Source organism: Helicobacteraceae bacterium, assembly GCA_031258155.1.
Taxonomy (GTDB): Bacteria; Campylobacterota; Campylobacteria; order Campylobacterales; family SZUA-545; genus JAIRNH01.
Map to the genome: position 1 here is coordinate 1 of JAIRNH010000056.1, position 55932 is coordinate 55932.

Below are 55932 nucleotides of genomic sequence, written 5' to 3' on the forward strand. Positions count from 1 at the left end.
CGTCCCCCAAAACTCCGCGAGCCGCTCGATCTGCCGCCTCTGCCCATATCAACGCCTCCTTTAGCGCGTCAATGGCGACGCTTATAATACGCGCCGCTCGCGCTATTTGCCTTTAAGCCCGCGTCAAATCCGCTTCCGCTCATATTTGCCTTCTTTCAATTCCGTCTGGCAAACGTCATTCTATCATATATTGATTTTTATTTTTCTAATCATATTTGAAACCTACGCGGCAAGACATATCGCGTTTTCAGCCGACAAGGCGCTTAACCGTTTTAGGCTATGATCGACGTTTTTGGAGGGGCGCGTGAAAGAGATTTTAATCACCAACGACGACGGCTACGAGGCGGACGGTTTGAAGGCGCTAATAGAGGCGCTTAGACCCTTAGGTCGCCTAACGATCGTCGCGCCCGCGACGGAAAAATCCTCGTGCGGACACAGCCTGACGCTTACGCGACCGCTAAAGTTTATCGGCGTTAGCGACGATTTTTACAAGCTCGACGACGGAACGCCCTCCGATTGCGTCTATCTCGCTCTCCACTCGCTCTTTGCCGATAGGGCGCCCGATCTGGTCGTAAGCGGGATCAATCGCGGCGCGAACCTAGGCGAGGATATGACCTACTCCGGCACGGTCGCGGGCGCGATGGAGGCGACCTTAAAGGGGATAAACGCGATTGCGATCAGTCAGTTTATGACGAGAGACGACAACGGCGGCTATAGCTACGACTACGATCTAGCCGCGAAAACAGCCCGCGAGATCGTCCAAAAGATTTTCGAGGGCGGCTTTCCGCTCCCGCCGCGCCAACTGCTAAACATAAATATCCCCCATGTTCGCCCCAATCGGTGTAAAGGTTGGAAAATAACCGTCGCGAGCCGTCGAGTTTATACCAACGACGCTTCTAGACGCGTAAATCCGCGCGGAGAGGAGTATTTTTGGCTCGGATCGCTACCCTTTGATTTTATTCCTACGGAAAACGGCGATTACGAAGCGCTAATAGACGGATATGTTTCAATAACGCCCGTTATGTGCGATCTCACCGCGCGCGCCTCAATCCAAACGCTTCGCGCCAGAATAAACGGAAGTTTGTAGCGCCGTCGCGCTAAATTGGCGCTCTTTTATATCGTCCGCATTCGCCGTTTAAGCAAAAAAGCGGCGCGGGCAAACGCTCGCGCATAGTCGCTTTAGCGTATAATCGCGCCAACCATTACAACGAGGCGGGCAATGAGCGATCCATTTTATGTAACTAGTCCTATTTACTATGTAAACGACGTTCCGCACATCGGACACGCCTACTCTACGATTATCTGCGACGTTTTAGCGCGAAACGCCAGACTAAAGGGGCGCGAGGTCTATTTTCTAACTGGAACGGACGAACACGGGCAAAAGATCGAGCAGGCGGCGAAGGCGAAAAACGAAACTCCAAAGGCTTACGCCGACAAGATCAGCGCGGAGTTTAAGGCGCTATGGGATTATTTTGACGTTACCTACGATCGCTTTATCCGCACCACAGATCGCGATCACGAGCTTGGGGTGCAAAAAGCCTTTGAGATTATGCTTAAAAACGGAGATATATACAAAGGCGAGTTTGAGGGGCGCTATTGCGTTTCATGCGAGACTTTTTGGAGCGATTCTCAACTTTTAGAAGGCGGCGCTTGCCCCGATTGCGGCAGACCGACGGAGCTGTTAAAAGAGGAGAACTATTTTTTTAGAATGAGCGCCTATCAAGATCGGTTGCTTCAATGGTATGAAAGCGACGAAAATCTTATTCTGCCACGATCGAGGCGCAACGAGGTGATCCGTTTTGTGCAGAGCGGGCTAGAGGACCTTTCGATTACGCGCACGACCTTTGAGTGGGGAATCAAGCTGCCAAAAAGCGTCGCCGATCCGAAGCACGTAATATACGTTTGGCTCGACGCGCTGATGAACTACGTTACCGCGCTGGGCTGGGGAACGGACGAAAAGAACCTTCGTTTCTGGTCTAACGCCGCGCACGTTATCGGTAAGGATATTTTGCGCTTTCATGCGATCTATTGGCCTGCGTTTCTGATCAGTCTCAACCTGCCGCTTCCAAAGCGAATCGCCGCGCATGGCTGGTGGACGCGCGACGGCGCGAAGATGAGCAAATCCAAAGGCAACGTAGTCGTTCCGCGCGAAGTGGCGGACGCTTACGGGCTGGAGCGGTTTAAATACTTTATGCTTCGCGAAGTGCCGTTCGGACAGGACGGCGACTTTGCGCAAAAAGCGCTGATCGATCGCATAAACTCCGATTTGGCAAACGATCTAGGCAATCTGCTTAACCGTCTGCTCGGCATGGCGGAAAAATACTTCTCCCTTAACGTTACAACGGTTAATACGCCGCATTTTGACGAGAAAAAAGAGGAGATCGACATTCTGATCGCCTCGCTAGATACGTTGTTCGAGTCAATGCAGTTTCACCGCTATTTGGAAGAGCTATGGAAAGTTTTTTCAATCGGCAACAAAGCGATCAATGATTTCAAGCCGTGGGAAAAGATGAAAACGGGCGACGATAGTCAGGTCGCCGAACTGCTAGTTTTTGTCGCCAATCTGCTGGCGAAAGGCGCCGCGCTCTTAGCGCCGATTATGCCAAAGAGCGCCGATCAGATTGCAAAAGCGCTAGGCGTTACCATCGACGCGGCGATAAGAAAATCGTTAATCGAGCAAGGCGAGTGGATCGCCTCGTTCGCGCTAGAGAGACAGGCGCCGCTTTTCGCGCGGATCGAATCCGCGCTCTTAGCCGAAGCGCCAAGCGTCGGAAGCGAAACGCCGGACGCGAGTTTTGATCGCGTTACGATCGACGAGTTTCGCAAAATCGAGATAAAAGTCGGCGTGATCGCGGAGGCGAAAAGAGTCGAAAAGAGCGATAAGCTCCTACTGCTGCAAGTCGATTTGGGCGAGGGCAAACCGCGTCAAATCGTCGCCGGCATCGGCGAGTTTTATGCGCCGGAAGCGATTATTGGAACGCAAGTTTGCGTTGTAACCAATCTAAAACCCGTTAAGTTGATGGGCTACGAAAGCGACGGAATGGTCTTGGCGGCAAAGGACAAAGACGGTCTGCGTCTAGCGCGCGTTGAATCCGCCGTAACGAACGGAACGCCTATCAAATGAGGATCTCCTCGCTTGTCGAGGTTATCCGCGGCAGACTGTTAAACAACCCCTCGATCGACGCGATCGGAGGGTTTAGCTTCTTGGCGCAAACGACGAAGCGCGGGGAGTGCTACTTTCATAACGGCGACGAGACGGCGTTAAACGCGGCGGTCGCGAACGGCGCGTTCGCGGTTGTCTTCGAGCAAGCGACGCAGCTTAGAGATTGCGAAATAGCGTGGATCGCTATCGACGATATGAACCGCTCCTTATCGGCGCTCTCGCGCTATTTGTTAATCGATCGCAACGCTCTGGTTTTTCGCGCCTCCAAAGCGTGCGCCGCGATCGCTAAGAGCGTAATTTTGGATAAGCGCGTGTCGGTCGATCCAAGCTGCAAAGAGGCGATCGCGCTACTTAGCCGCAAGGAGGATTTTGCGCCGCTTTTTATCTCTCAAGACGGCGGCGCTTTGATCGAGGCGGCGATCAACATAGAAACGTTGGCTTCGGAAGACGAAAACGCGCCGATCGCGATTGTTCGAGAGACGATCTTGCAGACGGAGATCTTATACGACGGCGAACGTTTTACGTTAGCTATGCCGTCGCTTTTTATACCGGAATTGTCCAAAGCGATCGCCTTTGCGCGGCGATTTGGCGCGCCGATTAAACTGGATCGCCGAATAGAGATCGATCGCTTCAGGGCATATCCGATCTCAAACGGCGAACGATTGTTGGTTTTTGATCGCGCAAACGACGAGGAGGCGCGAGAGGCGATCGCCTTTATCCGCCGCGTCGCTCCTTGGGCGAAAATATACGCTCCTAAAGAGCGTTTCGATCCAAAAGCCGCGTTCACCTGCGCGTATCTGAACGGTTTTGACATGCGGGAGGTATTCTCTAATCTGCCGCGATTTACCGTTTTACCGCTTTTTGCGCCCGATGGTTAAGCGTTTTTTAAACGTAGCGCCAAAACGCATCTAAAATACGTTAATATCACCCGTTTATTCTCACTATGGAGCGCCATTGCGTATTGTTCCTCTCTTGCTAACGCTTGCGATCGCGGCGTTTGGCGACGTTACGATTGAGAAAATCTGGTCGGACGACGAATTAAAAGCGCACGAATCGGGCGAGTTTTTGCGCTTTAGCCTCTATAAATTAGAGGGCAACGTTACGGGCAACACGCTTTTAGTCGTCGGCGGCGTGCATGGCGACGAGCCGGGCGGCTATTTCGCGCCGTCGGTTTTAGCCTCGCGTTATAAGATCAATAAAGGCGCGGTTTGGGTCGTTCCGAACCTGAACGCGGAGAGCATAGCCCGTTCAAGGCGCGGGCTATACGGCGATATGAATCGCAAATTTGAGAAAATCGCCGAAAAAGATCGCGATTTTGATATGGTGCGCGAAATCAAAAAGATCATTCTCGAACCAAGCGTCGATCTCGTATTAAATCTCCACGACGGACACGGATTTTACCGCGAGCGGTGGGAAAGCGCCATATTTAACCCCAGAGCTTGGGGGCAAACGCTCGTAATAGATCAAAAAACGCTCGCCGACGCGAAATTCGGCGCTATGGACGAGATCGCAAAGCGCGTTACGGACAATATGAGCGCGTCGCTAAAAGAGGAGCATCACTTTTTTCGCGTCAAGAATACGGAAACGCGCTATAAAGACGAGCAGATGCAAAAATCGCTCACCTATTTCGCGGTTACTAACTTAAAACCCGCGTTTGGGCAGGAGACGAGCAAAAATATCGACGCGCTGGCTTTGAAAGTCGAGTATCACTTACGCTCGATAGAAGAGTTTATGAAGGTGATGGGTATTGAATACGAGCGCGATTTTGAACTCTCTGCGAAAGGCGTTCAGGCGGTTTTGGACAATAGCGGCTCTCTCAAAATCAACGATAAAATATCGCTTGAACTGACCGAGCTAAGAACCGTTTTGCGTTTTATGCCGTTGCGCGGCGGCAAAAAAGATCGTTTTGTTTTCGATCACCCGCTCGGCGCGATGAAACAGATAGACGGGCGCTACGACGTTTTCATAGGCAATAAGCGCATAAGCTCTTTTTATCCTCAATTTTTCAACGATAATTGCCAACTGGATAAAGCGACGATCGCGATCGACGGCGCGAGCGCCGTAACGGCGATCGGCGATACGTTCGAGGTCAAAAACAGCTTTAATATCGCGCCGATCGAAGGCGTTCGCGTAAACGTGATAGGTTTTAGCGCCAAAAACGCGCGAAACGAAAGCGGAATCGTAATCGAGAGAAAAAATATGATCGGACGTTTTAGCGAAGACGTTAGGGAGCGAATCTACCGCGTGGAGTTTTATCGCGGCGACAATTTTTGCGGGACGATTAACGCCAAATTCGCTAAGTAGCTTTCGCGTAAGTCAACGCGGCGTATCCGTATTTGGATCGCGCTTTGAGCGCCGCGTCGTCAATGCGGCGGTTTTTGCGATCCTCTTGATAGGAAAACAGACCATAAACGACGGGTTTATCGTTGAAATCGCCGGCGCTAACGGCTAAATAGTTTATGGCGTCGCTTGGATTTTTGTCGATCGTTTTGAAAGCCTCTTTGGCGATCTGCCGCAATAGCTTCTCGCTAAACGGGCGATCGGCTCTAATTTTGACGCGCTCGTTCGGAAAAATCTCATAGCCCGCGATAAAGGTAAAACTAAGCGGTTCCTTGTTGCTCCGCGCGATATTATAGGCTAGACGACCGCATAGGATATACAGCCTTCGTAGCGCTTCGGCGCGATCGAAGATCGGATCGAAAACGCGCGATATGCCTATCTGTTTGCGCTCGCTCGCGTCGGTTTCTAGCGCAATCCGCTCTCCTTGCAGCTCGCGAAGCAGATCGCGCCCGTTTTTGCCGAGCGCGGTTAGCAGGCTTGGCGATCTGAGCGCGTCGCCCAGCGTTCTTACGCCGTATCGCTCTAAATACGCGCCCGTCTTTTGCCCGATTCCGGCGAGCGCTTTGATTGGTTTGTCGTTTATAAAGCCGTTTATATCGCCGTCTTTAACGATCAAAACGCCAAACGGCTTGGCGCTTTTTGACGCCAGCTTAGCGATCGATCTGTTTGCTCCCGCGCCAATAGAGGCCGGCAGACGCAACTCTTTGTAAAGATCGGCTTGCATATTGCGCAGATACCGCTCGATTTCGTGTTCTTTGATAAATCCCTCTAGCGATCCAAAAAATTCGTCTATGCTATAGCGCTCCAAAACGGGAACGCGCGCCTCTAAAAACTCGGCGGCGGCGTTGGATAACGACGTATAAAAAGGTAGATCGGCGCCCAAAACTCGCAGTTTCGGGCAGCGGCGCAACGCCTCGCAAAGCGTAGTCCCCGTTTTAACGTCGAAACTGCGCGCCTCGTAACTCGCGGCGATCACCACTCCGCGCGCGCGAGAGCCTTCCAAAAAATGTGATCGCCAATCGCCGCCGTCAAATTTACCGCTAGACGCGCAAGGAGGCTTTTGGGCGCTCGCGTTTGTTTTGATCGTCTCGCCGCCAAAGATCGCCGCGTCGTTTCTCTTTACCACCGCAGCCGCCGCGCCGCGAAACGGAGCGTAGCGCGTCCTCTCGGCGCTAACGAAAAAGCAATCAAAATCAAGATGAATAATCATCGCAAATCGGCGCTAAAAACGCCCGTTACTCTGCCGATTATCCGCGCTTCGTCGGGGGAGACCTCGATATTCGGATAAGCCGCGTTGTCCGAAACCAGCGTTAAAGAGCCGATCGCGGCGCGGCGGATACGTTTGACAAACAATCCCAGCGGCGCGGCGATCGCGTAAATAGCGCCGTCCTTGATCCTATCTTCGCCGCGATCGATAAAGATAAGATCGCCGTTTTTTATCGTCGGCTCCATCGAGTCGCCCTCGACCTTAACTATGTCGATCGCGCTTCGATCGCCGCGCGAGGCAAAGGCAAAACAAGGCGCCAACGCCGCCGTTTCATACTCCTCGCCCAGATCGAACGTTCCGCCGCCGGCTGAAAGTTTAGCCTCGCCGAAATACCTAGCGAACGAGTAACGCTCCGTGTTTTCCACAAGCGAAGCGGCGCTTTGGTTGAACAACACCCAATTGATGCTGACGCGCCGCTTAGCGCAGAAGGCGGCGATCTCCTCTAAAGGAAGGCGATCGCGGCTTTTGAGCGTCGCCAAAGCGCCCGCGCCGACGCCAAGCGCCCGCGCTACGTCCGCGTCTTTTACCTTTCCCTCGAACTCGCTTGAAAGTATCTCTTTGATCCGATCTAACGCCTCTTGCGCTCGCGCCATCTTTCGCTCCTTTTTTTGGACAATATAACACGTTGCAATTAAAATACCGTAAAAGATTACATAATGTGATGTTAGCTACGATCGCGATTTAAATAAATCAAGATTTGATCGGCGCGATTTTCCGCTCGACTAGCCCGCTTTTACCGCAAGATCGCTAAAATATAGTTTTAACACGTGTCGGAGTCGTATGAAACAAAGAATAGGCGTTATTTTGGCGCTTGGCGCGTTGGCGCTTGGTTGCTCGCAAAAAGAGGTCTCCAATCAAAGCGCGGAGTATTGGTATCGTCAGGTTTCGGAACAGATCGTAAGAGGCAATATAGAGCTGGCGGGCGATCGGTATTCGGGGTTGGCGGGAGAGCATTTCGGATCGCCTCTTTTAGCGGAGGCGACGCTTATGATGGCGATCGCGCATTTGGAAGCCGAAGAGTATCTGCTCGCCAATTTCTATCTCGACGAATACGCAAAGCGTTTCGGCGCGCGTCAAAACGCGGATCGCATCGCGTATCTTAAATTGCTTTCGGATTACCGCGGAATTACGCGCCCCTTGCGCGATCAGAAATTAGCGCTAGACGCGATCGAGCGATCGGAGGCTTTTGTATCGCGTTTTGGCGAAAGCCGATTTAAACCGTTCGCGGCGACAATCGGCGTCAAAGCGAAGTTGTTTAGTCGCGAGCTTAGCCTGAAGATAGCCGATCTCTATAGACGGCTCGATAAGGAGGAGGCGGCGAAATACTACGAGGCGTTCGGCGAGTTCAAACCCGCCAACGACGGCAAATGGGAACCGTCTTACAGCTGGTTTCCAAAAAGCCTGTTTGAGTAAAGGCGTTTGATGGAAACCGCGCATAACTCTAATTTGCCGACGACAATGCCGCTGATTATCGAAAGCGATCTGTTTTTATACCCTTTTATGATTTCGCCGCTGTTTTTGAGCGACGAAAGAAATATAGCCGCCGTCAACGAGGCGCTTGCGAACCGCGCTCCCGTTATGGTCGCCGCCGCCAAAGAAAACGGCGACGGTTTTTACGACGCGGGAACGGTGGGCATAATTATGCGAAAACAGGTTTTGCCGGATAAGCGCGTTAAGGCGCTCTTTCAGGGATTTTCGCGCGGTAGAATAACCGGCGTAGTCGAGAACGCCGCCGGTCGCGCTATATTTGTCAACGTTTCCGAGATAGAGAGCGGGATATACGACAAAACGCGCATAGGAGCGCTGCTTGAGAGCTTAAAAGAGAGCGCCCGCGCGTTTTCGTCCGTAAACGCGCATTTCCCCAACGATATTTTAGGCGCGATCGAGGATTTTAGCGATCCAAACCGCGCGATCGATTTTATAGCCAGCGCGTTAAGGCTAAGGCACAGCGAGTCTTACGAGCTGTTAATCGAAGCCGATCTTGAAAAGCGGTTAATAAAGCTGCTGGAGATTATCGCTCGGCTTATTGAAAACGCCAAGTTGCAGCGCGAGATCAAAAGCAAAGTGCATAGCAAGATCGATCAGATTAACCGCGAATACTTTCTAAAAGAGCAGCTAAAGCAGATTAGAAAAGAGCTTGGCGAGGAGACGCAACGCGACGAGGAGATCGAGGAGTATCGCAAAAAACTTGAAAAGAAAAAAGACTCTATAGGCGAGGAGGGCTACAAAGAGGTCAGAAAACAGCTCGATCGGCTTGGGCGAATGCATCCCGATAGCGCGGACGCAAATCTGTTGCAAACCTACATAGAGTGGGCGCTAGAAACGCCGTTTGGCGAGTTTTCCAAAAGTAAATTGAGCGTATCCGCCGTCGAGAAAAGACTAGAGCTTGATCACTACGGGTTAAAAAGACCAAAAGAGCGGATTGTGGAGTTTTTTGCCGTTAGGGAGCTTTTAGAGCGGCGCGAGGCGAACGCCAAAGAGCTACGCGGAACGATTTTGTGTTTCGTAGGACCGCCCGGCGTCGGCAAAACGAGCCTCGCAAACTCGATCGCCAAAGCGTTAAAACGCGAGTTGGCGCGAATCGCGTTAGGCGGCATGGAGGACGTAAACGAGCTGCGCGGACACCGCCGAACCTATATCGGCGCGATGCCCGGTCGCATTGTGCAGGGGCTTATCAACGCCAAAACTATGAATCCCGTGATGATATTAGACGAGATCGACAAAGTGGGGCGCAATATGCGCGGCGATCCGACCGCCGCGCTTTTAGAGATACTCGATCCGGAGCAAAACGATCACTTTCGCGACTACTATCTGAACTTCTCCATAGACCTTAGTCGCGTCGTTTTTATCGCTACGGCTAACGATCTAGGCGCCGTCCCCGCGCCGCTTCGCGATCGGCTGGAGGTTATCAATATCAGCAGTTATACTCCGCAGGAGAAGATCGAGATCGCCAAACGCTATTTGATTCCGCAGGAGCTAAAAAAGCACGGGCTAGACAAGGAGGAGCTAAAAATATCCTCCGCCGCCCTGCGCGATATGGCGGAAAAATACACCAAAGAGGCGGGCGTTCGCAACCTGCGCCGCGCGATCGCGCAGATTTGCAGAAAGGCGGCGAAAACGCTTCTAGCGGGCAAAAGCGGGGGGGTCGCCGTCGGATCGGACAACCTCAAAGAGTATCTGGAAAAAATTATCTACGAGGTGGAACGCGTCGGCAAGAAAAATATCGTGGGCGTGATTAACGGGCTGGCTTGGACTCCCGTCGGCGGCGACGTGCTGAAAATCGAAGCCGTTAAAATCCGCGCGAATAGCGGCGGTTTGCAATTAACGGGCAGTCTTGGCGACGTAATGAAAGAGTCGGCGCAGATCGCCTACAGCGTGGTAAAAACGCTGATAGACGAGGGTAAAATAAAGATCGATCTAGCCTCGATTCCTAAAACTACGGACGCGAACGGCAAGGAGACGCCGATTACCGCGAGCGACATATATAACCGCCACCTGATCCATCTGCACGCGCCGGAGGGCGCCACGCCAAAAGACGGACCAAGCGCGGGCGCGGCGATGGCGTGCGCGATCGCGTCGATTCTTAGCTCCAAAGCCGCTAGAAGCGATCTGGCTATGACGGGCGAATTGACGCTCACGGGCAGGATTTTGCCGATCGGCGGGCTGAAAGAAAAACTGATCGCGGCGCACCGAGCCAAAATAAAAACCGCCCTGATTCCGCAAAAAAACTACGAGAGCGATCTAGACGAGATTCCCGACGAGGTGAAAAATAGCCTAGAGATTATCCCCGTTTGTAAAATCGACGAGGCGATCAAGCTCGCGTTGGAATCTTGAATGATCGATTATGAAAAGCTCGCCAAATACTCGGCGCCCGTTCCGCGCTACACAAGCTATCCGACCGCGCCGGAGTTTAGAGACGATTGGACGCGGCGCGATCTGAGCGAATGTATAGCGCGATCCAATCAAAGCTCCAGAGCGCTTAGCCTATATTTTCATCTGCCTTTTTGCCGATCGGCGTGTTATTTTTGCGGCTGTAACGTAATATACACAAGTAAAGAGGAGCTAAAAGATCGCTATATCGATTATCTATCGCGCGAGATCGCGATAATCGGCGATATGCTAGACGTAAAACGCGAGGTTCGGCAGATTCACTTTGGCGGCGGCACCCCGACCTTTTTCAGCGCGGCGCAACTTGCCAAAATTATCGGGGTTATCAAATCCGCCTTTCCCAATATAGCAAAGGACGCGGAGTTTGGCGTTGAGATCGATCCTAGATTTTTTACGATCGAGCAGATGGACGTTTTTGCCCAAAACGGCGTTAATCGCGTCAGCTTCGGCGTTCAGGATTTCGATCCTAGCGTGCAGGAGGCGGTGCATAGAGTTCAGCCTTTCGAGATCGCCCAAAACGCCGTTGAAATCGCGCGATCGCGCGGCGTTAAAAGCGTTAATATCGATCTGATGTATGGTCTGCCCCGCCAAAACGCGGCGACGTTCGAGCGAACCCTAGAGCTAACTTTGCGACTTGCGCCCGATCGCCTCGCGCTATTTAACTACGCGCACGTCCCGTGGCTAAAAAAAACTATGCGCAAGATCGACGAGAGCGCTATCCCGCCGAGCGCCGAAAAACTAAAGATGTTTCAAATCGCCGCAAAACTATTTGGCGAGAGCGGTTTTGAGATGATCGGTATGGATCACTTCGCAAAGCCGGACGACGAGCTGTGCGTCGCGCTGAAAGAGGGCAAGCTGCATCGCAACTTTCAGGGCTACACGACGCATAGCGAATGCGATCTGTTTGGTTTCGGCGTTACGAGCATAAGCGAGGGCGAGGATTTTTACTCGCAGAACGTTCGCGATCTAAGCGGTTACGAAAAGGCTATCGACGGCGGTTTGCCGCCGACGCTTAGAGGCGTCAGGCTAACCGAAGACGATCGGTTGAGAAAACGGGTTATATTCTCGCTGATGGGTTCGTTTTCGCTTGATTTTGCCGCGATCGAGGCGGAATTTGGGATCAATTTTGAACGGTATTTCGCCTCCGATCTAGAGGCGTTAGCGCGGTTAGAGGCGGACGAGTTATTGTCGATCGCAAATCGCCGCATAACCGTCGGCGATACGGGAAGATTGTTGATCCGCAATATCGTTATGCACTTTGACGATTATCTAAGAAAAACAAGCCCGCAAAATCGCCGTTTTAGTAAAAGCGTTTAATAATCGCGCTACAATATCTAGTAAAAAATATAACCGAAAGGATTGTCAAATGATTTCCGCTAAAAGATACTTTGAGGGCAAAAGCGATTTGCGAGCCGATCAGACGACCTTGAAGGGCGAGCGAGAAAAAAAAACGAGCGGCTATTACGAATTGCCCGATACGCAGAGCGCCCTCTTAGGCGATCTTGAAATCTTCGCAAAAAGAACGGCGGGCTTTGATTCGATAATAGTCGTTGGCATAGGCGGATCGTCGCTGGGCGTAAAAGCCGCCGATCGTTTCTTGCGCCACTTACCTCAACGTAACAACAAAAAAATACTATTTCTGGAAAACGGCGATCCTATAGAGTTATCCGTTGCGCTAGAGTCGATCAACCTGCACAGATCGTTTATCCTAATCGTTTCTAAAAGCGGCGGCACAATCGAAACAATCTCTATTTTTAAGCTACTGCTATCCAAACTAGGCAAGAGCGAAACGGACGGCTCTTGCGCCGAGCAGTTCGCCTTTATCACCGACGAGGGTTCGCCGCTAGACAAGCTCGCCCAAAACAACGCGATCAGCCGTTTTCATCTGCCCAAAAACGTCGGCGGGCGTTTCTCGGTTTTAAGCGCCGTCGGGCTTGCGCCGCTTAAGACGCTAGGTTACGACGTGGAGCGACTTCTGGAAGGCGCGAAAGCTACGCGCGACGATTTTTTCAAGGACGATCCTTTGGGTTTAAGCGTCAAATCTTCGTTTATCGTGGAAAACGGCGCGCGAATAAACGCGATTTTCGCCTATTCAAACAGCTTTGAAGAGTTTGTCAAATGGTATGTCCAACTCTGGGGCGAGAGCTTAGGCAAGCTGGACAAAAATAAAAAGCGCGTAGGTTTTACGCCTGTCGGCTTGATCGGCTCGGTGGATCAACATTCGTTTTTGCAACTGATTATGGAGGGTCCGCTGGATAAAACCGTAACCTTTATTAAAGTTCGCGATTTTAGGCGTAGCGTCGCAGTGCCGCCGATTAGCCTCGCGGGATTAGAGAAAAACGATTTCGCTAACAACCAAACCTTTGAAAACCTGATCAACGCGCAAGCGGACGCGACGCTAGAGGCGCTAAACAGCGTAGGCGTTCCGACCGACGAGCTGGTAGTCGATCGTCTCGACGAGTATTACTTGGGCGCGCTATTTATGTATTACGAGCTTTTAACCTCTTTGGTTGGCGCGAAACTTGGCGTCAATACCTACGATCAGCCGGGCGTGGAGCTTGGCAAACAGATTCTTGAGAAAAAATTTAAATAGGATATTACAATGAGCGCGATTGCGGTTATGACAAGCGGCGGAGACAGCGCCGGAATGAATCCGGGCATCAAGCAGTTTGTCGAGCATAGTTTAGAAAGAGGACTGAAACCATATTTGATTTACGACGGGCTAGAGGGCATGATCGACAACAGGATCAAGCCCGCCGCGCATAGAGACGTTTCGGGCATTATCTATAAGGGCGGCACGATCATACGATCGTCGCGCTCTAAGCGGTTTTTTGAAAAACAGTGGCGCCAACGCGCCTATGATAATCTGCGCGCGCACGATATAAATAAACTCGTCGTTTTTGGCGGCGACGGCTCTTTTCGCGCGCTCGACGTTTTTTACCGCGACTTTGGCGTGCCGTTTATCGGCATACCGGCGACGATCGACAACGATATTTTTGGCACCGATTACTGCCTTGGCGCGGATACGGCGTTAAATATTATCCGTCAAGCGATCGACGACGTGCGCGACACGGCGAGCAGTTTTAAGCGCGCCTTCGTAATCGAAACAATGGGGCGCGACTGCGGCTATCTCGCTCTCGTTAGCGCGCTTACTAGCGGCGCGGAGATCTGCCTTATCCCCGAACTCTCCTACGATCTGGAAAGTCTCGGTCGGCGCTTTAAGCGCGAGGTGCAAGCCGGTCGCACCTATATTATCGCGATCGTAGCCGAAGGGGTAAAATTCGCCGCGCAGCTAACCGAATGGCTAGAAGACGAGATCGGAATGGAGTCGCGGCTGACGACGCTGGGGCATATTCAGCGCGGCGGCAGTCCGACGGTTCATGATCGGTTGATGGGCTTTGAGTTTGCCACGCTTGCGATCGACGGCTTGCTTGAAGGGCGAAGCGGCGAGGTAGTCTGCTACAAAGCGTCCAAAATGGTCTATAAATCCATCGGCGAAATCGCTGGCGGAGAATACAAGATCAATCCGCTCCATTTGGAAGCCGGTAAAAAACTGACGAAATGATCGACTGGCTTAATACGAGCGCGGCGATCTGGCGCGGCGACGGTTTTAAGGCGGTTAAACGTCTTGATCCGATCGCTCTTGGCGATCTACTGGGAATAGATCGCCAAAAGGAGCTACTGCTTGCCAACACGCGCCAATTTCTAAGCGCCAATCCATGCAACCACGCGCTATTGTGGGGACAGCGCGGCTGCGGCAAATCTAGCCTAATCAAAGCGGTTTTCAACGAGCTAAAAAGCGAGGGGTTGCGCCTAATCGAGGTTGATCGCGACGAGCTTGCGAATTTGCCGTTAATCGCCGATTTGGTAGATAACGAGCCGTTCAGGTTTATCCTCTTTTGCGACGATCTGAGTTTTGAAAACGACGAGCGCGGTTATAAGGGGCTAAAGCGGATTTTGGAAGGCTCTATCGAGCTGCCGCCGGATAATATCAAGATTTACGCCACCAGCAACCGCCGCCATCTGGTAAGCGAGAGCCTAAGCGATAACGACGGGGCGATCGTAGCGGGAACAAGGGGCGAGCTACACTACGCCGACGTTGTGGAAGAAAAACTTTCTCTATCCGATCGCTTCGGCTTGACGCTCTCGTTTTACGCGGGCGGCGAAGAGGAGTATTTGGCGCTGATCGACGCGTATTTTAGAGATTACGGGGGCGATCGCGCAAAGCTGATGTCGGAGGCAAAGCGTTTCGCGCAACTTCGCGCCGGCAGAAGCCCCCGCGTCGCGAAGCAGTTTATAGGCTACTACGAAACCGCCCTAAAACGCTAATTTCCCGCGCGAAACCAAGCGCGTTTATCCCAAAACGCCCGCGCGATCCTTTACCAACAAAGAACGCGGAATCCTACGAATGGCGATCGCCGGCGTTAGGCGAACTTTTGTCTCTCGCAAAGAATACGGATCGCGGTTAGCGCGTTTCGTTGCGCGAAATAACAATCCGCGCGTCATTTTATGGGACTTGGGCTCGATCTAATCCGTTAAAAAACAATGTCGATCAGCTGACTTTCGTTTTACGGATCGATATTTTCGCGCCCTCTTTGTCACCCGCGCGGAGCGATAGAAACGCGATCGCTTCATAGTCGCGAAAGAATGCGGGTATCCACTCCCCCTCGATCGCGCGAAGTATCGCAATTAACCCTCCTCCCTCCATCATTCCCGCGAAGGCGGGAATCCATCCCCTCTCTCCTTCATTCTAGCGAAGCGCCCGCTTTGGTAGGAGCGCAAGGCGCGTAGGATTGCGGGAATATATCTCTCTCTCTCGCCTTCGGCGTATCTGGATACCCGCTTTCCTACGCGATTACTGGATCGCTTAAAGCGCCAACTTCTACAAAAATATTGCGATTGGCGGTATCGCCTAAATCAAGCCGATCGTTGTTAGGTTCCGTAGCATAAACCTCGCCGTTTTTTGATAGCGCGAGGGAGTGATTGTCGCCGGTAATTCAGCGATAATGTTTTTGCCGCTTAAACTTGTAACTTCGGTAAAGGTTTTGCGGTTGGTTCCATAACCGCTATCGCCTAAACCAAGCTGACCATTGTTGTTGCGTCCCGCAGCATAAACCTTGTCGTCTTTTGATAGCGCAAGGAAGCGCTTGGAGCCGGCGGATATAGCGATAATTTCGGATTTAGTTTCGCCTTTGGCGCTGCTTTCGTTTTCCGAACCTTCGCTGTAGCCGCTTGAAGCAAACGAAATAAACGCGATCGTTAATAGTTTAATAGAAATAGAAAACAGTTTTTCAATCGGCGCTAAAACCGCCCGTTTAGTCAAAAGCGATTGTCCGCTATCATTTTTGTTAGCGGTTGGCGATAACAATCCGCGATCGCCAATTGATTTAGATCGCGTTAAACCGATCTTTCGCAAAAAAGACGATAACACGAAAACTCCTTCTATAACTAAAGATAAGGCTCTCGATAATGGCTATCTCTGACTTAAAGCGTTTAACAAAACCAAATTAGCGACTGCTTTTTGTCGGATTGGCGTTTCGCGTGAATTACAGAGAAGCGGAAACGACAATTCGCGCGATCAAGCGCGATAAAACGGCGAACCAACCACTGCCAACGTTTTAATGCGCGTTATACCGCGTATTTCTCGTCATACCCGCACGAAGCAAGCGCAAGCGCTTAGTAATCGAAGGCGTGTATCCAGAAACGCAGAAGAATAGAGAGAGATGGATTCCCGCTTGCGCGGGAATGACGGAAGCGCGGTTTCCGCTTTTCGGCGCGTTCTTGGTTTGTTATCGGCGCGCGGCGACGCTAAAGGACGCGCCTTTTTATTATCGCGGTTAATCGCGCAAGAGCTTCATATATGGCGACAATGCGCAACTATCCAACTCGCGCGCTTTTTAGATCGCCTAATATCTCGTAAGCAAGTTTGCGATTGCGGGGTTTGGATTGGCTATGCGGCGGCGTAGATACGGCGCTAGGGCGTTCTAGGCGGCGTTGAACGTAAGGATAAACGACGCGCCTTCGCCCTCTTTGCTTTTTAGCCTGATTTCGCCGTTATGAACCATAACGATATGTTTGACTATGGCAAGTCCAAGCCCCGTGCCGCCGGTTTTTTTGGATCGGGATTTATCCACGCGGTAGAAGCGCTCGAAAACGCGGCTTTGCGCCTCTTTGGGAATGCCTATGCCATTGTCGGCGATCGTTACAAAAATCTTGCCGTCGTTTTGCGTTATTTCAATCTCAATTAAGCCGTTTGGTTTGTTATATTTAACGGCGTTGTCGATCAGGTTGTAGAACGTTTCAAAGATCATCGATCGCGCGCCGAGAATAACGCCGCCGCCTTTTAGCGTTACGCGCACTCCGCGCTCAAGCGACTTTAGCGCCAGCGCGTTTATCGCGTCGCTCGCAATCGCGTTTAGCTCGATCGGCGCGAACGACTCGGAGCGCTCGCCCTCGTCAAGCTCCGAAATTTTAATAATATCCTCGATCAGCGCGATCAGCCGCGCCGCCTCGTCTTTGATCTTTGCGTAAATCTCTCGTTTATCGCCCTTTTTTACCATATCGCCGCTAAGCATCTCCGCGTAGCCGTAAATGCTGGTCAGCGGCGTTTTCAGTTCGTGAGAGACGTTAGCGGAAAACTCGCGGCGCATCTCCACAAGTTTTGTCTTTTCAGCCAACTCCGTCTCGATCTGCTCGCGTTGCGCGGCGATGGTTTTGGCAAACGGCTCGAACTCTTTGTAGGGCGCCTCGAATTTGGCGTTTATATCCGCTTTGTTAATTGGGTCGATTATCTTTTGCGTAAGCCTGCTAGCCATCGCGAAGGAGAGGACGATCATAACCGCCACCACGCCTATTATCGTTGGTATGGCGCTCGCAAACGCGCCAAAAACGCTGGAGGTCGTTATAGCCGCCCGCAGTATCGCGCCGTCGCTTAGTCTGATCGCGTAGTAGTAGGTCTCCTCTTTGATCGTATCGGAAAATCGTTTGGATTCGCCCGCGCCGTTTTTAAGCGCGGCGATAACCTCCTCGCGATCGGCGTGATTTGCGAGATCGACGGCGCTTACGAAGGCGTCGAACGCGACCGTTCCGTTTTGCTCTATTAAGCTAATTCGGACGCGATCTTTGCCAACCAAGATCGCCTTTTGCGCCGCCGTTTTGGAGTTAGCGCCCACAAACGGCGCCAAGCGCTCTTTAAGCGTCGCGCGCGCCTCGTTCGCGACATGCGCGTAAAACGCGAGGCAAAGCGCCAACGCGCTCAATGTCAGCGTAACGGCGACCAACGCCGTCATATAGACGTATATCTGTCTTCTCAATAGTTAGTCTTTGGCGTCTTTGCGACGCGATAGCCTCAAAATTATACGCTAATCTTTGATCGTATAGCCTACGTTTCGGACGGTTTTTATCAGATCGCCCGCGCCCGCGAGCTTATGGCGCAACGATTTAATATGCATATCCACCGTGCGGCTTTCGCCTAGATAATCAAACCCCCACACCTGTTCAAGCAGCATATTTCGCGTGAGGACGACGCCTTTGGCGCTCATCATATATTTAAGCAGCTCAAACTCCTTGTAGGTTAGCGCGATCTCTTTTTGATTGACGAACACCGCGCGGCGATCCGCGCGCAAGGTAATCGCGCCGATTACGACCTCGTCCGCTTTTTCCTCGCCGCATCTTCGTAAAACCGCTTTGATTCGCGCGATCACCTCCAAAACCGAAAACGGCTTTGCCACATAGTCGTCCGCGCCTAGATCAAGCCCTTTGATCCTGTCCATCTCCGAGCCTCTAGCGGTGAGCATAATAACGGGCGTGGTTTTGGTCTGTTCGTTAAGTTTTAGTTTTTTCAAAATAGAAATGCCGTCCTCGTCGGGCAGCATAATATCCAGCAAAATCAACGATGGCGTTTGCGTTTCCAGCGCCCTGCGAAAGGCGATCGCGTCGGCGAAGCCTTCGGCTTTGAAACCTGCGGAGTTCAGCGCGTATAACGCCATTTCGCGGATATTGTCGTCGTCCTCCACCATAAAAACGCTTCGCGTTTTTTTGCTCACGCCTAAAAAACCCGCCTGTTTTTATGCGTTCCGTCGATCGAAAATATAACCCACTCGGCTATATTTACGGCGTGATCGCCGATACGCTCGTAATATTTAGCGATCTGTAACAAATCTATAATCTCCTCTCCCCGATCGGGGTCCTTATGCACAAGAGCGATTGTATCCTTTTTTGCCGTTAAGTATAGGTTATCCACTATATCGTCGTTCGCTATCACCGCCTGCGCCAGCGCCATATCTTTTTTTACATACGCTTTAACGCTGTTCGTTACCATCATAATCGTGTTATCAGCCATCTGAGATACCAGCGCGAGGTTTTTGGAGCGCTCCCGATCGGAGAGATAGACGCTTAGCTCGGCTATATCCGCCGCCTGATCGGCTATGCGCTCCATATCGGTGATCATCTTGAGCGCGGCGGAGACCTGCCGCAGATCGCCCGCCACAGGTTGCTGTTTTAGCAGCAGTTTCAGGCAGAGGCTTTCGATCTCGCGCTCTTTGTCGTCGATCGCGTCGTCGCCCTCGATCACGGCTCGCGCCGCTTCCAGATCGCGCGTTTGGAGCGCTTTTGTCGCTTTGGTTATAGCGCGCTCTATCAGCGCGCCCATCTCGATCATGCTTACGTTTAGCCGCGATAGTTGTTCGTCGAAGTTCTTGCGCATCATCCAAATCTCCCCGTAATGTAATCTTCCGTGCGCTTATCCTTAGGCGTGGCGAAGATCGTTTCGGTTTTATCGTATTCAATCGCCTCGCCCAAAAGAAAAAACGCCGTTTTGTCGCTTATTCTCGCCGCCTGTTGCATATTGTGCGTTACGATCGCGATCGTATATTTTTCGCATAGCTGGATCAGCAAATCCTCGATTTTGCCCGTGGAGATCGGATCGAGCGCGCTTGTCGGCTCGTCGAGTAGCAGCGCCTCTGGCTGAACGGCTAGAGCGCGCGCTATGCAAAGACGCTGCTGCTGACCGCCCGATAGTCCTAGCGCGGGCTTTTTGAGGCGATCTTTCGCCTCCTCCCACATCGCGGCGTTTCGTAGCGAAGTCTCCACGATCTCGTCTAACGCGCGGCGCGATCTAACGCCGTGCGTGCGCGCTCCAAAAGCGATATTGTCATAAACGCTCATAGGGAACGGATTTGGTTTTTGGAAAACCATTCCGACCCGTTTTCGCAGCAGATTTACGTCCATATTGTCGTATATGTTCTCTCCGAATAGCTTCGTCTCGCCCGTTATAACGCACCCGTCGATCAGATCGTTCATACGATTGAGCGTCCTTAGCAACGTCGATTTTCCGCAACCGGAGGGTCCGATAAACGCCGTTATCTCGTTCTTTTCTATCGTCATATTCACCGATTTGAGCGCGTGAAAATCGCCGTAGTAAAGATTCACGTCGTTGATTTCAAAACAGTCGTTCATGCTCATGCCGCGCCGCCTCCCGCCTTTTTTGCTATATACGCCGAAATCGCGTTGATTACGATTACAATCGCAAGCAACGCCGCCGCGGTGGCGTAACCCTCGTCGATATGCAGCCCCTCGCTAGAGAGCGCGTACATATGCACCGAAAGCGTCCGCGCCGATTCCATCGGGCTTGCGGGTATCTGCGCCACCGTCCCCGCCGTATAGACTAGCGCCGCCGTTTCGCCGACGATTCGCCCGATCGCGAGCGTAATACCCGCGAATATGCCGCCCATCGCCGTTGGAAGCGCGATCTTCACAATCATTCGCAACTTGCCTGCGCCAAGCCCAAACGCGCCCTCGCGGTAAGCGTCGGGGACCGCCTTGAGCGCCTCTTCGCTCGCTCGCATAATCAACGGCAGGATCATAATCGCCAGCGTAAAAGCGCCTGAAAGCAACGAAAACCCCCACCCAAGAAAAACGACGAAAAAGAGCAGTCCGAACAACCCGTGAATAATCGACGGAATGCCCGAAAGCGTTTCGGCGGTCGTCCGCGCTATTTTTGAGGCGATACTATCGCGTCTAGCGTATTCCGAAAGGTAGATCGCCGCGCTTACGCCAAACGGAACGGAGATAACTAAAGCAAGCGCCATCATCATCGCCGTAGAGATTATCGCGGGCGTCATCGAAGCGTTTTCGCTCGTGTATTCCAACGCAAAGATCGAAGGTTGCAGGTGCGGAACGCCTTTGAACAGAATAAATCCGACGATAAAAACCAACGCCGCGATCGTAGTCAGCGCCGCGCTCCACACGACAAACGCCGTAACGCGCTCGAAAAATTTGTCGCTTTTCATCTAACGCTCCTATTGGCGAGCGCCGAAAAACTAAGGTTGATTATTAGGATAAAAACGAACAAAACAACCCCCGTAGCTATCAGCGCCTCGCGGTGAAGATCGGCGGCGTATCCCATCTCGATCACGATATTCGCCGTTAGCGTGCGAACCCCGTCCATAATGGAACCCGGCATTCTAGCTTGGTTGCCCGCCACCATAATTACCGCCATCGTTTCGCCGATCGCGCGTCCGATACCTAGCGCGACGGCGGCTAACACGCCCGATTTAGCCGCGGGCAACAGCACAAAGAAAATAGCTCTGTAACGTCCCGCGCCTAAAGCCAGCGCGCCTTCGTAGTAGTTGTCGGGAACGGCGCGAACGGCGCTTTCGGAGATCTCTATAATGGTCGGCAGTATCATCACGCCGAGCAGAATGCTCGCGGATAGTATGCTAGCGCCCGTTACGGGTATAAGAATTATCATCGCGACAAAGCCATAAACCACCGACGGAATGCCCGCCAGCAACTGCACGACGGGTTTTACGATTCTGTAGGGTTTGCGCGGACAGATTCGCGCTAGAAAAACCGCCGTAAGCGTCCCGATCGGCGCTCCGATAATAATCGCCCCCGCGGTTACATAGAGACTTCCGACTATCATCGGAAACACGCCAAACAGCGGCGGTTCGTCCGTAGGCGACCACTCCTCGCCGAAGATAAAGTTGAAAAACCCTATCTCGGCTATAGCGGGAACGCCGTTGAAAAACAGGAAGAAACAGATCAGCAGAACCGCCAACACCGACGCGAGCGCCGAACACAGAAAGACGACGCTCGCGATTTTCTCCTTTAAGCCGCTCATTTGAGCGCTTCGTTCCACTTAGTCGTTTTGCCTGAGAAGATGGATTTAACCTGATCTTTCGTCAGGTTGTCCAGCGGGTTTTCCTTATTGACGATCACCACCACGCCGTCAAGCGCGATCTGCGTCGCCGCCAGTTTTTGCAACTCGCTCGCTTTGAGTTCGCGGCTTGCCATGCCTATATCGCACGTCCCCTCGATCGCCGCGTTTATACCCGCCGACGAATCGCTCATCTGAATCTCGATCTTGGCGTTTTTATTGACAAGCAGATACGCCTCGCGCAGTTTTTCCATCACGGGCGTAACCGACGAGGAGCCGGCGACTACGATCTTGCCGCTTAGCGTCGAGCCGCCGAAAGGCTTGGCGTCGTCGTTGATCGCTATGTAGTTTTTGGCGATTACGGCTTGCCCCTCTTTGGAGAGGATAAAGTCGATGAAGCTTTGCGCGAGCGGCGAAATCCCGCTTTTGACCGCGATGTTGAACGGGCGCGCGATCTTATACGAGCCGTTTTTGATATTCGCGCTCGATGGCGACACGCCGTCGATCTTGACCGGTTTGATCGTGGAGTTTAGCGAGCCTAGCGAAATATAACCGATCGCGTATCGATCGGACGCGATATTGGTCATCATCACGTCGGTTTGCTTGGCGATGATCGCCTCTTTGGTGGTCGTGTCTTTTTTCTTGCCGTCGGCGGTTTTCTCCTCCACGCCGAAAAGCTCCACAAACGCGCCTCTGGTGCCTGAACCGCTCTCGCGCGAAACGACATTCACGCCCTTTGCCGCGTCAAACGCCGCCGCTTGGACGCTTGTTTGCCATACGCCGCTTAGCAGACAGACTGCCGCCAGCGATTTTAGTGCCTTGTTCATCTATAGCCTCCTTTTTGATTTGCGAAAAAATCATAGACGCGCAATATATAGGGCGTAAGAGGCTGCAAGTAAAAATTAGGTAAAAAAAACGAAACGCGGCTTAGGTTATCGGCGCGGTTTGCGAAAGATCGCCTCTTTTCGGGCGATAATTTTGCCGATATGTATCGCGCGGAGAGTCAAAATCGGCGCTTTGGCGAGTTTTTTGCTTTTATCCGCTACGCCACAAAAGGAGTGTGTTATGAGTTCGCTATCGTTTTTCGATCCGATAAAGGTCGCGCTGGACTTTCTAGCCATTCAAGCCGACAATATGAGCGGCAAGAGGCTTGAAATAGGCTTTCTGCACTCGAATGAAAAACTGCTGATCGCCAAGCTGATCGTAGATAAGAAGGCGCTCAAAGCCTTCTACGCGCAAAGCGAAAACGAGCCTCTGCAAGAGTTTTCGCCTAGCAAACTGCTTGACGTGGGCGGCGTTAAAATTATCTGAACCGCTTGCGTTCCGATTTGCGCGCTACCGAGCGGATACGTCGGCTATAACTCGCTTTTCCTTGAAATAGGGTTATTTAAAAGATTAAACGTTATCGTCGCTCAAATAAGCGGGGACGAAACCGTTCTAAATATAGAAATCGTCGATTATTGCGGAAACCAAACGCTTATGCGCTTGAAATATGGGCTACTACGAAAGATCGTCCGTTAAGCGAAAGGACGTTTTGAATATGGCTACGGCAAAACTCCGCGACAAAGGGCGGCTATTCAAGACATGGCTTGTCGGCGCGTTACGGCGTTATCCATAGTCTTGCTTGGTTTAATTATCGCCGTTTGGGACACAATATCAGAAATGGAAAGGGGGGCGCAAATACGCAAGAGGCTCCCTTAGCGATCGTAACGATCGGATTTATAGCCGCGTTGGAGGCGATAATGGTCTTAACCTACAAGCCGTCCTATAGCGGCGATCGCAAACGCGATCAAATCGGCAAGGCGGCTTAGTCCGCATCCGCGCGCTAGTTTATTTATTTTGCCTTCGCGCAAAGGTAATCGATAAGCCGTTGTTTTTAGTATCTCTCGGCGAATGTTACGGCTTTTCTACGCAAGAGCAAGAGTCGATTGCTTTGTTTAATCGCGGACGCTCCAAAAACGCGTTCGCAAAGCAGCCGAGCCAATCGCGTTTTATTTAGTTTTAAGCCGTTTTCTGGCATAGTGACCCATATTTCACAAAAGGAGTCGCTTATGCAGACCGCGCCAATTTCAACTTTCGTCGTTTTCGTCTTTTCGCTCCTACTACTACCCGTTCTATAACCCTTTTTTAACCCGTTTCAAGTTCAAACCGAGCTTTAACTAGCTCTTCGCCTATCGGCGTTTATCATTTATTAAGGATCAAAAAATGCAAAAAGAAAGAATTATTATTTTCGATACCACGTTGCGCGACGGCGAGCAGGCGCCTGGGGCGGCTATGAACGTTCGCGAGAAGATCGCGATCGCGAAATCGTTGGAGCGGTTGGGCGCGGATGTGATCGAGGCGGGCTTTCCAATCTCGTCGCGCGTAGATTTTGACGCGGTTTATCAGATTGGAGCGTCGGTTAAAACTTGCGCGGTTTCGGCGCTCGCGCGCGCCAAAGAGAGCGACATAAAAGCGGCGATCGACGCTTTAAGCAAGGCGAAGCGAGGGCGCGTTCATATTTTTCTGGCGACAAGCGACGCGCACTTGAAATATAAGCTCAAGATGAGTCGGGAGCAGGTCAAAGAGATAGCCTTCCAAGCCGTTAAATTCGCTAGAAATTTTGCGGGGGAGGTGCAGTTTAGCTTTGAGGACGCGTGCCGAACGGATCACGATTTTTTGCGCGAGATGACCCAAATCGCGATCAGAGCCGGCGCGTCGATTATCAACGCGCCCGACACCGTCGGGGCGTTGCTGCCGGAAGAAACCGCGTCGATGATTAAAGCGGTCGTAAGCGCGGCGGAAGGCAGAGCGATAATCTCCGCGCACGCTCACGACGATCTGGGGTTGGCGGTCGCGAACACGCTCGCGGCGATCGAGGCTGGCGCTAGGCAGGTTGAATGCACGATCAACGGCATAGGCGAACGCGCCGGCAACGCGGCGTTAGAGGAGATCGCGGTAATTTTGACCGCCCGTTTAAGCGGGCGTTACGAAACCAATATCAACGCTAAGTTTATATCGGTTGTTAGCGACGAGACGGCAAGATATAGCGGCATGCCAAAAGCGCCGAACAAGGCGATCGTGGGCGCGAACGCGTTTAGCCACGGAAGCGGCGTTCATCAAGACGGAATGATGAAAAACGCCGCGACTTACGAGCTGTTTTCGCCTGAGTTGGTTGGAGCCAAGCGCGCCAAGATCGTGCTTACGCGCCACTCCGGAAGCGCGGCGGCGATCGCGGCGGCAAGAGAGGTCGGCTTTGCCGTGGAAGCGGATCAAGCCGACCGATTTTTCGCCGCGTATAAACAGTCCGCCGAAAAAACCAAGATCGTCTCAAACGAAACGATCGCGCGCATAGCGCAAAGTTTAGGTTTAAGGGCATATAATCTGTCGTAAAATACATAGAAAGGTTTCTGATGAGGCGATTATTGATTGCGCTTGCGTGCGTTTTGATTGGAGCGGTCGGTATGAGCGCGTTTAGCGCCGAACGTTTCAAAGCCGGCGAAGATCTATTTAAGAGGTGTATTCCCTGTCATGGTCGATACGCGAACGAAAAGCCGATGGGCAAGGACAAAGATATTTCAAGGCTTAGCGAAACGGAGATCGCTTCGAAGCTTAACGCTTATGTCGCGGGGAAATCGGAAGGCGCTATGGCGGCGCAAGCCTCGTTGCTTGATCAAGACAAGATCGCCTCGCTATCCGTCTATATCGCGAATATGCATACCAAATACGGCGAAGAGCTTTTTGCGCTTAGGTGTTCGGGCTGTCATGGCAAGGACGCGACAAAAAGCGCGTTCGGCAAATCGGGCATAGTCGCGAAACTAGACGAAAAAGAGGCGCTTCAAATATTGCGCAATTATCAAAACGGCTCTTACGCGCACGGATCGACGGCAAACACAATGAAAGGTCGCGCTATCGCCCTAAGCGATCAAGAGGTTTTGGAGTTGGCGCGCTATATCAATTCGCTGAAATAGCCGAGACTCGCCGCCCCCGCTTTATAACGGAAAATAGCGCGGCGATCAAAAGCGCAAGCTAAAAGCGTCCAAGAGCGGCGCGCGAAGCAAACGGATATAACGCGCTCTCGCCGCGACCTCCGCATAAAGAAAACTTGTTTCGCGCGAGCGCAAACCGTTTAGCGACTTTTTCGCTTAGCTCCTCGTCTTTAATCCCGTCCGACGCGGTAAATTGCGTATCGACGCCGATCGAAACGGGTTCGCCGCGCCGATCGCGTAGCCAATCTGCGCTAGCGCTTTTTTCGCCAGTCCAGCCGCGACGATATTTTTAGCGATCTCAAGCGGTCGCAAAAATTATCGTCTCAACGATTCAAACCAGCCGCTACGGTCGATCTGCTCCCACGGATAGCTCGCGATACCCACCTGCCCTCTCGCCGCGACCTCCGCATAAAGAAAACTTGTTTCGCTTGGCTTGTCGAGGTTAAAGGTTTTAGCGATCCAATTTGGCGTGAGCGCAAACCGTTTAGCGACTTCCGCGCTTAGCTCCTCGTCTTTAATCCCGTCCGACGCGGTAAATTGCGTATCGACGCTGATCGAAACGGGTTTTGCCACGCCGATCGCGTAGCCAATCTGCACCAGCGCTTTTTTCGCCAGTCCAGCCGCGACGATATTTTTAGCGATCCAGCGCGCCGCGTATAGCCCGCTACGATCGACTTTCGTGTAATCTTTCGAGCTTTGCGCGCCGCCGCCGATCGGAGCGTATCCGCCAAAACTATCGACAATCAGCTTCCGTCCCGTAAGCCCCGAATCGTGAAGCGGTCCGTGATTGACGTATCTGCCCGTAGGGTTGATATGAATAACGCAATCGTCTGGATCGTATAGCTCTTTGGGCAACGCGGGGCAAGCGTCGATCAATCCTTTGATTAGCTTGCGAACCTCGTCGATATGCAAGCGCTCCACGCTAGGCGCGGAAACGACAATCGTATGAATCTTTTGCGGTTTGGCGGCGATAAAGTTATCTTTTGTTCCGTAGTCGATCGTAACCTGCGTTTTTATATCGATTCCGAGCTTGTCGTTATGGCTAAGCGCGTAACGATACACAAAATCGCACAAACCGCGCGCGAAGCTGATCGCGGCGGGCATATACTCGGCGGCTTCCGCGCTGGCAAAACCGAACATAATGCCCTGATCGCCCGCCCCCACTTCGCCGCCGCTCTGATCTACGCCCTGCGAAATATCGGGCGATTGTTTATTAACGTAAACCTCGATATTTAGATCGTCCGGGTGCAACGTTTGATCGCGCTTAAAGCCGTTTTTACCGTTGTAGCCGATCTTTTCGATCGCGGCTTTGGCTATGCTTTTGTAATCGTCGGCGCTTATATGCGCGGAGGTTTTGACCTCTCCGCCGATCACGAGATTTTTCCCCGCGATAAACACTTCGGCGGCGACGCGAGAGGCGCTATCGCGTTGCAAAAGATAATCGACGACGCTATCGGCGACTATATCGGCGCACTTATCGGGGTGTCCGGGGCTTACCGCTTCAGATGTGAATAGATACATTATTTTCCTTTTTTCGCGACGGTTTTCTTACTTGCGATAGGCGTCTTTCTTTTCGCTCTCTTTGGCGCTTTTTTATCGAGGCTAATCGATTCGTTGTCCATAATGCCGATACCCTTTTCAAGCGTAAGCGCGGCGACCTTCTTCGCGCCTTTGAGCGAATGCGCTTTGTAAGAGCCGCACTGATATTCGTTAAGCTCGGGTATATCGCTTTTAGACTCGACGCGAAGTATGTCGGACATACTTTTCCCCCACGCCTCGACGATCAGGCTCTCTTTAGGATCGCCAATCACGCTCATATAAAAGCCCGTCCGACAACCCATAGGCGAAATATCGATAACCTCTACGGAGGGCAATCGCTCGCGCATAAAGCCGGCGAACAGGTGTTCTAGCGTGTGAATGGCTTTGCTTTTTATTTTATCCTTGTTAGGAACGCAAAAACGCAGGTCAAAAATCGTGATTACGTCGCCTTTGGGCGTTACAAGCGTTTTTGCCTTGCGAACCGCCGGCGCGATCATTTTGGTGTGATCGACTTTGAAGCTATCCAGTAAAGGCATTTCAATCTCCTAATGTCAACAAAGTTTCGTGATTTTACTTGTTTTACGCTTTATGTTAGCTCGAAGTTCGCCGTTTAGTTAAGAAAGCCCGTCGATAAATTCGGGAACAAACGCTCTGGCTCGTTGAATCGACGTCGGTTTGCCGTGTCCGGCATACATAGGACGATCGTCCTTGTCGCCGTAAAACGCCATAAACCGCTCTAGCGATCGTTTCATATCGGTCGGGCTTGAACCGGGAAAATCGTATCGCCCCACGCAACCGTCGAAGATAAAATCGCCGCTAAAGAGGCGATCGCTAAACTCGATCATAGAGCAGCCGGGCGTATGACCCGGAAAATGCCTAAATCTGAAGCAAAAGCCTTCGATCTCGATTGGCTCTTCGTCGGCGATAAGATAATCCGCCTCGCACGGCTCTTGATCCATACTGAAATAATCGCCTTTGAGCATATAGCCGTCCTCTTGACGAATATAGATAGGTATCTTTAGCTCCCTTTGCAGAGCCGCGTCGCTGAAAGTATGATCGAAATGTCCGTGCGTGTTAAGCGCGGCGAGCGGATTCGGCGCGTTTTTTATAATCCAACGGATAGCGCCGATTCCCGGATCGATAATAATCGAACGGTTGTTTTTTATTAGGATATAGCAGTTGGTTTGATACCCGCGCCCCATCGGTTCTGCTAGCATTTTCATCTTTTAAGCCTCTTTAATAAAACGCGGCGATTGCCCTCTATGACTATAAACCACGCTATTTTGCGCGATTTTAGCGCTCTATTGGCAAAAAACAACAATTTTCTCTCCTCTTTTCTATCTCTCGGCATAGAGGGATAATCGAAACCGCCTTTAAAAAGCGGGTTGCAACGCGCCACTCTTAGCGCGATTTGAGCCAACGCGATTGGAAGCGCGCGTTTTTCTAACGTTTGCAGCGCGTAATTAGAGCAACTTGGATAAAAACGACAACATCGCCCAAATAACGGCGAAAAAACTATCTGATAAAGCCTGACTAAGAGCCAAAAGGGACGGTTTAATAGCGGCGTTCGCATATATTATCTTATCTTTTAACCGCTATGTGGGTAAAATCCGCGAACTATTTTGGAAGCGGGGTGGCAATGTCTAAAGCTATAGTTGCGTTGATCGCGTGTTGTTTGACGTTAAGCGCGGCGTTATACGAATCAAACGAGGGCAACCGCGATCGATCGGTATTGTTGTCTTTGGACGTTGACGAGTCGTTTTTGCAAGATCCGGAATTTCAAACCATGAAAAGCAATTTTGTTTTTTATAAACAAGAGGCTTTCTTGCGTATTCTGTCGGACGCTTACATCTATCGACCGCTTATCAAGCAGAAGATCGCCGAAGCGGGTCTGCCGCCCGCACTGGTTTATATGGCGATGGCGGAATCTAGTTTCAAGCCCAAGGCTTACTCGATCGCCAAAGCCGCCGGCATTTGGCAGTTTATCGCGGGAACCGCCAAACGATACGGTCTTAAAGTGGATAACTACGCGGACGAAAGACGCGATCCGATCAAATCCACCGACGCGGCTATTCGCTATCTGAAGGATTTGCACGCGCAATTTGGCAAATGGTCGCTCGCCATTATGGCGTATAACTGCGGAGAGGGCAGATTAAAGAAGGCGATTGCGCAAGCCGGCACGGACAACCTAGAAGTGTTGATGAGCGTTAACCCAAAAACCAAAAAGCCGTATCTCCCGTTTGAAACGCGCCACTACCTAAGAAAGGTGCTTGCTTTAGCCTCGCTCTCCGAAAGCGAAAGCCTAATGGTGGGAACTAGCGCCGAACACCTGCTAAATCGCGGCTCCTCTTACCCTATGGCAGTCGTAGAGGTCGCGCCCGGAGCCACGTTTCAAGAGATCGCCAGAGCCGCAGGAACCAGCGTCGCGAGCATAAGAGCGCTAAATCCCTCTTTGCGTTACGAGTTTGTCCCCCCGTATGGCAAAAGCTATTCGATCTATCTTCCCTACGACAGAATGGCGGAATTTAAGCAAAACTACGAGTTTTCCGAAAACCGCGGTCGCTATATCGTTCATGTCGTGCAAAAGGGCGACAGTCTAAGCGTAATCGCAAATCGATACGGCGTAACAACAAGCATGATCAAGGACTTTAACCGCCTCTCTAGCTCCACGATCAGAGAAAAGCAGCAGTTGGTGATCCCCGCGATCAGCGCGACAAACAGCGCCGTCTCGAACGAGTATATCGTGCAAAAGGGAGATTCGCTCGATTCGATCGCCAGACAGTTCAAGATCTCCGTCGCGGAACTAAAAGACGCGAATCGGCTCAGACAAAATACAATCTATGCGGGCGATCGGCTTATTATTATTGCTCGTTAGCTCGACGTTTTTTGTCGGCTGCGGCGCCAAATATCAACGCGCCGGCGCGACGGTGATCGGATATTACCCCAGCGAACGATCCAGTCCTTATTCGAGCGGCTATCGCGCTTTGGAGCCTACGCGCGGCGACGGCGCGGCGAACTTGCACGAGGCTACGCTTCGCAGCTACTCCGCGCTTGGCAAACGCTACTATCCGCAGATTCGCCCGATCGGTTGGAAAGAGTCGGGCGTCGCAAGCTGGTATGGCGCGGAGTTTCACGGCAGAAAGACTTCAAGCGGCGAAATCTACAATATGTACGCGCCCGGAACCGCCGCGCACAAAACGCTTCCGATGAATACGATCGTGCTTGTTACTCGCGAGGGAAGCGGCGCGCAAGTAAAAGCGCGAATCAACGATCGAGGACCCTTTGTGGAGGGACGCATAATCGATCTTAGTTACACGGCGGGCAAAGCGCTAGGGCTTGATAAAAGCGGAACCGCGAGGGTTACGATCGAGGTGTTGGAATACGACGCGCATATATCCGCGCGACTTGGCGATCAACCGCAGGCTAAACAGGCGAGCGCAAACGAAGCAAAAACTTTGGGCGGCGGCTTTTTTATTCAATTAGGGTCGTTTCGCTCCATTGAAAGCGCCAACCGCCTAAAAAACGAAACGCTAAAAAAGGCGCCGAACAGCGCCGTTGTAATCCAAACGGTAGAGTTTGAGGGCGCCGATTTACACCGCGTTCTAATAGGCGGTTTTAATTCCAAAGAAGAGGCGACGCGCTTTAAAGACTCGTTTGGTTTCACAAACGCGGTTGTGATGAGCGCCTCGTAAAGGATTGCGATGATTATCAAAAACAGAAAAACGAACGAAACGGATATTTCGTTGAAACTAGAGCTGCTAGGAAGCGGAAAAAGCGTCGTCAAAACGGGCGCGGGATTTTTCGATCATATGCTGCAATCGTTCGCCAAGCACGCGCTCGTCGATCTGGAGCTTACCTGCGAAGGCGATCTGTTCATAGACGGACACCACACCGTAGAGGACGTAGGAATAGCGCTTGGAAGCGCGTTGAACGAGGCGATCTATCCCGCCGAAGGGATCGAGCGATTTTCGGATCGCATAGCCGTTTTGGACGAAGCCGCGGTTCAATGCGCGATCGACGTTGGCGGTCGCGCGTTTCTAAGCTGGAACGTTCCGCTAGACGGAAAAATCGGAGAGTTCGACGGCGAACTAGCCGAAGAGTTTTTTCGCGCGCTAACGTTAAACGCAAAAATATCCGCGCATATCGATCTTGTTCGCGGTTCTAACCGCCACCATATAGCGGAAGCGGCGTTTAAGGCGTTCGCGATCGCGTTGCGCGCGGCGATCGCGCCAAATCCCAGAGTGATCGGCGCGCCGAGCTTAAAAGGGACGCTTTAATTGAAAATATGGAGCGCCGCGCTACTGCTACTATCGCTTAGCCTGATCGCGTCGTTTGCGCTATCGCCTGAAAATCGAGAGGGCGGCGAGCTAAAAACGACGGCTCGCCTAGAGTTCGACAACTATCAAATTTACGCGATCGGCGCGGACGGCGTAAGCGCCGTTTTGACGGCGCAAAGCGGGCGCGTTTTTGAAGATCGCGAGGAGATGGACTATCCGATAGCTTTAAGACAGATAGGAGACGAGCGCGACGGGCTATCCGGCGTATTGGGAGTGGTAAAGGGCGACGATATACTGATAGAAAAAGAGGTCTATTACTGGAGCGGTTCGGGGCGGACGCTAAAAACGCAAACGGCTCGATACAACGTCAAAAGCAAGCTGATAACGGGAACGGGCGCTTTCGTAACGACAAGCGCGCAAGGCGTTATGAACGGCGTGGGTTTTACCGCCGACAGCGTTAATAAGACCTTCTTGGCTAACAAGGTCAAGGCGATTTTTAACGATGAGAACATTTAGCCTATTGATTCTTTTTGCCGCTCTTATCCGCGCCGCGACGATCGAGGCAAACGCCGATCGCCTTTACGCCGACGAGAAAACGGGGCGAACCGTTCTCGAAGGATCGGTAAAAATCATAAGAGGCGCCGACGTTTTGCGCGGCGATCGCGTAACGGTTCTGTTTACGCCAGATCGCGAAGTTAGCAGATTTGAATCAAAAGGTTCCTCCTCGTTTAGCGTAACCATAGAGAACGGCGCGCAATATACCGGCGAAGCGGACGAGATCGTATATGTTCCCGCCGAGGGCGTTTATACCTTAAAAGGGCGCGCGAGCGTCGAGGATCCGATAAATAAGCGCAAAATAATCGGAGAGCAGATCGCCTTTAACGAGATAACGCGCATAGCGCGGGTAAGCGGCAAGGAGTCCTCTCCGGTTAGACTTATATTTACGATCAAAGATCGCAATGAAACCAAACCTTAACGTTGAAGCGAAATTTTTAACCTCCGCCATAAACGAAGTCGGCGCGCCCGAACCAAGTTTAAGCGAGATCGTTTTTCTGGGGCGATCAAACGCGGGAAAAAGCTCGTTGCTAAACGCGTTATGCGGAAGAAAAAACCTAGCTAAAACTAGCTCCGCGCCCGGAAAAACCCGTATGATTAACTATTACGAGATCGCGGTCAAACACAAAGACGAGCAAATTAGGCTTAGGTTTGTAGACCTGCCGGGCTTCGGATACGCGAAAACCTCCAAAACCGAACGCGAGGCGTGGGGTAGGCGCTTAAGCGCGTTTTTAAGAAACCGTCGAACGATTCGTCTCTTTTTACGCCTGATCGACAGCCGCCATATCGATCTGCCGCAAGATAGCGTTATGAGCGATTTTGTCCGCGACGTATTAAATCCCGATCAAACGGATCTGGCGGTCTATACTAAAGTCGATAAGCTAAACCGCCAAGAACGCGACGCTCTGTTGCGCCGAAAGCCGGAGGCTTTGCTACTCTCGTCCGTTACCGGCGAAGGTTTGGATAAACTTTGGGATCGGATTATCGGAGTTTAAAATGGAACTGACCAAGGCGAAACTATCCGATATAGCCGCTATGCAAGAGCTGGTCAAGCCGTATATCGACGAGGGGTTGGTGCTATCTAGGAGCGACGAAGAGGTCGCCAATATGATCCGATCTTATACGATCGCCCGCGAAAACGGCGTTATCGCGGGTTTTGCGGCGCTCTACATCTACACGGCGCGTTTAGGCGAGATTCGATCGCTCGCGGTGGCAAAAGCGTTTCAGGGTAGAGGTATCGGCGGCGCGATAACGCAAAAGCTGATCGAAGAGGCAAAATCGCTAGGGCTGGAACATATCCTGACGCTTACCTATCGCCCTTCGTTTTTTGAGCGTCTAGGATTCAAAAGAGCGCCCAAAGAAGAGGTTTGGCATCACAAAGTTTGGGAGGACTGTATTCGGTGCAAGCATTTTCCGACGTGCGACGAAACGGCGTTAATCCTCGCGATATAGTCCGTTACGGCTTTATCCTGCTAGCGCTTGTCGTCTATGAATCGCTTGGGACAATTTACTATCTTTTGCCGCCGCTGTTTGGTTTCTGGTTCGCTTTCGTCGCGCATAAAAAAGATCAACGCTATATGTGGCTCGCTATGTGTTACATACTTTTTTACGAAGCGGATCACGGGCTGATCGTCGCGAGCGGCTGCCTATTTTTGTATTTTTTCCTAAAGTTTGTCGTGCCGACAATCGAAGATATTATCGTCAGCCGCTTTGCGATCGCCGCCGTCTCGATCGCGAGCGCCTACCTCGTCTATTACGCGCTGGTTAGCCTGATATACTTTCTGTTCGGAATGGAGCCGTTGTCGTTTAGCTGGCTGCTCGTCTATTATATTTTCGTCGAATTGATTATCGCGGCGGCGGTTTTGAGATAATGCGTTTACGAATACTCTCCACGCTGATCATCGCCATATCGCTGACTCTGATCGGGCGCGTTTTTTATCTCACGGTCTTGCGCGGGGAGCATTACGGGATTCTGGCGTTAAAAAACACGCTTAAAGTCGAGCCGCTTCTGCCCGTTCGCGGCGCGATATTTGATCGAAACGGCGCGCCTCTCGCCGTCAATAGATTGGGGTTTTCCGTATCGTTCTCTCCGCACCTAGATCGCGCGAAAGGCAGACGACTAGATCAAACGATCGACTATATTTTATCGGTTATTCCAAACAACGGCGAAAGCAAAGAGACGCTTCGCGCTCGTTATATAAAAGCCGATAACGCCTATAGCCACGAACCTGTGGAGCTATCGCCGTTCGTGCCGTATGAAACTATGCTGCCCTTTTTTACCAAACTTTCGCTAAATGAAACGATTCATATTTCGCCGACGACCTTGCGTCATTATCCTAACGGAAGCGTCGCGTCGCACGTTCTTGGCTATGTCTCCAAAGCCGATCGCACCGCCGCCAATATCGATTCGATAAGCAAGACAATCGGCTATCACGGACGCGACGGGTTGGAGCTTTACTACAACAAGGAGCTACAAGGCGATCTGGGCAGCCGCAGTTATCAGGTAACGGCGCTTAATCGCGAGATCGAGGAGATTTCGCGCGTCGAGCCAAGCCAAATGCAGGACATGAAACTGTTTTTAGATATTCGCCTGCAACGGTTTATTCACAATCTGTTCGTCCGCGAGGAACGATCGGGCGTCGTAATGGTGATGGATTTGGAGACGGGCGGCATAATCGCGGCGGGAAGCTACCCCGAATACGACAACGAAAAGTTTATTACGGGCATTAGCTCCGCGGAGTGGCGCGAGATGATAAACGATTTTCGCCACCCGTTCGTCAATAAGCTGGTAAACAGCCTATATCCGCCCGGCAGCATCGTCAAACCAAGCGTGGCGCTCTCTTTTCTGGAGTCCGGCAAGATTACGCCCGAAACCGAGTTTAACTGCGCCGGCTCCTTCGCTTTGGCCGATCGCAACTATCGTTGCTGGAGATCGTGGGGGCATGGCGACGTGCAGATGCGCCGCGCTATCGCCGAAAGCTGCGACGTCTATTTTTATAGAGGCGGCTTAGTCGCCGGAATCGACGCGATCTCGCAAAAACTTTTGCGGCACGGTTACGGCGCCAAAAGCGGCGTCGATCTGCCAAACGAGTTTATCGGCGTGGTGCCAAGCCGCGAACGAAAACTAGAGAAAACCAAACGTAGCTGGTTATACGGAGACACCGTGAACACCTCGATCGGACAGGGCGATTTTTTAATTACGCCTATGCAGGCGTTAGAAAACGTCGCGCTGATCGCTACGGGAAAGTTGATAAAACCGCGCTTTGCCGAAAGCGTTCGCAACGTTAAAACCGAATACTCGGCTCAAGAGGCGTTCAGCGAAAGCGATCTGGTTTATATCGAAACAATTAGGGGCGGCATGTTCGACGGGGCAAATCAGACCGGCGGCACCTCCGCTAGAGCGATGGCTAATCTGCCGTTCAAAGTCGCCGGCAAAACGGGAACGGCTCAAGTAACGAGCATACCGCAAAACGAGCGCAAAATAATGAGCGAAACGGAGCTGGAATTTAATATGCGATCGCACGCTTGGTATATCGGTTACGCGCCGTTTGAAAAGCCGCGATACGCGTTTGTAACGCTCGTTGAACACGGTATGAGCGGCGGCGGGGTCGCCGCGCCGATTACCGCCCGCGTTTTGCGCAAAATGACGGAACTGGGATACTTTTAGGCTTTAGCGGCTCGATAAACCTCGAAGCGAGGGGCGCCCGCTTAGCCGATCGAATCGCGCCCCGCCGAATACGGGATAAGCGCCATATGCCGCGCGCGTTTAATGGCGACGCGCACAATATCTTGCGCGACTTTGCCGTTGCCGGTTAAGCGGCGCGGCATAATTTTAAATCTTTCGCTTAACGAATGTTTAAGCAGATGAATATCCTTATAATCGATAAACTCGATTTTTGCCTCGCTGTATTTGCAGTGGCGCTTAAAAAATTTGCCTTTTTCAGCCATGTTTTTCCTTAAAATGGTAGTTCTTCATCGTTAATGTCGATGTTTGGAACAGCGCTAGAAGAGCGTTTAGCGTCCGTATCCGCGCGTTCTTGCCGCTCCGGTTGCCGAGAATACGAAGGTTGAGCGTTTGACGTTTGGCGCTCCTCCTCATACGAGCCGCTCTGGTTTTGAGAGTCGCCCTCGTTTTTCGCGCCGCCTAGAAACTGGATATTTTCCGCCGAAATGGAGTGGCGCGATCGTTTCTGTCCGTTTTGATCCGTCCATTGCTCCAGCACAAGCCGCCCCTCCACGAGCGTCTGCCGCCCTTTAGAGAGGTATTGATGCGCGATCTCGGCGCTTCTGCCAAAAACGTTTATATCGACAAACAGCGTTTCCTCGCGATCCTCGTTTGTGTTGCGATCCTTCCAGCGCCGATTTACGGCGAGTCCGAACTTCGCGATCGCCAAACCGCCCTGAGAGTAGCGAATCTCAACGTCGCGAGTTAAATTGCCAATCAATAGAACTTTATTCAGCAACTTTCGTTTCCTTAATTTCTTCCGCGCTCTCTTTCTCTTCGCGGCGCGGCGCGCGTTCGCGTCTTTCGCCGTCGGCTTCGCCGCGCGGCGCGCGAGGAGTTCTTGGGCGGTATTCGCGGACGGTTTCGCTGAGCTTAAACTCTTTGAAAGGCAGCCCTTTGGCGCGATTTACCATATTTTCCCACGCCTCGATCTCGACCTTCGTCTCGTATTTAATCGCGATAAACCGCAAAACGTCTTCCGTAATGCCATAGACGCGCTCAAGCTCTTTATTGACTTGGCCGTCAGAAATAAAATAGATAACGACATAAACGCCGCGCTCAAACTTTTTAATCGCGTAGGCGAGCTTTTTGACGCCTAAACGCTCGATCGCGACTATCTCGCCGCCGTTTTTAACGATTATTTCGCTAAAAAAGTTTATCTTGGCGTCAACCTCTTCGTCCGTAAGCGTGGGTTTAAGAATAAACGCCGTTTCGTATCGTTTGGACATACTGCTCCTTTTGGTCTCGCGCCCCGTTTTCGTCCAAAAACGAGGAAGGCGTAAAATAGGCGCGGATTTTACAATATATTTGTTTGAAGTTTGATTAAAACCGCGTAAAGCAACGATCGTTTCTCGCGCGTATCGCTCTGTTTGAAGCCGAGTTCTAGCTCGCTTAAAGCCTCGAATATAGCCGCCCACTGCGATCTGCGAAATCTGTAGGCGAGTTTTTTGCGCGCCTCGTCTATATCCTTGGGCAAAGCGTAGCCTAGAAAATCCTTGCCGTCCTTGCCAAGCCGCGCCGCGCAAAAGAAGGCGAAAAGCTGACGGAAGGCGCGATACAGCTCTAGGAGTATCTCCATTTCGTTATCGGAACGCAAAAATAACCGCTCTAGCTCGCCGTAAAACGGGCGCTTATCCGCGAGCGCCGCGATCAAGCGAAACGAGTCGCCGTCGCTATAACCGGCGCCGACGAGATCGATCAGCGAGGAGCCCGCGTCGCGGTATATCTCCAGCTTGCCAAGATCGGACAAGGCAAACGATAGGTTGTTCTCGTTTATCTTTAGCAGATGCCGCGCCTGCGCGTCGCTTAATTCCAAGCCTTTTTTAGCCGCCTCGTCGATAAGCGTTTTAGCCGCCTCGTTCGCCCTTGGCGGATAAAATCTGACTACGGCGTAAAATCCCGCCGCGCCCTCGCCCCTCTCCAAAGAGGCTAATTTGGTTTTAGCGTCGTCGGCTTCGTAAATAAAGAGCATATACGAAGCTGCGTTTTTTCTGATAGCTTCTAGTAGCGACGAGATAAGTTTTGTTTCGATTTTCTTCTCTATTCGGACGATCAGCAAATTTCCGTCGCCAAATAAACTCGGCGAGGAGATATGCCCTAGCGCCGCGCCAAAATTAACCTCGTCGTAGTAGAGCTTCAAAATATCAAGCCCGCCAGAAAGCGTTTTTAGATACTTTTGGACGTATATCTCGACCATAGCCAGATCGCCAAAAAAGATCGCGGCTTTAAGAGGCGGCTTGCGCGCGAGTCTTGAATCAAGCTCCCACTGCTTCACGCCAAAGCGACCGTTACGCGAGCGGTAACTATGCTAACGGAGGCGATAGAGACCTTAACGCGCCCGAATTTTTGCAAAAGATCCGTCCTTTTACGCTCCAGCGGCAGATAGACGCGCATGCCCTGAATCAGCGGATCGTCGATAATAATAACCGCCTCTTTGCCTTTGAGCGCCTCGTCCAAAACTTCGCCCTCCAAAGTCAGCCCGATACGCGTCGAAGCCCATCTAGCGTAAGCGCGATCGGCGTATTGCCGCTCGATCTGCGCGACCTCGGCTTCTAGCAACGTTATAATAGGCGCTAATCGTTGCAGGCTAGATAAAATATATCCTCTTTTTTTATCGTCGTTATAGATAATCGTCTTCAAAAGCCTATGCAGCATTAGATCGGAATAGCGGCGAATCGGCGAGGTAAAGTGCGTATATTTTGCGAATCCAAGCCCAAAATGTCCTATATTGTCGTAGGTGTATTGCGCGCGTTTAAGCGATCTGATCAGCATTCGATCGACCTGTTCGCCCACGCCGAGCGCCCTCGCCTCTTTCTGAATCGCCTCGATGGTCGCATGAACGCTTTTGGCTCTTTTTACGACCACGCCGATCTCGCTTAAATCGTCTAATAGCTCGTCTAAAGAGCGATCGTCGGGCGCCTCGTGCGTGCGAAAAACGCCGAATTGAAAATACTCCGCCGCCGCGCAGTTGGCAAGCAGCATGCACTCCTCGATCAACTGGTGCGAGACGGTCTCTTTGGCTTTGATTGTCTTTTGCAGCGACAACTCTTTGTCCAAAACGAGCTTGATTTCGGGATTGGAAAAGCTAAAGCCCCTTTTAAGCCGTTTCCGTCGAAGCGCGATAATCAGCTCTTTTAGCGGCAAAAGCCACGTTAGTATCTCGCGATCTTGCTCGTCCGCTTTCGCGCCTTCAAACAGTTCGTCTATGCGATCGTAGTGGTAGCGGCGAATAGACCTTATCACGCTCTCGAATAGCTCGTATTTTTTAACGTTTAAGTTTTCGTCTAGCTCCAGCTTAAAGGTAAAAGCGAGCCGATCGACACGGGGCTTAAGCGAGCATAGGTTCTCGCTAAGCTCTCTTGGCAACATAGGGATCGATTTGTGCGGCAGATAGACGGAAAAACCGCGCTTTCTCGCCTCTTTGTCAATTTCGCCGAACTCCGCCGCATACGCTGAAACGTCGGCGATGGCGACGTATAAAACGCGATTTTTATCGTCGTAATAAATCGAATCGTCAAAGTCTTTAGCGTCGATCGGATCGATTGTGATAAACGGCAGATCGCTTAGATCGACGCGGTTTGGGTAGAGCGATCTATCTACGCTCTCGCCGTGCGCTTTGGCTTCCATAATTTGCTCGGCGCCGAAGCGATCGGCGCGGTTATAGCGGGATAAAACGATCGCCTCGTCCACCTTCGGATCGCTTAGAACGCCTAAAACTTCCGCAATCTCGCCGCTTTTGCGATCAAGCGTCAACACCGCGCCCTCTTGAAACTCTTTTAGCGTTCTTTGCTTAATTCCAATATCTAGCGGCGCGTCGGAGTTAATATCAAATAGCGCGGCTCTATTATGGACGCGCCCGACGTAGGCGATCGGTCTTTCGCCGCTCTCTTCGGCGATATAGACGATCTTCGCCGCCGCCCTGCCCCGCCTGAAACCGAGCGCTCTCGCGATCGCCAGATCGCGATGAGCGGCGTTTTGGCTGTCGGAGGGTTGCACGATATAATCGCGCCCTCTTGCCCCTAAAGGGTGGAAATAACCGACGCTTTTGCGCCCTTGTTTTATTAGTTTGGGTTGAAGGTAAAAGCCGACGAGCAGATCGCTATCAAGCCGTAACAAAGGGCGATCGTCAAGTAGCTTAGCTTTGATTAGCGTATGGGCTAATTTAAGCTCTCGTTTGTCCAGAGCCGAACTAGGAACTCCCGTTAATAGCTTCTGTAGAAACTCCCTCATTTCACAAAGTTGTTGGCGGCTCTTAAAAACGCTTCGCTAGAGCCGCCGTTAAGCGAAACAAGTTTCGCCGCGGTTTCCGCGCTCGCCGCGGTAATGCCGGAAGGCGTTTCGACCGCCGTTTGCACGACCTGAAGCGCGAAAGCGTAAGGACGCATGGCTTCGTTCACCGCCGAGGGGTCGATCGATCCGCCAATCGCCTCGACAAGCTCCGACTCGAATAGCCAGTGGCTAAAGACCGCCGCGCTGACCTCTTGATAGCGCGCGTCCACAAACTCCGTTTCGGCGACGGCGAAACCGTTGATCAACGCTCTATTGGCAAAAGCCTCGCTCTTGCCCGCTTTGACGACCTCCTGCGCTATGATGAGCCGTCCCACGCCCGCCAAAAACGACGCGGGGGAGAGTATATCGAGCATATTGCGGCTAACTTGCGAATACCAGCGCACCATAAGCGCGTTTTGAAGCAACGATAGATCGGCAAATTGCTCCGCCGTGATCCGGTAGGGGGACATATCGATTTTCATCGTGCTTTTAACCGCGCCGGACAGCGCGAAGCCGCGCACCGTCGCCATGCCAAATAGCGAAACCGCCTGCCCCAACGTTTTGATAGCGCGCGAAAAGCCGTAAAGCGGCGAATTGGCGGCTTTTAGAATGTTTGCCGTGAGCATAGGATCGTTTTCGATTATCTTCGTTAGGTCAGATATGCTTGAGTTGGGATCGTTGCATATTTGTTGCACTTTGATTACCGACTCCGGCAGAGACGGCAAGCTCTTAACGCGCGTATAGAGCGCCTCGTTCATCGTAGTTCCTTTGCAAAAACGACTATGCGTGAATTATAGCCACTTTATACTATGCCGCGCCGCTTGTCGGCGCGCTAGTTTTTAAGATCGCGCGTCGGCGTTATTTCGGTTAGTTAACGTTTTGATCACGTTTTCAAGCGCCTGCGCGCTCATACCGTAATCTTTCGCGATATTTACCGCGTCCGCCGCGCTTTTCTCGCTTACGCCGTTTGGAAAATCCGCGGCGATCTGCGCCACGCGCAAAACTCTCGCGCGTTCGATAATTTCGGGAGCGGCGCGCGAAGGATCTTCGGAATGCCTTATTATCTCTACCAGCGCGGGTTCAAAATGCCAATGGGCGAAAATCGCGGCGCTAACCTCCTGATAGCTTGATTGCAATATCTCCGCTTCCGCCTTCTCAAGTCCGACCCGCCGCCACAGTTCCTTGAACGGCTCGACCTTGTTTGACTTAACCAGCTCGTTAGCCATAATAAGCCTACCTATTGGAGAGAGAAACGACGCGGGGGAAAGCTCCTCTAGTTTAGAGCGATCAAATATGCCATACCAGCGGATCGTAAGAGCGTTTTGTAGTTGGCACAGCTGCACAAACTGATCGGCGTTAATATCGTAAGGAGAAAGATCGGGCGCCAAAGAGTTTCTTACGACGGAGGCGATTGCAAAACCGCGCACCGTCGCCATGCCAAACAGCGAAACCGCCTGCGAGAGCGTCTTGATCTCTCTTGCGAACCCGTAAAGAGGCGAGTTTGCCGCCTTTAACAGGTTCGCCGTCAGCATAGGGTCTTCTTCTATAACCTTTGTTAATTCCGCGACGCTTCCAAGCGGGTTGGCGCAGACCTCCTGCACCTTTATCGCCGTCTTTGGAAGCGGCGGAAGATTTTTAACGCTCTTTACAATTGCATCGTTCATTTTGTTCTCCGCGACAACAAATAATTATTAGCGGTAATTGTAGTCAATTTACCTTTTCAGCCCCTCAAGCGTAAAATCGCAAAATAAAAATCGCTCAAAAGGAAAACAATGGCTTTGACCGTATATTACGACAAAGATTGCGACTTAAGTCTTATCCGATCGAAAAAAACCGTCGTCGTCGGCTTCGGCTCGCAAGGACACGCGCACGCCGAAAACCTGCGCGACAGCGGCGTGGAGGTTACTATCGGTCTGAAAAAGGGCGGCGCGAGCTGGAAAAAAGCCGAAGCCAAAAACTTCAAGGTCTTAGAGGTGGGCGAAGCGGTTAAGGAAGCCGATTTCGTAATGATCCTCCTGCCCGACGAGAAACAGAAGGCGGTTTATGAAGCCGAGATCGCGCCAAATCTCAAAAAAGGCGCCACGATCGCCTTCGGACACGGCTTTAACATTCACTTTAAGCGGATCGTCCCCGCGCCCGATATAAACGTAACGATGATCGCGCCCAAAGCGCCCGGACACACCGTGCGAAGCGAGTTTGTCAAAGGCGGCGGCATTCCCGATCTGATCGCCGTAGAGCAGGACCCTTCGGGCAATACGCTAGAGGTAGCCAAAAGTTACGCGAGCGCGATCGGCGGCGGGCGCACGGGCATTATCGTTACCACCTTCAAAGACGAGACCGAAACCGATCTCTTCGGCGAACAGGCGGTGTTATGCGGCGGCGTTAGCGCGCTGGTGCAAGCCGGTTTTGAAACGCTTACCGAGGCGGGCTATCCGCCTGAAATGGCGTATTTCGAATGTCTGCACGAGCTTAAATTGATCGTCGATCTGATCTATCAAGGCGGCATAGCGGATATGCGCTACTCCGTCTCCAACACCGCCGAATACGGCGATATGGTAAGCGGTCCGAAGGTGATCAACGACGAAAGCCGCAAGGCGATGAAACAGATTCTAAAAGAGATTCAAAACGGCTCGTTCGCCAAGGACTTTATCGCCGAAGGCGATCTGGGCTATCCGCGAATGCAAGCCGAGCGGCGCAATCTTTTCAATAGCCAGATCGAAACTACGGGGCGCAAATTGCGCGCTATGATGCCGTGGATCGCGGCGAGCAAACTCGTCGATCAGAATAAAAATTAGGACGTTAATAAAGTGGGTCAAGTTCTAACGATCACAAGCGGCAAAGGCGGGGTAGGCAAAAGCACCGCCGTAGCTAACATCTCCACCGCGATCGCCGAAGCGGATAAAAAAGTCGTCGCGGTCGATTTCGACATAGGGCTTCGCAATCTGGATATGATCCTAGGGCTTGAAAACCGTATCGTTTACGATTCGATCGACGTAATGGACGGGCGTTGCAAACTTAATCAAGCGCTAATCGCCGACAAGCGCGTTAAGTCTCTTTTCTTTTTGCCCGCTTCCCAAACGCGCGATAAAAGCGTTTTGGAGTCAAAAAAAGTCGAGACGCTAATTAACGAGTTAAAAAAAGAGTTTGATTATGTGATAATCGACTCGCCGGCGGGCATTGAAAGCGGATTTGAACACTCGATCTATCTCGCGGACACGGCGTTAATAGTATCGACTCCCGAAGTTTCGGCGGTGCGCGACGCGGATCGCGTTATCGGCATTATCGACGCTAAAAGCAAAAAAGCCAAAGAGGGCGGCGAGGTCGCGAAAAAACTTATTATAAACCGCATTAAACCGGAGATGATCAAAAAAGGTCAAATGCTAAGCCCCGAAGACGTTTTACAGATACTCGCTATCGATCTGATCGGACTCGTTCCGGAGGACGAGCTTGTCGTCGTGGCGACAAATACCGGAGAGGTCGTCGTCCGAAACCCCAAATCGGAAAGCGGCGGCGCGTATCGGCGCATAGCCAAGCGCGTTATCGGCGAAGAGGTCGCTTTTGCTTCGCTAGAGAGCGCCAAAGGGATCGGCGGCTTTATTAAGGGACTGTTCAAATGAGTTTTCTAAGCGATCTGTTCGGTCAAAAAAAAAGCGCGAGCGTCGCAAAAAACCGCTTAATCATTACGCTGGAAAAAGAACGGGCAAACGCTTCGTTTGATTTTATTGATCAAATGAAAGAGGAGATACTTTTCGTAATCAAACGCTATATCAACGCGAGCGATATACGGATACTCGCCAAAAAAAATCAACATATCGATCGTCTGGAGATTGAAATCGACCTAGAAAACGGCAAATGAAACTCCCCGCGCGCAATAAATATATTCGCGCCGTTCTCGTATCGGCGCCAATCTCTGTTTTCGTCGCTTTTACGGTGTGGAGCGTTATCGACTATCTAACCTATTTCAGCGGCGGTTACGAACAGAACGTAAAAGAGGAGATTAACGCTTTTGATCGCACCGTGCGCGGCATTATAAACGAAAACGCGGCGGCGGGCGAGCCTTTAAGCGTAAAACACGCGCTTGATTACATTCAAATTCCGCCGTCGCTCGATCTGATCGTAAGCGAAGCGACAAGCAAAAACATCATATATTCGCATAGATATAGCGGACGCTGGTTAGACAGGTGTTGCGAAGGTCTATATTTGCGCTCAATAGTTACAAAGACAATAGAGAACTACTCTTTTCAATACAGCTATTATATAATCCCAAAATTTTACGCCTCTTTTCTAAGAGCGATCAGTTTTTCTCTGTTGCCGGACTATATTACGGATAAATATTTCAGCTTCTCAAAGTGGGCGGACAGTTTTTTCAGCTACTTCTGGGCGAGAAGCGCGGTATATTACGGAATGTTCCTGATTTCGTTCGTCGCCTTTTTCGCGTGGTCTATTAGAAATTTAAGCTACGACGAACAACGCCAAATCGCCTACGAGCTATTAAGCGAAGAGAGAGAACGGCTAGAGGCGAGCGCCAGCGAAGTTGAAAGATATAAAACGTCGCTGCTTGAGATAAACAAAATGATCGCGTTAAAACAACAAGAGTTAGAGATAAAGCACGACATTCTAAAGCGATCTATGAACAAGCGAAACAGCGCTCAGCTTTCAAAATCGATCGACGACGCAACAAAAGAGACGATCTCTCTCAAAAGCGAACGCGGGCGGCTCGAACGAGAACTCGCCGCTATTAGCGACGTCCTGATCGAAGAGAGCAAAAATATACAAGATACGCAGATCAGCGCTAGGATTGCGGATATAAAAGTGGAGTTTTCGGAGCTTTTCGGCTCTAAAATGCCAAACGCTCTGATCGATCAAATATCAGAAGGTTTTTATCTTTACGAAAGAAGCCCTGAATATATATCGCAGATTATGCACGCATGGTTTAACGGGTTTGATTATTTGGTAAAAAAACTAGCCGAACCGTTCTGGCAGAGAAACAAAAAACATCTCCTGCTTGGCGAGGCGATTAAAATAATCCGCAAAATATACGCTCCGCATCAGATTGACTATTACGAGCTAAAAGCCGTCGTAAATATGCGAAACAAATTTTCGCATTTTGAAACGGACGTATTAACGATAGATAATCTACGATCGCTTAAATCAAGACTGTTTGGTTACAAAAACACCGACGGGCTTTTCTATAAACTAGTCAATGTAAAAAACAAAAAATAATGACTCGCCTAACAGAGATTCCCGCCGCGCTTCAAGCTATAGACAACCCTCCCAAAGCGCTCTACTACGAAGGCGATCTCTCCTTGCTTTCGCGCCCGCTTGTCGCGATCGTGGGCGCGAGGATAGCGTCAAACTACGCGAAAACTTGGACGAAACGAATCGCCGCCGCGCTTAAAGAGGCGGGCGCGGTCGTGGTAAGCGGCGGCGCTAACGGCGTGGATAGCGCCGCGCACGAGGCGGCTTTTCCAAACACGATCGCGATTCTAGCCGGTTCGATCGACAACGATAGGCGAAGGCATATCGCGCCCGTCAAGCAAAACGCGCTTGTTTTAAGCGAGTTTGAAAAAGAAACCGCGCCTAGAAACTGGAGCTTCGTTCATCGCAATAGGCTAATTACGGGCATTGCCGCCGTCGTGTGCGTAACGCAAGCCGATCTAAAAAGCGGTTCTAGCGCTAGCTGCAATTTGGCTCTGCGGCAGAAAAAACCGCTCTTTACGCTGCCGCACCGCTTAGGAGAAAGCGAGGCGACTAACGCGCTATTAGCGAGCGGTAAAGCCAAAGCGATCTGGAGCGAAGAGACGATCTTAAACGCGCTTGGGCTTCGCGCCGCGCCCAAAGAGAGCGATCCCGTGCTGCTTTTCGCCGCCGATCGCCCTCTTTTTGAAAGCGCGCTCGATAAGTTCGGCGCGATCGTCTATGAATACGAGCTTGCGGGGAAAATCGTCGTAAGAGACGGAAGGATCGAGCTTGCCGACGTTAGCTATTGATCTTGGCTTAAAACGAATCGGTCTCGCCTACTCGCCAGATAATAAGTTGGCTCTGCCGCTTAACGCGATTATCCGCAAGAACCGAAATCAAGCGGCGTTGGCGGCGTTTAATATCGCCGTCGAATATAATATCGACAGGATTGTTATAGGCGCGCCGATCGGCTCCGCCAGCGAAAACGAGATGCGCCGTCGCGCGGAACATTTTATAGGACTAACTAAATTGAGCGTCCCGATCTTTTTTCAGGACGAGGCGTTTAGCTCGCAAGAGGCGAGCGAGCGCGCTAAAGGTCGTTTGGGCAAAACCAAAGACGGTCGGCTCGATTCGCTTGCGGCGCTGATAATTTTGGAAAGATTTCTGGAACAAAAACATGCGTAGCTTTATCTGGATAAAGATCGTTGTAACCGTTGCGCTTATCGCCTTCGCGCTATCGCGGGAAAGTTTTAGAGCGCTTATAAAAAATGCGTTTGGAAGCTAGGCTTATCCGCTTTCGCGTATAGATCGCCGCGTTGAACGATATTTGAGGGATTGAAGTTATGATTATAGACACGCATATTCACCTAGATCATCGCGACTACGACGACGATCTAATCGAGGTTATAGCGCGAGCGCGAGAAGCGAACGTCGGCGCGTTTATTATTCCGGGCGCAGACCCTAGCGATCTAGGCAAAGCCGAGGCGATCGCCAGATCAAACGAAGATATCTTGTTTGCCGTCGGCGCGCACCCATACGATATTGATCGTTTCGACGAAGCGGCTATGTCGCCGTTCTTGGTTAATCCAAAATGCGTCGCCGTCGGCGAGTGCGGGCTGGATTATTTTCGCCTGCCAAAAGAGCCAAATCAAGCCGCCGCGATCAAAGATCGGCAGCGGGCGATCTTTCGGCGACATATTGAAATAGCAAACGATCGCAAACTGCCGCTGATCGTCCATATCCGCGACGCTTCGAGCGACGCTTTAGAGGCGTTGCAATTCGCCAAAACGGGCGGGGTTTTACACTGCTTTACGGGCGACGAGCGGCTTTTGAGCCTCGCCGATCGCGGTTTTTATTTTGGTATCGGCGGCGCGCTAACCTTCGCAAACGCGCAAAAGTTGCGCGACGTTACGGCGAATATTCCGCTCAATCGCGTCGTTCTTGAAACCGACGCGCCCTATCTCGCGCCCGCTCCGCATAGAGGCAAGCGCAACGAGAGCGCTTTTTTAGAGTTTGTCGTCCAAAAACTAGCGGAAATTAAAGGGCTGCCGCGCGAGACGATCATCCGCGAAACGACGCGAAACGCGTTCGATTGTTTCTCTCTTAAGCCCTTTTTGGCAAAAATTATCGGTTAAATCAATCAATTTAGGAGTTAGCGATAATGGGACAAGTTACCGAAACAACAACGGAAACTTTTGACGAGAAGGTCAAAGAGGGCGTAAGTCTAGTTGATTTTTGGGCGCCTTGGTGCGGTCCGTGCCGAATGATCGCGCCGTTGATCGAAGAGTTGGCGGGGCAATACAAGGACAAGGTTAGCGTAGGCAAAGTGAACGTAGATGAAAATCAAGACTTAGCCGCGCGTTTTGGCGTGCGATCCGTTCCTACGATCCTCTTTTTCAAAGACGGCGAGCAGGTCGATAGCATAGTTGGTCTTCAACCGAAACAGAAGTTCGCGGAGAAGCTCGACGCTCTTATCGGCGCCTGATAAAGCCGAAAACTCGGTGAAAGATTAGCGTTTTGCGTCGCGGCGCGTTTCGCCTCAGAGGGGCGATGTTCTCGTCGTTCTTCGTCGCCGCTATGGCGGCGGCGAGTTTTGTTTATTACAACTACAAGTTTTCGCGCTTTAACTTTATCGACTTTGGTCAGTGGACGTTCTACACGGGCGACGGCGATATATTCGCCCCGACGGAGGAAGCCTATATTCTCATAATTTACAGCGAGATGCAAGAGGACGCGCGGTCGGTGATAAAGCGCGTCAAAAACGTTAAAAACCTGACGATTCTTGCCGTCGATCTCGCGCAGGGGCGCAAACCTAGCGAAAACGGCGCGATCTATATGACGGCTGGAATAAACACGCTCTTAAACGTCGTGCATAGATTTCACATAACCAAATCGCCGAGCGTTTTACTGCTTGAAAGGCAAAAAGGCGATCTATATAAACAAGGAACGCTGATTGAGGTTCTATAGCGGCTCTTTTGCTATGATAATAGTTTAGCAATCAAGGAGAACGTTATGTTAGATTTAGCGATTATAGGCGGCGGTCCCGCGGGATTAACGGCGGGTTTATACGCCGCGAGAGGCGGCGTGAAAAACGTCGTTTTGTTTGAACCCGCTATGCCGGGCGGACAGATTACCCAATCGAGCGAAATAGAAAATTATCCGGGTAAATTAGAGGTTATTAGCGGCATGGAGTTTATGCAAAGCTGGTTGCCGCAGGCGCAAAAATTCGGCTTAAAACACGAGAGCGACGAGATCGCGCGAGTCGCCAAAAGCGATCAGGGGATTTTTATCCTTACGACAAGCGGCGGTAAAACGATCGAAGCCAAAGCGGTAATTTTCGCCACAGGCTCCGTCCCGAAAAAGATCGGCTTCGAGGGAGAGGACGAATTTTTTGGTCGAGGCGTGAGCGTATGCGCCACCTGCGACGGCTTTTTTTACAGGGGCAAAGAGGTCGCGATCATAGGCGGCGGCGACGCGGCTTTGGAGGAGGCGATCTATCTGGCGAAAACCTGCAAAAAGGTCTATATAATCCATCGCAGAGAGGGCTTTCGCGCCGCGCCTTCGACGGTTGAGAGGGCAAAAGCGGAGCAAAACATAGAGTTTGTTCTTAACGCCAAGCCAATTAAAATTTTAGGCGATTCGCAAAACGGCGTAACGGGAGTCAAGGTGGCGATCGACTCCAAAGGCGAGATCGATATAAATGTTCCGGGCGTGTTCGTATTTGTCGGCAGAAGCGTAAAAAACGAACCGCTTAAAGATCAAAAAGGCGGCTTTATCTGCGCGACCAACGATAAGGGCGAAGTTATAGTCGATCTTAAAATGCGAACTAATTTAGAGGGATTTTTCGTCGCGGGAGACGTTCGCGCCGACTCGCCAAAACAGGTGGTGTGCGCCGCGTCCGACGGCGCTATATCCGCTCTTAGCGCGATCGAGTATTTAGAGCGAAAGAGAGGCTAAAATGGCGCGATTTGGGATATACGGCGCCAACGGACGAATGGGCAAACTGCTTTGCGCTCATCTCGCGGCGCATAACGAGCATAGTTTGGCGAGCGTCTTCGTTCGAGAAAAACTCGATTTTTCTTTGCCGCCGCAAACGCTTGCGACAAACGATCTACGCGCTTTCCTAAACGAAACGCAAATAGCGGTGGATTTCACCTCTCCAAGCGGAACCGAAACGCTGCTTGAAGCCGCGCTAAACGGCAAATCGCCCCCGCTTGTTATCGGGACGACGGGGCTTAACTCGCACCAACAGAACCTGCTTAAACAGGCGGCGGAGAAAACGCCTATACTCTACGCGACCAATATGTCGCTTGGGATCGCGCTGCTAGACAATCTTGTTTATGCCGCCGCGAAAGCGTTAAAGGATTTCGACGTAGAGATTACCGACATGCACCACAACCGCAAAAAAGACGCGCCAAGCGGCACCGCGCTTAGCCTCGCGGCAAGCGTCGCGAAAGCGCGCGAAACGGAGCTTGACAAAGCTATGGTAAGCGGGCGAAACGGCTCGATCGGCGAGCGGGCGAAAGAGGAGATAGGCGTTTTTAGTTTGCGCGGCGGCGATATTGTCGGCGAACATACCGTCGGCTTTTACGGCGAGGGCGAATATATCCGCTTTACGCACGCCGCCACAAGCCGCTCCACCTTCGCCGTCGGCGCGATCAAGGCGGGAGCTTGGCTTCTATCTCAGCCAAACGGCTTGTATTCGATCCGGGATTACTTCCAGCTCTAAAGGGAGGATTTTTTGCGCGATCTTCAGGAAAAATGCGCGGTAGTCGGCGTTTTCGGCGTTAAGAGCGCCGCCAAAATAGCCTATTTGGGGCTTTACGCTATGCAACATCGCGGGCAGGAGGCTACGGGCATATCGGTCAGCAACGGCAAAAAAATCTCTACGATAAAAAACCGCGGGCTTGTGTCGATGGTTTATGACGAGCAGATGTTGGGAAAATTACGCGGCGAAAGCGCGATCGGACACAACCGCTACTCTACGGCGGGAGAGGACTCCATTCTCGACGCGCAACCCGTTTTCGCCCGTTACGCGCTAGGCGAAATGGCGATCGCGCACAACGGCAACTTTCCAAATTGGCTCCAAGTGCGCGATAAGCTGATCGAAAACGGCGCAATCTTCAGCAGCTCTATGGACACGGAAAACCTTATCCACCTGATCGCCCAGAGCAAAGATTCGCGGTTGCGCCTTAGAATCCTCGACGCGCTAAAACAAGTTGACGGCGCTTACTCCCTGCTCTTTTTAAGCCGCACGAAACTATTTGTCGCGCGCGATCCGCAGGGTTTTCGCCCTCTTTCGTTGGCGCGAATCGGCGACGGATATATGATCGCCAGCGAAACCTGCGCCTTTGATCTAGCGGGGGCGACCTATATCCGCGATATAGAACCGGGCGAAATGATCGCGTTTGAAAGAGGCAAGGAACCGGAGTCGATCCGCTTTGCCAAAAGCGAGCCGAAACACTGTATTTTTGAGCATATCTACTTTGCCAGACCCGATAGTTTTCTCTGCGGCGAAAGCGTATATGCCGTGCGCAAAGAGCTAGGCAGGTTGTTGTGGCGCGAAGATCCGATCGAGGCGGATATGGTTATCCCCGTTCCGGACTCCAGCATTCCGCACGCGATCGGCTACGCGCAGGAAAGCTCCATGCCTTTCGAGCTTGGCATTATTCGCAACCACTACGTCGGCAGAACGTTTATCGAGCCGCTTCAGGAGATTCGCGATCTGAAAGTCAAAAGAAAACTTAGCCCGATCAAAGAGCTAATTAGCGGCAAACGGCTTGTTATCGTCGATGATAGCATAGTGCGCGGCACGACAAGCCGCAAGATCGTATCGCTATTAAAAGAGTGCGGCGCAAAAGAGGTGCATATGCGAATCGCCTCGCCCGCCATCGTTTTTCCCTGTTTTTACGGCATAGACACGCCCCACCAAAGCGAGTTAATCAGCTACAAAATGCGTTCCGACGAAATATGCGCCTACCTCAAAGCGGACTCTTTGCGCTTTTTGTCGATCGACGCGCTGAAAAAGGCGGTGCACGATCACAACGACTTCTGCCTTAGCTGTTTTGACGGGCGGTATTTTCACTGACGATGAAAGTTTTGCCCACCTTCGGGCGGTATCTGCGGCGGCGCTTTGGCTTTCCCGTCGTCAAAATCCCGCTTTCGATCCCAGCCTTCACCTGCCCTAATATAGACGGCAGATACGCTCGCGGCGGTTGCTCCTATTGCGTTAATGAATCGTTTAGCCCAAATCTCGCGAAAAGCCCCGCGATCGCTACTTTGGATACGCAGTTATCCGCGTTGCGAAAGCAATACCGCGAGAGCGCGAAAACGCTCGGCGCTCTTGGCTTTAAGGGTTTTTTAGCCTACTTTCAATCCTTTTCTAACACCTACGCGCCGCTTGAGACGCTTAAAGCTCTGCACGCCGCCGCTATGCGGTTAAAGAAATGCGTCGGGATCAGTATCGGCACGAGAGCCGACTGCATAGACGACGAAATACTAGAGTATATATGCGATCTAAACAGGCGAACCTATCTGTGGATCGAAATCGGCGCGCAAAGCTCGCATAACGACGCTCTGGAGGCGATCAACCGCAGCGAAACTTTTGAGGTCGTAGCGCGAACGATCGCTAAATTAAAATCGCGCGGCGTAAGAGTTTGCGCTCATACGATTTTCGGGTTGCCCGCCGAAACGGACGATATGATTATGCAGACAATCGATCGCGTAGCGGCGCTGAATATCGACGCGATAAAAATACACCCGCTATATATCGTTAAAAACGCCGCGATCGCAAAAACAGACGTCGAGCCGCTCTCGATCGAGCGATATTTGAATCTGCTTACGGCGGCGATCAAACGGCTCCCTTCAAATATAATCTATCAGCGCGTCAGCGCGGGAACGGACGATAAGAGTCTGATCGCGCCGCTATGGTGCAAAAACAAAAACCTCGCTATGGGCGCTATCAGAGAGCGCTTGCTTAAAGAAGGCTTTATCTATTAAACGGGCGCTATTAAAAAAAGCGAATAAACCGCTCTCGCGATCGCGCGCGGCGGCGTTGGCAAAACCGCCGATCGTTAAAGGTTTATAGACTCGTTTAAGGAGTTTTGCAAGAGGTCTTAAAGAGAATGTTAGACGCTTTATGCGAGCTGATATTCGGTTCAGCCCAAAACGAGATTTTGGGCGGATAAATAAATTAACGCCGAACTGGCGTTGCAAAGAGTAGATAGCTTTTCGGCGCAAGCGTCTCTTTTTATATGCAAATAAACGGCGTTGAAAGGCTTTATGAAGAGTTAAAAAGTAAAAACCTTCAAGTCTCTGAACTAAAATTGACATGGTATGGGGCGCAAGAGTTTTACGTTAAAGACGACAACGGCTATATTTTAGGTTTTGCCGAAGATAAATCTTAATCGTTGGCGCGCGCGGCTCGATAAATTGAGGGGCGACGTTAAATTGCCTTTGAAATCGGACGCGCTCGTCGATAATGCAAGCGGCGTTAAACGCGTCGTCGCTTAGGCTCGAACGGCGATCAGGCTATCGAGCGCGACAACGCCGCGTCTAGGTCGTTTAATACTCTACGAAACAACCTATCTCGTTCCCATAGGGCGCGGATTACGGGAGCGTAGCCGTCGCGAGATCGAGGCTTGGCGGCGCGCTTATTTTTCAGCCTAAAAGGTAAAATTGACTCGGCTAAGTCTCTTTGACGATTGTTTGCGCTACGCTACTCCTAGTTGGCGAAGTAACTACCGCAAGAAAGGATAGACAATGACAGGCGCAATCATAGCTTACGGCGTATATGGCGTTCTATCGGTTTTTGCCGTATTGATGATCATTGGTCAATACCGAGAGAGCCGTAGAAACAGTAATAGATTTGGACGGCGAAACCGAACTCCAACCGCCGTTTAACCGCGCTGTCTCGCCAAACCATTCGGCAATAGAGCTTGCGACGCTTTAACGCAAAGGCTTGCCTTTTGTTGGTTGATCAAACGGCAGTCGGCGCTTTTAGCCGATTGCGCGTAAAGATAGCGTTTGATTTCAACAAAAGCGATCGTAAGGTTTCAAAAACGCCGCCGCCGCGGGCGATCTGGACAAATCCTTGCGCCATAAAATTGACGGCGCGGCGCAAATAAACCGCCGCTAAAGTAGCGCGTTGCGATCGGGCTATCTCTCGAAATAACCGCTTAGCTACAACAAATAGCGACGCGGTTTGAAACCAAGCGAAAGATAAAGAGCGCTCTATCGCGCGGCATAACAAGCGATCGGCGCGTAATCCGTAACGTCGGAGGCTTTTTACGCAAGAGCGGCGATCGCGGCTTTACTTCCTCGCGTCAGCTTTGGTAAATTTTAGAAAGGGGCGTTGATCTTCTCGTGATTTAGTAGCCACGCCTTTTTGCTTGCGCCCCAGCCGTAAGCGCCAACGCCGCCGCTCGCGTGCAATACGCGGTGGCACGCGATCGCGATCGCGAACGGATTACGGCTAACCGCGCAAGCGGCGGCGCGATAGGCTTTCGGGTTGCCCGCCAGCGCGGCGAGGGAGCCGTATGAGAGCGTTCGAGCGTATTCCACGCGCAAAAGCGCCAAAAGAACTTTTTTATAAAAAGGTTGCGGCGGCAACTTAAACGGCAAAACCGAAAAATCGGGGCGCTCGCCTCGAAAATAGTCGTCTAGCAACTCAATCGCTTTGGCGGAAACGGGGTTTGAAACCCGCTTGCCGTCCGGTTTGCGAAAGCCGATCGACAAAAGCCGCGTCTCGTCGGCTAAAACGAATAACTCGCCGATTGGCGTTTCTAGCGTTTCGTAACTCGCCAAAGACAATTTTGCGCCCTCTTAAATATTTAGCGCGATCTTATCAATTTTGCGCTGTCGGACGCGCCTTGCAAAATCTCCTTAGATCGGCAAACTTCTAATATTTTTTCGCCGCCAGCCTCCGATCGCGATTAGGCGCTCGCTAGTTTGCGACGCAAGACGACAGATAGCGTATCCTTGAAGATCAATATATAGCCGATCGTAAATAACCCGCCGCCTACGCGCGAGAGCGGATCGTATAAAATCCCAATCGCTAAACAGACGATCGAGGCGATATGAAAAATCATTTGCAAACGCATAGCGTTTTTAGATATAAAACTATCTCTCATAAGCGTATCTATCGCGGCGGTTCGCTCAAGATTAAAATGTGAGAAAAACGGCATAACTTTATAAACCGCCGCGTTAATAAACGATAAAACAAATCCGCCAATAAACAGTATGGCAAACATTGCGTCGTAACGCTCGCCTTCGATAAACAAAAATGGCGCGGAAGCGATAAGGCAACACATAGAAAACCGCCAAAACGACGGATCCTCGTCGCCTCGCTCGCGCCGACGCGTCCTTATAAGCGAGATAACGCCGAAGGTTGTTAAAACCGCCGCCGCGCATATTTTAACGACCAAGGCGACATAAAACCGATCGATCGATAAGAGGACAAAAAACGACAGAATAATCAACGTAAAATACAGTAGCGGAACGCCAATTTGACAGCATATCTTTGGATACGGCGGCGTAGCGTAAAGTAGGGGCAAAAACCGCCTTGAAACGCTCATGATCAACAAAGAAATCCACATTACAAAGCCCCAGCTTAAATGCAGATCGGATAATGTTACGCTCGCTTGATCGGCGGGTTGAAGGCAGCGCTCCAACGATAGATGCGCTCCTAGCAAAACGGTAATCGCTAATCCGATCAGCGCGAGGCGAATCAGCCATATAGAAGAGTCTGAATCTTGGAGACGATATAGCTTATATATTATAGTAACGGCGAATGGAATCAGCGACAAAAAAAACGCGACGCCGCCCAGCGTAAAACCGATCGGTTCGGCGGCGATGAATCCGTAACAAAGCGCCAATACGCCAATATTTAACGCAAAAAATACGACGGATGAAAACCGCTTAACCGCAAACGACGCCGCGCTTGCGGCTAGCGCCAAAAAAAGCGCGCCGATCGCGATCATAGAGATTAAACCGATCGCGACGATATGAGTTAGCGCGTAGGAAAGCGGTTGAAAGCGGTCGATAAGCGGCGACGATCCATTAGCGGCGATTATCGCGCCCGCAACGACTCCAAAGAGCGGCGCGGCGAGAAAAAAACGCGAAACCGCCCGCTCTATCGACAAATCCTCGCTCATATCGCCCGCTTCGGCGCCAAAAAGAGGCGCGCGCGTATCGCACGCAAAAAAGCCGCGCTCTTTGCCGTCTGTTTTGATCGCGTTTTTCGCCCGTTTTGTTTCCGCTCGTCGATCGTAAAACGCCGTTTCAGGCAGGCGGTCGTTATACCGAAAAAATCGACGGCGCTCAAATAAAACTCGATTGGCATATCCGCGTCCTTGCGGCGCAATTGTGCCAAAAAATGGTTCAATCTCCGTTTATAACCCGATCCGTTTAAAATGTCCTTGCGGCGCTTTGCATACTAGACAGGCTTTCGGCGCGTTTTTGCCTCTGTGAACGTGTCCGCAAATATCGCATATCCAGATTTCCTCGCTTTCGCTCGCAAAAAAGCCGCGCTCTCTTAATTCGTTCTCAAGCGCGAGATATTTCGCCTCGTGTTCCACCTCTACCTTGCCAATCGAATTAAACA

General features: G+C 51.5%; 64 protein-coding genes and 1 pseudogene (1 of these 65 only partly in view). 37 read left to right on the forward strand and 28 right to left on the reverse strand.

Annotated elements, in window-relative coordinates; genetic code table 11:
• Positions 1-304: 304 nt before the first annotated feature.
• The 4 genes from surE (at position 305) to LBF86_07495 (ending at position 5467) form a co-directional block, all read left to right on the forward strand.
• On the forward strand, positions 305-1087 hold the full coding sequence (gene surE, locus LBF86_07480) for a 5'/3'-nucleotidase SurE (protein MDR0665341.1): 783 nt from the start codon (positions 305-307) through the stop codon (positions 1085-1087).
• A gap of 132 nt (positions 1088-1219) precedes the next feature.
• The gene (gene metG / locus LBF86_07485; GenBank protein ID MDR0665342.1) at positions 1220-3124 is read left to right on the forward strand and encodes a methionine--tRNA ligase; all 1905 of its coding nucleotides are present in this window, start codon (positions 1220-1222) and stop codon (positions 3122-3124) included.
• Positions 3121-4041 carry a hypothetical protein gene (locus LBF86_07490; protein MDR0665343.1) on the forward strand — a complete coding sequence of 307 codons (921 nt, stop codon included), beginning with the start codon at positions 3121-3123 and terminating at the stop codon, positions 4039-4041. The genes metG and LBF86_07490 overlap by 4 nt, the downstream gene beginning before the upstream one ends.
• Positions 4042-4117: 76 nt before the next feature.
• On the forward strand, positions 4118-5467 hold the full coding sequence (locus tag LBF86_07495) for a succinylglutamate desuccinylase/aspartoacylase family protein (GenBank protein ID MDR0665344.1): 1350 nt from the start codon (positions 4118-4120) through the stop codon (positions 5465-5467).
• On the opposite strand, the gene LBF86_07500 is transcribed toward LBF86_07495, so the two are convergent.
• Positions 5460-6713 carry a hypothetical protein gene (locus LBF86_07500; GenBank protein ID MDR0665345.1) on the reverse strand — a complete coding sequence of 418 codons (1254 nt, stop codon included), beginning with the start codon at positions 6711-6713 and terminating at the stop codon, positions 5460-5462. The two genes, LBF86_07495 and LBF86_07500, sit on opposite strands and share 8 nt — an antisense overlap.
• On the reverse strand, positions 6710-7363 hold the full coding sequence (locus LBF86_07505) for a hypothetical protein (protein ID MDR0665346.1): 654 nt from the start codon (positions 7361-7363) through the stop codon (positions 6710-6712). The genes LBF86_07500 and LBF86_07505 overlap by 4 nt, the downstream gene beginning before the upstream one ends.
• A 187-nt stretch (positions 7364-7550) precedes the next feature.
• Between LBF86_07505 and bamD the strand changes: the two genes are divergently transcribed.
• From bamD to LBF86_07535, 6 genes are read left to right on the forward strand one after another with little or no spacing between them, the layout of a single operon-like run.
• On the forward strand, positions 7551-8183 hold the full coding sequence (gene bamD, locus LBF86_07510) for an outer membrane protein assembly factor BamD (protein MDR0665347.1): 633 nt from the start codon (positions 7551-7553) through the stop codon (positions 8181-8183).
• A 9-nt stretch (positions 8184-8192) separates the two neighbouring features.
• A complete protein-coding gene (lon, locus tag LBF86_07515; GenBank protein MDR0665348.1) occupies positions 8193-10604 on the forward strand; it encodes an endopeptidase La in 2412 nt (803 codons plus the stop codon).
• On the forward strand, positions 10605-11975 hold the full coding sequence (gene hemN / locus LBF86_07520; GenBank protein ID MDR0665349.1) for an oxygen-independent coproporphyrinogen III oxidase: 1371 nt from the start codon (positions 10605-10607) through the stop codon (positions 11973-11975).
• A gap of 49 nt (positions 11976-12024) precedes the next feature.
• On the forward strand, positions 12025-13251 hold the full coding sequence (locus LBF86_07525) for a glucose-6-phosphate isomerase (GenBank protein ID MDR0665350.1): 1227 nt from the start codon (positions 12025-12027) through the stop codon (positions 13249-13251).
• Between the two features lie 9 nt (positions 13252-13260).
• Positions 13261-14223, forward strand: coding sequence for a 6-phosphofructokinase (locus LBF86_07530; protein ID MDR0665351.1), 963 nt, complete (start codon positions 13261-13263; stop codon positions 14221-14223).
• The gene (locus tag LBF86_07535; GenBank protein ID MDR0665352.1) at positions 14220-14987 is read left to right on the forward strand and encodes an ATP-binding protein; all 768 of its coding nucleotides are present in this window, start codon (positions 14220-14222) and stop codon (positions 14985-14987) included. Before LBF86_07530 ends, LBF86_07535 begins: the two co-directional genes overlap by 4 nt.
• Positions 14988-15210: 223 nt before the next feature.
• Here the strand turns inward: LBF86_07535 and LBF86_07540 are convergent, their stop codons facing one another.
• From LBF86_07540 to LBF86_07585, 10 genes and pseudogenes are all read right to left on the reverse strand, one after another.
• Positions 15211-15369 carry a hypothetical protein gene (locus LBF86_07540; protein ID MDR0665353.1) on the reverse strand — a complete coding sequence of 53 codons (159 nt, stop codon included), beginning with the start codon at positions 15367-15369 and terminating at the stop codon, positions 15211-15213.
• Between the two features lie 136 nt (positions 15370-15505).
• Positions 15506-15655, reverse strand: coding sequence for a hypothetical protein (locus LBF86_07545; protein ID MDR0665354.1), 150 nt, complete (start codon positions 15653-15655; stop codon positions 15506-15508).
• Between the two features lie 11 nt (positions 15656-15666).
• Positions 15667-16089, reverse strand: a pseudogene (locus tag LBF86_07550) (hypothetical protein).
• Positions 16090-16642: 553 nt separating this feature from the next.
• Positions 16643-17971, reverse strand: a complete 1329-nt coding sequence (locus LBF86_07555; GenBank protein ID MDR0665355.1) for a hypothetical protein — start codon at positions 17969-17971, stop codon at positions 16643-16645.
• Between the two features lie 48 nt (positions 17972-18019).
• The gene (locus tag LBF86_07560; protein MDR0665356.1) at positions 18020-18703 is read right to left on the reverse strand and encodes a response regulator transcription factor; all 684 of its coding nucleotides are present in this window, start codon (positions 18701-18703) and stop codon (positions 18020-18022) included.
• Positions 18704-18705: 2 nt separating this feature from the next.
• Positions 18706-19365, reverse strand: a complete 660-nt coding sequence (gene phoU / locus LBF86_07565) for a phosphate signaling complex protein PhoU (protein MDR0665357.1) — start codon at positions 19363-19365, stop codon at positions 18706-18708.
• A complete protein-coding gene (gene pstB / locus LBF86_07570) occupies positions 19362-20114 on the reverse strand; it encodes a phosphate ABC transporter ATP-binding protein PstB (GenBank protein ID MDR0665358.1) in 753 nt (250 codons plus the stop codon). Before pstB ends, phoU begins: the two co-directional genes overlap by 4 nt.
• A gap of 2 nt (positions 20115-20116) precedes the next feature.
• Positions 20117-20947 (reverse strand): phosphate ABC transporter permease PstA, encoded by an 831-nt coding sequence (gene pstA, locus LBF86_07575; protein ID MDR0665359.1) that lies wholly within the window; start codon positions 20945-20947, stop codon positions 20117-20119.
• Positions 20944-21780, reverse strand: coding sequence for a phosphate ABC transporter permease subunit PstC (gene pstC, locus LBF86_07580; GenBank protein ID MDR0665360.1), 837 nt, complete (start codon positions 21778-21780; stop codon positions 20944-20946). Before pstC ends, pstA begins: the two co-directional genes overlap by 4 nt.
• Positions 21777-22643: a substrate-binding domain-containing protein gene (locus LBF86_07585; GenBank protein MDR0665361.1), complete on the reverse strand. Its 867-nt coding sequence runs from the start codon at positions 22641-22643 to the stop codon at positions 21777-21779. The genes pstC and LBF86_07585 overlap by 4 nt, the downstream gene beginning before the upstream one ends.
• 238 nt (positions 22644-22881) lie before the next feature.
• Here LBF86_07585 and LBF86_07590 point away from each other — a divergent pair, with 238 nt between their 5' ends.
• The 4 genes from LBF86_07590 (at position 22882) to LBF86_07605 (ending at position 25766) form a co-directional block, all read left to right on the forward strand.
• Positions 22882-23127: a hypothetical protein gene (locus LBF86_07590; GenBank protein MDR0665362.1), complete on the forward strand. Its 246-nt coding sequence runs from the start codon at positions 22882-22884 to the stop codon at positions 23125-23127.
• Between the two features lie 278 nt (positions 23128-23405).
• Entirely contained in the window at positions 23406-23627 is a 222-nt protein-coding gene (locus LBF86_07595) for a hypothetical protein (GenBank protein MDR0665363.1), read from the forward strand.
• Positions 23628-24021: 394 nt separating this feature from the next.
• On the forward strand, positions 24022-25188 hold the full coding sequence (locus LBF86_07600; GenBank protein ID MDR0665364.1) for a 2-isopropylmalate synthase: 1167 nt from the start codon (positions 24022-24024) through the stop codon (positions 25186-25188).
• Positions 25189-25208: 20 nt separating this feature from the next.
• Positions 25209-25766: a c-type cytochrome gene (locus LBF86_07605; protein ID MDR0665365.1), complete on the forward strand. Its 558-nt coding sequence runs from the start codon at positions 25209-25211 to the stop codon at positions 25764-25766.
• A gap of 174 nt (positions 25767-25940) precedes the next feature.
• Here LBF86_07605 and LBF86_07610 read toward each other — a convergent pair whose 3' ends face one another.
• The 5 genes from LBF86_07610 to yidD form a co-directional block, all read right to left on the reverse strand.
• Positions 25941-26096: a methionine adenosyltransferase domain-containing protein gene (locus LBF86_07610; GenBank protein ID MDR0665366.1), complete on the reverse strand. Its 156-nt coding sequence runs from the start codon at positions 26094-26096 to the stop codon at positions 25941-25943.
• Between the two features lie 3 nt (positions 26097-26099).
• Positions 26100-27305 (reverse strand): methionine adenosyltransferase, encoded by a 1206-nt coding sequence (gene metK, locus LBF86_07615; GenBank protein MDR0665367.1) that lies wholly within the window; start codon positions 27303-27305, stop codon positions 26100-26102.
• Positions 27305-27859: an S-ribosylhomocysteine lyase gene (gene luxS / locus LBF86_07620; protein MDR0665368.1), complete on the reverse strand. Its 555-nt coding sequence runs from the start codon at positions 27857-27859 to the stop codon at positions 27305-27307. Before luxS ends, metK begins: the two co-directional genes overlap by 1 nt.
• A gap of 78 nt (positions 27860-27937) precedes the next feature.
• A complete protein-coding gene (locus LBF86_07625) occupies positions 27938-28546 on the reverse strand; it encodes an MBL fold metallo-hydrolase (GenBank protein MDR0665369.1) in 609 nt (202 codons plus the stop codon).
• Positions 28543-28896 carry a membrane protein insertion efficiency factor YidD gene (gene yidD / locus LBF86_07630; GenBank protein ID MDR0665370.1) on the reverse strand — a complete coding sequence of 118 codons (354 nt, stop codon included), beginning with the start codon at positions 28894-28896 and terminating at the stop codon, positions 28543-28545. The genes LBF86_07625 and yidD overlap by 4 nt, the downstream gene beginning before the upstream one ends.
• A 66-nt stretch (positions 28897-28962) precedes the next feature.
• Between yidD and LBF86_07635 the strand changes: the two genes are divergently transcribed.
• From LBF86_07635 to mrdA, 9 genes are read left to right on the forward strand one after another with little or no spacing between them, the layout of a single operon-like run.
• The gene (locus LBF86_07635; protein ID MDR0665371.1) at positions 28963-30198 is read left to right on the forward strand and encodes a LysM peptidoglycan-binding domain-containing protein; all 1236 of its coding nucleotides are present in this window, start codon (positions 28963-28965) and stop codon (positions 30196-30198) included.
• Positions 30199-30250: 52 nt separating this feature from the next.
• Positions 30251-31015 (forward strand): septal ring lytic transglycosylase RlpA family protein, encoded by a 765-nt coding sequence (locus LBF86_07640; protein ID MDR0665372.1) that lies wholly within the window; start codon positions 30251-30253, stop codon positions 31013-31015.
• 9 nt (positions 31016-31024) lie between these two features.
• Positions 31025-31600, forward strand: coding sequence for an imidazoleglycerol-phosphate dehydratase HisB (hisB, locus tag LBF86_07645; GenBank protein MDR0665373.1), 576 nt, complete (start codon positions 31025-31027; stop codon positions 31598-31600).
• A complete protein-coding gene (gene lptC, locus LBF86_07650) occupies positions 31601-32116 on the forward strand; it encodes an LPS export ABC transporter periplasmic protein LptC (GenBank protein MDR0665374.1) in 516 nt (171 codons plus the stop codon).
• Positions 32103-32576 (forward strand): lipopolysaccharide transport periplasmic protein LptA, encoded by a 474-nt coding sequence (gene lptA / locus LBF86_07655; GenBank protein ID MDR0665375.1) that lies wholly within the window; start codon positions 32103-32105, stop codon positions 32574-32576. Before lptC ends, lptA begins: the two co-directional genes overlap by 14 nt.
• Complete coding sequence (gene yihA / locus LBF86_07660; GenBank protein MDR0665376.1) at positions 32560-33150, forward strand: ribosome biogenesis GTP-binding protein YihA/YsxC; 591 nt, start codon at positions 32560-32562, stop codon at positions 33148-33150. The genes lptA and yihA overlap by 17 nt, the downstream gene beginning before the upstream one ends.
• Position 33151: 1 nt before the next feature.
• The gene (locus LBF86_07665) at positions 33152-33607 is read left to right on the forward strand and encodes an N-acetyltransferase (GenBank protein ID MDR0665377.1); all 456 of its coding nucleotides are present in this window, start codon (positions 33152-33154) and stop codon (positions 33605-33607) included.
• A complete protein-coding gene (locus tag LBF86_07670) occupies positions 33556-34026 on the forward strand; it encodes a hypothetical protein (GenBank protein ID MDR0665378.1) in 471 nt (156 codons plus the stop codon). Before LBF86_07665 ends, LBF86_07670 begins: the two co-directional genes overlap by 52 nt.
• Entirely contained in the window at positions 34026-35822 is a 1797-nt protein-coding gene (gene mrdA, locus LBF86_07675) for a penicillin-binding protein 2 (GenBank protein ID MDR0665379.1), read from the forward strand. Before LBF86_07670 ends, mrdA begins: the two co-directional genes overlap by 1 nt.
• 41 nt (positions 35823-35863) lie before the next feature.
• On the opposite strand, the gene rpsR is transcribed toward mrdA, so the two are convergent.
• The 7 genes from rpsR to LBF86_07710 form a co-directional block, all read right to left on the reverse strand.
• A complete protein-coding gene (gene rpsR / locus LBF86_07680; protein ID MDR0665380.1) occupies positions 35864-36103 on the reverse strand; it encodes a 30S ribosomal protein S18 in 240 nt (79 codons plus the stop codon).
• 8 nt (positions 36104-36111) lie between these two features.
• Positions 36112-36618: a single-stranded DNA-binding protein gene (ssb, locus tag LBF86_07685; protein ID MDR0665381.1), complete on the reverse strand. Its 507-nt coding sequence runs from the start codon at positions 36616-36618 to the stop codon at positions 36112-36114.
• Entirely contained in the window at positions 36608-37108 is a 501-nt protein-coding gene (gene rpsF / locus LBF86_07690; protein ID MDR0665382.1) for a 30S ribosomal protein S6, read from the reverse strand. Before rpsF ends, ssb begins: the two co-directional genes overlap by 11 nt.
• Before the next feature lie 68 nt (positions 37109-37176).
• Complete coding sequence (locus tag LBF86_07695) at positions 37177-38154, reverse strand: hypothetical protein (GenBank protein ID MDR0665383.1); 978 nt, start codon at positions 38152-38154, stop codon at positions 37177-37179.
• A complete protein-coding gene (locus tag LBF86_07700; GenBank protein ID MDR0665384.1) occupies positions 38151-40109 on the reverse strand; it encodes a ribonuclease R in 1959 nt (652 codons plus the stop codon). The genes LBF86_07695 and LBF86_07700 overlap by 4 nt, the downstream gene beginning before the upstream one ends.
• Entirely contained in the window at positions 40106-40906 is an 801-nt protein-coding gene (locus LBF86_07705) for an HDOD domain-containing protein (GenBank protein MDR0665385.1), read from the reverse strand. Before LBF86_07705 ends, LBF86_07700 begins: the two co-directional genes overlap by 4 nt.
• 81 nt (positions 40907-40987) lie before the next feature.
• A complete protein-coding gene (locus LBF86_07710; protein MDR0665386.1) occupies positions 40988-41812 on the reverse strand; it encodes an HDOD domain-containing protein in 825 nt (274 codons plus the stop codon).
• Between the two features lie 108 nt (positions 41813-41920).
• Between LBF86_07710 and ilvC the strand changes: the two genes are divergently transcribed.
• The 14 genes from ilvC (at position 41921) to LBF86_07780 (ending at position 53231) form a co-directional block, all read left to right on the forward strand.
• Entirely contained in the window at positions 41921-42943 is a 1023-nt protein-coding gene (gene ilvC, locus LBF86_07715; protein ID MDR0665387.1) for a ketol-acid reductoisomerase, read from the forward strand.
• 12 nt (positions 42944-42955) lie between these two features.
• Positions 42956-43765 carry a septum site-determining protein MinD gene (gene minD / locus LBF86_07720; protein MDR0665388.1) on the forward strand — a complete coding sequence of 270 codons (810 nt, stop codon included), beginning with the start codon at positions 42956-42958 and terminating at the stop codon, positions 43763-43765.
• Positions 43762-44004, forward strand: a complete 243-nt coding sequence (gene minE, locus LBF86_07725) for a cell division topological specificity factor MinE (GenBank protein ID MDR0665389.1) — start codon at positions 43762-43764, stop codon at positions 44002-44004. The genes minD and minE overlap by 4 nt, the downstream gene beginning before the upstream one ends.
• Positions 44001-45371: a hypothetical protein gene (locus tag LBF86_07730; GenBank protein MDR0665390.1), complete on the forward strand. Its 1371-nt coding sequence runs from the start codon at positions 44001-44003 to the stop codon at positions 45369-45371. The genes minE and LBF86_07730 overlap by 4 nt, the downstream gene beginning before the upstream one ends.
• Positions 45371-46138 carry a DNA-protecting protein DprA gene (locus LBF86_07735; protein ID MDR0665391.1) on the forward strand — a complete coding sequence of 256 codons (768 nt, stop codon included), beginning with the start codon at positions 45371-45373 and terminating at the stop codon, positions 46136-46138. The genes LBF86_07730 and LBF86_07735 overlap by 1 nt, the downstream gene beginning before the upstream one ends.
• Positions 46119-46514 (forward strand): Holliday junction resolvase RuvX, encoded by a 396-nt coding sequence (ruvX, locus tag LBF86_07740; protein ID MDR0665392.1) that lies wholly within the window; start codon positions 46119-46121, stop codon positions 46512-46514. The genes LBF86_07735 and ruvX overlap by 20 nt, the downstream gene beginning before the upstream one ends.
• A 158-nt stretch (positions 46515-46672) precedes the next feature.
• Positions 46673-47464 carry a TatD family hydrolase gene (locus LBF86_07745; GenBank protein ID MDR0665393.1) on the forward strand — a complete coding sequence of 264 codons (792 nt, stop codon included), beginning with the start codon at positions 46673-46675 and terminating at the stop codon, positions 47462-47464.
• A gap of 26 nt (positions 47465-47490) precedes the next feature.
• Positions 47491-47814, forward strand: coding sequence for a thioredoxin (trxA, locus tag LBF86_07750; GenBank protein MDR0665394.1), 324 nt, complete (start codon positions 47491-47493; stop codon positions 47812-47814).
• 65 nt (positions 47815-47879) lie between these two features.
• Complete coding sequence (locus LBF86_07755) at positions 47880-48296, forward strand: hypothetical protein (GenBank protein MDR0665395.1); 417 nt, start codon at positions 47880-47882, stop codon at positions 48294-48296.
• A gap of 45 nt (positions 48297-48341) precedes the next feature.
• Complete coding sequence (gene trxB, locus LBF86_07760) at positions 48342-49286, forward strand: thioredoxin-disulfide reductase (GenBank protein ID MDR0665396.1); 945 nt, start codon at positions 48342-48344, stop codon at positions 49284-49286.
• A gap of 1 nt (position 49287) precedes the next feature.
• A complete protein-coding gene (dapB, locus tag LBF86_07765; protein ID MDR0665397.1) occupies positions 49288-50058 on the forward strand; it encodes a 4-hydroxy-tetrahydrodipicolinate reductase in 771 nt (256 codons plus the stop codon).
• A gap of 12 nt (positions 50059-50070) precedes the next feature.
• The gene (purF, locus tag LBF86_07770; GenBank protein MDR0665398.1) at positions 50071-51417 is read left to right on the forward strand and encodes an amidophosphoribosyltransferase; all 1347 of its coding nucleotides are present in this window, start codon (positions 50071-50073) and stop codon (positions 51415-51417) included.
• 2 nt (positions 51418-51419) lie between these two features.
• A complete protein-coding gene (locus LBF86_07775) occupies positions 51420-52328 on the forward strand; it encodes a TIGR01212 family radical SAM protein (protein MDR0665399.1) in 909 nt (302 codons plus the stop codon).
• 762 nt (positions 52329-53090) lie between these two features.
• A complete protein-coding gene (locus LBF86_07780) occupies positions 53091-53231 on the forward strand; it encodes a hypothetical protein (GenBank protein MDR0665400.1) in 141 nt (46 codons plus the stop codon).
• 438 nt (positions 53232-53669) lie between these two features.
• Here LBF86_07780 and LBF86_07785 read toward each other — a convergent pair whose 3' ends face one another.
• From LBF86_07785 to LBF86_07800, 4 genes are all read right to left on the reverse strand, one after another.
• On the reverse strand, positions 53670-54140 hold the full coding sequence (locus LBF86_07785; GenBank protein MDR0665401.1) for a methylated-DNA--[protein]-cysteine S-methyltransferase: 471 nt from the start codon (positions 54138-54140) through the stop codon (positions 53670-53672).
• A 122-nt stretch (positions 54141-54262) separates the two neighbouring features.
• On the reverse strand, positions 54263-55483 hold the full coding sequence (locus LBF86_07790; protein ID MDR0665402.1) for a hypothetical protein: 1221 nt from the start codon (positions 55481-55483) through the stop codon (positions 54263-54265).
• On the reverse strand, positions 55480-55671 hold the full coding sequence (locus LBF86_07795) for a hypothetical protein (GenBank protein ID MDR0665403.1): 192 nt from the start codon (positions 55669-55671) through the stop codon (positions 55480-55482). The genes LBF86_07790 and LBF86_07795 overlap by 4 nt, the downstream gene beginning before the upstream one ends.
• 49 nt (positions 55672-55720) lie before the next feature.
• Positions 55721-55932, reverse strand: partial view of a rubrerythrin family protein gene (locus LBF86_07800; GenBank protein ID MDR0665404.1) — the end only. The gene runs 433 nt beyond the window's last position; only the last 212 of its 645 coding nucleotides appear in the window; the start codon falls outside the window, past its right edge; the stop codon is at positions 55721-55723.

Excerpts from the sequence above, each read along its gene's own strand:
- luxS (MDR0665368.1), bottom strand. The coding sequence starts at position 27,859 with ATGCCTTTACTGGATAGCTTCAAAGTCGATCACACCAAAATGATCGCG.
- yidD (MDR0665370.1), bottom strand. The coding sequence starts at position 28,896 with ATGCGAACGCCGCTATTAAACCGTCCCTTTTGGCTCTTAGTCAGGCTT.
- LBF86_07665 (MDR0665377.1), top strand. The coding sequence starts at position 33,152 with ATGGAACTGACCAAGGCGAAACTATCCGATATAGCCGCTATGCAAGAG.
- trxA (MDR0665394.1), top strand. The coding sequence starts at position 47,491 with ATGGGACAAGTTACCGAAACAACAACGGAAACTTTTGACGAGAAGGTC.
- LBF86_07530 (MDR0665351.1), top strand. The coding sequence starts at position 13,261 with ATGAGCGCGATTGCGGTTATGACAAGCGGCGGAGACAGCGCCGGAATG.
- LBF86_07600 (MDR0665364.1), top strand. The coding sequence starts at position 24,022 with ATGCAAAAAGAAAGAATTATTATTTTCGATACCACGTTGCGCGACGGC.
- LBF86_07635 (MDR0665371.1), top strand. The coding sequence starts at position 28,963 with ATGTCTAAAGCTATAGTTGCGTTGATCGCGTGTTGTTTGACGTTAAGC.
- LBF86_07775 (MDR0665399.1), top strand. The coding sequence starts at position 51,420 with ATGAAAGTTTTGCCCACCTTCGGGCGGTATCTGCGGCGGCGCTTTGGC.
- LBF86_07735 (MDR0665391.1), top strand. The coding sequence starts at position 45,371 with ATGACTCGCCTAACAGAGATTCCCGCCGCGCTTCAAGCTATAGACAAC.
- mrdA (MDR0665379.1), top strand. The coding sequence starts at position 34,026 with ATGCGTTTACGAATACTCTCCACGCTGATCATCGCCATATCGCTGACT.
- dapB (MDR0665397.1), top strand. The coding sequence starts at position 49,288 with ATGGCGCGATTTGGGATATACGGCGCCAACGGACGAATGGGCAAACTG.
- LBF86_07780 (MDR0665400.1), top strand. The coding sequence starts at position 53,091 with ATGACAGGCGCAATCATAGCTTACGGCGTATATGGCGTTCTATCGGTT.
- pstB (MDR0665358.1), bottom strand. The coding sequence starts at position 20,114 with ATGAACGACTGTTTTGAAATCAACGACGTGAATCTTTACTACGGCGAT.
- LBF86_07625 (MDR0665369.1), bottom strand. The coding sequence starts at position 28,546 with ATGAAAATGCTAGCAGAACCGATGGGGCGCGGGTATCAAACCAACTGC.
- yihA (MDR0665376.1), top strand. The coding sequence starts at position 32,560 with ATGAAACCAAACCTTAACGTTGAAGCGAAATTTTTAACCTCCGCCATA.
- LBF86_07500 (MDR0665345.1), bottom strand. The coding sequence starts at position 6,713 with ATGATTATTCATCTTGATTTTGATTGCTTTTTCGTTAGCGCCGAGAGG.
- LBF86_07795 (MDR0665403.1), bottom strand. The coding sequence starts at position 55,671 with ATGCCAATCGAGTTTTATTTGAGCGCCGTCGATTTTTTCGGTATAACG.
- lptA (MDR0665375.1), top strand. The coding sequence starts at position 32,103 with ATGAGAACATTTAGCCTATTGATTCTTTTTGCCGCTCTTATCCGCGCC.
- pstA (MDR0665359.1), bottom strand. The coding sequence starts at position 20,947 with ATGAAAAGCGACAAATTTTTCGAGCGCGTTACGGCGTTTGTCGTGTGG.
- LBF86_07755 (MDR0665395.1), top strand. The coding sequence starts at position 47,880 with ATGTTCTCGTCGTTCTTCGTCGCCGCTATGGCGGCGGCGAGTTTTGTT.
- hisB (MDR0665373.1), top strand. The coding sequence starts at position 31,025 with ATGATTATCAAAAACAGAAAAACGAACGAAACGGATATTTCGTTGAAA.
- LBF86_07745 (MDR0665393.1), top strand. The coding sequence starts at position 46,673 with ATGATTATAGACACGCATATTCACCTAGATCATCGCGACTACGACGAC.
- phoU (MDR0665357.1), bottom strand. The coding sequence starts at position 19,365 with ATGATGCGCAAGAACTTCGACGAACAACTATCGCGGCTAAACGTAAGC.
- LBF86_07585 (MDR0665361.1), bottom strand. The coding sequence starts at position 22,643 with ATGAACAAGGCACTAAAATCGCTGGCGGCAGTCTGTCTGCTAAGCGGC.
- ilvC (MDR0665387.1), top strand. The coding sequence starts at position 41,921 with ATGGCTTTGACCGTATATTACGACAAAGATTGCGACTTAAGTCTTATC.
- LBF86_07525 (MDR0665350.1), top strand. The coding sequence starts at position 12,025 with ATGATTTCCGCTAAAAGATACTTTGAGGGCAAAAGCGATTTGCGAGCC.
- metG (MDR0665342.1), top strand. The coding sequence starts at position 1,220 with ATGAGCGATCCATTTTATGTAACTAGTCCTATTTACTATGTAAACGAC.
- metK (MDR0665367.1), bottom strand. The coding sequence starts at position 27,305 with ATGTATCTATTCACATCTGAAGCGGTAAGCCCCGGACACCCCGATAAG.
- LBF86_07505 (MDR0665346.1), bottom strand. The coding sequence starts at position 7,363 with ATGGCGCGAGCGCAAGAGGCGTTAGATCGGATCAAAGAGATACTTTCA.
- LBF86_07730 (MDR0665390.1), top strand. The coding sequence starts at position 44,001 with ATGAAACTCCCCGCGCGCAATAAATATATTCGCGCCGTTCTCGTATCG.
- trxB (MDR0665396.1), top strand. The coding sequence starts at position 48,342 with ATGTTAGATTTAGCGATTATAGGCGGCGGTCCCGCGGGATTAACGGCG.
- LBF86_07790 (MDR0665402.1), bottom strand. The coding sequence starts at position 55,483 with ATGAGCGAGGATTTGTCGATAGAGCGGGCGGTTTCGCGTTTTTTTCTC.
- bamD (MDR0665347.1), top strand. The coding sequence starts at position 7,551 with ATGAAACAAAGAATAGGCGTTATTTTGGCGCTTGGCGCGTTGGCGCTT.
- minE (MDR0665389.1), top strand. The coding sequence starts at position 43,762 with ATGAGTTTTCTAAGCGATCTGTTCGGTCAAAAAAAAAGCGCGAGCGTC.
- rpsF (MDR0665382.1), bottom strand. The coding sequence starts at position 37,108 with ATGTCCAAACGATACGAAACGGCGTTTATTCTTAAACCCACGCTTACG.
- LBF86_07700 (MDR0665384.1), bottom strand. The coding sequence starts at position 40,109 with ATGAGGGAGTTTCTACAGAAGCTATTAACGGGAGTTCCTAGTTCGGCT.
- rpsR (MDR0665380.1), bottom strand. The coding sequence starts at position 36,103 with ATGGCTGAAAAAGGCAAATTTTTTAAGCGCCACTGCAAATACAGCGAG.
- LBF86_07535 (MDR0665352.1), top strand. The coding sequence starts at position 14,220 with ATGATCGACTGGCTTAATACGAGCGCGGCGATCTGGCGCGGCGACGGT.
- lon (MDR0665348.1), top strand. The coding sequence starts at position 8,193 with ATGGAAACCGCGCATAACTCTAATTTGCCGACGACAATGCCGCTGATT.
- LBF86_07705 (MDR0665385.1), bottom strand. The coding sequence starts at position 40,906 with ATGAACGAGGCGCTCTATACGCGCGTTAAGAGCTTGCCGTCTCTGCCG.
- LBF86_07540 (MDR0665353.1), bottom strand. The coding sequence starts at position 15,369 with ATGATGGAGGGAGGAGGGTTAATTGCGATACTTCGCGCGATCGAGGGG.
- LBF86_07605 (MDR0665365.1), top strand. The coding sequence starts at position 25,209 with ATGAGGCGATTATTGATTGCGCTTGCGTGCGTTTTGATTGGAGCGGTC.
- LBF86_07710 (MDR0665386.1), bottom strand. The coding sequence starts at position 41,812 with ATGAACGATGCAATTGTAAAGAGCGTTAAAAATCTTCCGCCGCTTCCA.
- LBF86_07490 (MDR0665343.1), top strand. The coding sequence starts at position 3,121 with ATGAGGATCTCCTCGCTTGTCGAGGTTATCCGCGGCAGACTGTTAAAC.
- hemN (MDR0665349.1), top strand. The coding sequence starts at position 10,605 with ATGATCGATTATGAAAAGCTCGCCAAATACTCGGCGCCCGTTCCGCGC.
- LBF86_07590 (MDR0665362.1), top strand. The coding sequence starts at position 22,882 with ATGAGTTCGCTATCGTTTTTCGATCCGATAAAGGTCGCGCTGGACTTT.
- pstC (MDR0665360.1), bottom strand. The coding sequence starts at position 21,780 with ATGAGCGGCTTAAAGGAGAAAATCGCGAGCGTCGTCTTTCTGTGTTCG.